This window comes from Mesorhizobium sp. M0626 (assembly GCF_040320665.1).
Classification (GTDB): domain Bacteria; phylum Pseudomonadota; class Alphaproteobacteria; order Rhizobiales; family Rhizobiaceae; genus Mesorhizobium.
The window spans coordinates 55,493-108,984 of record NZ_JAMYQD010000010.1; the positions used below are offsets into that span (position 1 = coordinate 55,493).

63 protein-coding genes and 1 pseudogene (2 of these 64 running past the window's edge) are annotated in these 53,492 nt (G+C 61.9%); 34 read left to right on the top strand and 30 right to left on the bottom strand.

What is annotated here, in order from left to right; all coding sequences use genetic code 11:
• Positions 1-763, bottom strand: partial view of a HEAT repeat domain-containing protein gene (locus tag NKI37_RS14170; RefSeq protein WP_352791397.1) — the 5' portion only. The gene continues 383 nt to the left of window position 1, outside the view; only the first 763 of its 1,146 coding nucleotides appear in the window; it begins with the start codon at positions 761-763; the stop codon falls past the left edge of the window.
• Between the two features lie 74 nt (positions 764-837).
• Between NKI37_RS14170 and NKI37_RS14175 the strand changes: the two genes are divergently transcribed.
• The 8 genes from NKI37_RS14175 to msrA all read left to right on the top strand — a co-directional run bounded on the left by NKI37_RS14175 (position 838) and on the right by msrA (position 5,903).
• Positions 838-1,188, top strand: coding sequence for a hypothetical protein (locus tag NKI37_RS14175; protein WP_023671453.1), 351 nt, complete (start codon positions 838-840; stop codon positions 1,186-1,188).
• 241 nt (positions 1,189-1,429) lie between these two features.
• Positions 1,430-3,211: a phage terminase large subunit family protein gene (locus NKI37_RS14180; RefSeq protein ID WP_352791395.1), complete on the top strand. Its 1,782-nt coding sequence runs from the start codon at positions 1,430-1,432 to the stop codon at positions 3,209-3,211.
• 373 nt (positions 3,212-3,584) lie between these two features.
• Positions 3,585-4,277 (top strand): glycoside hydrolase family 108 protein, encoded by a 693-nt coding sequence (locus NKI37_RS14185; protein ID WP_023727868.1) that lies wholly within the window; start codon positions 3,585-3,587, stop codon positions 4,275-4,277.
• Entirely contained in the window at positions 4,274-4,477 is a 204-nt protein-coding gene (locus NKI37_RS14190; RefSeq protein WP_023689878.1) for a Pam3-gp28 family putative phage holin, read from the top strand. Before NKI37_RS14185 ends, NKI37_RS14190 begins: the two co-directional genes overlap by 4 nt.
• 96 nt (positions 4,478-4,573) lie before the next feature.
• On the top strand, positions 4,574-4,813 hold the full coding sequence (locus NKI37_RS14195) for a hypothetical protein (protein ID WP_023684348.1): 240 nt from the start codon (positions 4,574-4,576) through the stop codon (positions 4,811-4,813).
• A complete protein-coding gene (locus tag NKI37_RS14200; protein ID WP_023671459.1) occupies positions 4,798-4,989 on the top strand; it encodes a hypothetical protein in 192 nt (63 codons plus the stop codon). Before NKI37_RS14195 ends, NKI37_RS14200 begins: the two co-directional genes overlap by 16 nt.
• Before the next feature lie 3 nt (positions 4,990-4,992).
• On the top strand, positions 4,993-5,316 hold the full coding sequence (locus tag NKI37_RS14205) for a hypothetical protein (protein ID WP_023689880.1): 324 nt from the start codon (positions 4,993-4,995) through the stop codon (positions 5,314-5,316).
• A gap of 68 nt (positions 5,317-5,384) precedes the next feature.
• Entirely contained in the window at positions 5,385-5,903 is a 519-nt protein-coding gene (msrA, locus tag NKI37_RS14210) for a peptide-methionine (S)-S-oxide reductase MsrA (RefSeq protein WP_023671461.1), read from the top strand.
• A 19-nt stretch (positions 5,904-5,922) separates the two neighbouring features.
• Here the strand turns inward: msrA and NKI37_RS14215 are convergent, their stop codons facing one another.
• Positions 5,923-6,768, bottom strand: coding sequence for a glycosyltransferase family 25 protein (locus NKI37_RS14215; protein ID WP_352791393.1), 846 nt, complete (start codon positions 6,766-6,768; stop codon positions 5,923-5,925).
• A 484-nt stretch (positions 6,769-7,252) separates the two neighbouring features.
• Here NKI37_RS14215 and NKI37_RS14220 point away from each other — a divergent pair, with 484 nt between their 5' ends.
• Both NKI37_RS14220 and waaF read left to right on the top strand, forming a co-directional pair.
• The gene (locus NKI37_RS14220; RefSeq protein ID WP_023808296.1) at positions 7,253-8,194 is read left to right on the top strand and encodes a glycosyltransferase; all 942 of its coding nucleotides are present in this window, start codon (positions 7,253-7,255) and stop codon (positions 8,192-8,194) included.
• Positions 8,191-9,213, top strand: coding sequence for a lipopolysaccharide heptosyltransferase II (waaF, locus tag NKI37_RS14225; RefSeq protein ID WP_023727870.1), 1,023 nt, complete (start codon positions 8,191-8,193; stop codon positions 9,211-9,213). Before NKI37_RS14220 ends, waaF begins: the two co-directional genes overlap by 4 nt.
• A gap of 85 nt (positions 9,214-9,298) precedes the next feature.
• On the opposite strand, the gene NKI37_RS14230 is transcribed toward waaF, so the two are convergent.
• The 5 genes from NKI37_RS14230 to NKI37_RS14250 all read right to left on the bottom strand — a co-directional run bounded on the left by NKI37_RS14230 (position 9,299) and on the right by NKI37_RS14250 (position 12,098).
• Entirely contained in the window at positions 9,299-9,493 is a 195-nt protein-coding gene (locus tag NKI37_RS14230; protein ID WP_023689885.1) for a hypothetical protein, read from the bottom strand.
• Positions 9,494-9,894: 401 nt separating this feature from the next.
• Entirely contained in the window at positions 9,895-10,365 is a 471-nt protein-coding gene (locus tag NKI37_RS14235) for a GFA family protein (RefSeq protein WP_023705683.1), read from the bottom strand.
• A 161-nt stretch (positions 10,366-10,526) separates the two neighbouring features.
• Positions 10,527-10,820 (bottom strand): hypothetical protein, encoded by a 294-nt coding sequence (locus NKI37_RS14240; RefSeq protein ID WP_352543700.1) that lies wholly within the window; start codon positions 10,818-10,820, stop codon positions 10,527-10,529.
• A gap of 13 nt (positions 10,821-10,833) precedes the next feature.
• Positions 10,834-11,001 (bottom strand): Thivi_2564 family membrane protein, encoded by a 168-nt coding sequence (locus tag NKI37_RS14245; protein WP_023755888.1) that lies wholly within the window; start codon positions 10,999-11,001, stop codon positions 10,834-10,836.
• A 770-nt stretch (positions 11,002-11,771) separates the two neighbouring features.
• On the bottom strand, positions 11,772-12,098 hold the full coding sequence (locus NKI37_RS14250) for a hypothetical protein (RefSeq protein ID WP_023727873.1): 327 nt from the start codon (positions 12,096-12,098) through the stop codon (positions 11,772-11,774).
• A 273-nt stretch (positions 12,099-12,371) separates the two neighbouring features.
• Here NKI37_RS14250 and NKI37_RS14255 point away from each other — a divergent pair, with 273 nt between their 5' ends.
• Both NKI37_RS14255 and NKI37_RS14260 read left to right on the top strand, forming a co-directional pair.
• On the top strand, positions 12,372-12,608 hold the full coding sequence (locus NKI37_RS14255; RefSeq protein WP_023671471.1) for a hypothetical protein: 237 nt from the start codon (positions 12,372-12,374) through the stop codon (positions 12,606-12,608).
• A 767-nt stretch (positions 12,609-13,375) separates the two neighbouring features.
• Complete coding sequence (locus NKI37_RS14260; RefSeq protein WP_023756417.1) at positions 13,376-14,602, top strand: anion transporter; 1,227 nt, start codon at positions 13,376-13,378, stop codon at positions 14,600-14,602.
• 91 nt (positions 14,603-14,693) lie between these two features.
• On the opposite strand, the gene NKI37_RS14265 is transcribed toward NKI37_RS14260, so the two are convergent.
• Positions 14,694-15,284: a TetR/AcrR family transcriptional regulator gene (locus NKI37_RS14265; RefSeq protein WP_023827221.1), complete on the bottom strand. Its 591-nt coding sequence runs from the start codon at positions 15,282-15,284 to the stop codon at positions 14,694-14,696.
• 81 nt (positions 15,285-15,365) lie between these two features.
• Between NKI37_RS14265 and NKI37_RS14270 the strand changes: the two genes are divergently transcribed.
• The gene (locus tag NKI37_RS14270) at positions 15,366-16,250 is read left to right on the top strand and encodes a crotonase/enoyl-CoA hydratase family protein (protein WP_023827222.1); all 885 of its coding nucleotides are present in this window, start codon (positions 15,366-15,368) and stop codon (positions 16,248-16,250) included.
• Here NKI37_RS14270 and NKI37_RS14275 read toward each other — a convergent pair.
• The 5 genes from NKI37_RS14275 to NKI37_RS14295 all read right to left on the bottom strand — a co-directional run bounded on the left by NKI37_RS14275 (position 16,226) and on the right by NKI37_RS14295 (position 20,443).
• Entirely contained in the window at positions 16,226-16,537 is a 312-nt protein-coding gene (locus NKI37_RS14275; RefSeq protein ID WP_352791389.1) for a cupredoxin domain-containing protein, read from the bottom strand. The two genes, NKI37_RS14270 and NKI37_RS14275, sit on opposite strands and share 25 nt — an antisense overlap.
• A 10-nt stretch (positions 16,538-16,547) precedes the next feature.
• Positions 16,548-17,072, bottom strand: coding sequence for a DUF4142 domain-containing protein (locus NKI37_RS14280; RefSeq protein WP_352791387.1), 525 nt, complete (start codon positions 17,070-17,072; stop codon positions 16,548-16,550).
• Between the two features lie 115 nt (positions 17,073-17,187).
• Positions 17,188-17,856, bottom strand: a complete 669-nt coding sequence (locus NKI37_RS14285; RefSeq protein WP_023705692.1) for an RNA polymerase sigma factor — start codon at positions 17,854-17,856, stop codon at positions 17,188-17,190.
• A gap of 103 nt (positions 17,857-17,959) precedes the next feature.
• Complete coding sequence (locus NKI37_RS14290) at positions 17,960-19,048, bottom strand: HPP family protein (protein ID WP_352794474.1); 1,089 nt, start codon at positions 19,046-19,048, stop codon at positions 17,960-17,962.
• Positions 19,049-19,273: 225 nt separating this feature from the next.
• The gene (locus NKI37_RS14295) at positions 19,274-20,443 is read right to left on the bottom strand and encodes a cystathionine beta-lyase (protein WP_352791816.1); all 1,170 of its coding nucleotides are present in this window, start codon (positions 20,441-20,443) and stop codon (positions 19,274-19,276) included.
• 458 nt (positions 20,444-20,901) lie between these two features.
• On the opposite strand from NKI37_RS14295, the gene NKI37_RS14300 reads away from it, so the two are divergent.
• The 5 genes and pseudogenes from NKI37_RS14300 (at position 20,902) to NKI37_RS14320 (ending at position 26,002) form a co-directional block, all read left to right on the top strand.
• Positions 20,902-21,930 (top strand): amino acid ABC transporter substrate-binding protein, encoded by a 1,029-nt coding sequence (locus NKI37_RS14300; RefSeq protein ID WP_023671480.1) that lies wholly within the window; start codon positions 20,902-20,904, stop codon positions 21,928-21,930.
• Between the two features lie 62 nt (positions 21,931-21,992).
• Positions 21,993-23,180: an amino acid ABC transporter permease gene (locus tag NKI37_RS14305; protein WP_352791814.1), complete on the top strand. Its 1,188-nt coding sequence runs from the start codon at positions 21,993-21,995 to the stop codon at positions 23,178-23,180.
• A 4-nt stretch (positions 23,181-23,184) separates the two neighbouring features.
• Positions 23,185-24,342 carry an amino acid ABC transporter permease gene (locus NKI37_RS14310; protein ID WP_352791812.1) on the top strand — a complete coding sequence of 386 codons (1,158 nt, stop codon included), beginning with the start codon at positions 23,185-23,187 and terminating at the stop codon, positions 24,340-24,342.
• Between the two features lie 84 nt (positions 24,343-24,426).
• Positions 24,427-25,230 carry an amino acid ABC transporter ATP-binding protein gene (locus NKI37_RS14315; protein WP_023671483.1) on the top strand — a complete coding sequence of 268 codons (804 nt, stop codon included), beginning with the start codon at positions 24,427-24,429 and terminating at the stop codon, positions 25,228-25,230.
• Between the two features lie 105 nt (positions 25,231-25,335).
• Positions 25,336-26,002: pseudogene (locus tag NKI37_RS14320) on the top strand (TIGR02117 family protein).
• A 222-nt stretch (positions 26,003-26,224) separates the two neighbouring features.
• On the opposite strand, the gene NKI37_RS14325 reads toward NKI37_RS14320, so the two are convergent.
• Positions 26,225-27,463 (bottom strand): FAD-dependent monooxygenase, encoded by a 1,239-nt coding sequence (locus tag NKI37_RS14325; protein ID WP_352794476.1) that lies wholly within the window; start codon positions 27,461-27,463, stop codon positions 26,225-26,227.
• A gap of 19 nt (positions 27,464-27,482) precedes the next feature.
• The gene (locus NKI37_RS14330) at positions 27,483-27,728 is read right to left on the bottom strand and encodes a zinc-finger domain-containing protein (protein ID WP_023705697.1); all 246 of its coding nucleotides are present in this window, start codon (positions 27,726-27,728) and stop codon (positions 27,483-27,485) included.
• Positions 27,729-27,962: 234 nt separating this feature from the next.
• On the opposite strand from NKI37_RS14330, the gene NKI37_RS14335 reads away from it, so the two are divergent.
• Together NKI37_RS14335 and ppx are read left to right on the top strand one after the other, a co-directional pair.
• Entirely contained in the window at positions 27,963-30,155 is a 2,193-nt protein-coding gene (locus NKI37_RS14335; RefSeq protein ID WP_023671487.1) for an RNA degradosome polyphosphate kinase, read from the top strand.
• Complete coding sequence (ppx, locus tag NKI37_RS14340) at positions 30,155-31,687, top strand: exopolyphosphatase (RefSeq protein ID WP_023697723.1); 1,533 nt, start codon at positions 30,155-30,157, stop codon at positions 31,685-31,687. The genes NKI37_RS14335 and ppx overlap by 1 nt, the downstream gene beginning before the upstream one ends.
• Positions 31,688-31,948: 261 nt before the next feature.
• Here ppx and NKI37_RS14345 read toward each other — a convergent pair whose 3' ends face one another.
• From NKI37_RS14345 to NKI37_RS14370, 6 genes are all read right to left on the bottom strand, one after another.
• The gene (locus tag NKI37_RS14345) at positions 31,949-32,356 is read right to left on the bottom strand and encodes a DoxX family protein (protein WP_023712732.1); all 408 of its coding nucleotides are present in this window, start codon (positions 32,354-32,356) and stop codon (positions 31,949-31,951) included.
• A 137-nt stretch (positions 32,357-32,493) separates the two neighbouring features.
• Positions 32,494-32,916, bottom strand: coding sequence for a DoxX family protein (locus tag NKI37_RS14350; RefSeq protein ID WP_023694684.1), 423 nt, complete (start codon positions 32,914-32,916; stop codon positions 32,494-32,496).
• A 254-nt stretch (positions 32,917-33,170) separates the two neighbouring features.
• A complete protein-coding gene (gene fumC, locus NKI37_RS14355) occupies positions 33,171-34,568 on the bottom strand; it encodes a class II fumarate hydratase (RefSeq protein WP_352790303.1) in 1,398 nt (465 codons plus the stop codon).
• A gap of 576 nt (positions 34,569-35,144) precedes the next feature.
• Positions 35,145-36,257 carry a glycosyltransferase family 10 domain-containing protein gene (locus NKI37_RS14360; RefSeq protein WP_352790306.1) on the bottom strand — a complete coding sequence of 371 codons (1,113 nt, stop codon included), beginning with the start codon at positions 36,255-36,257 and terminating at the stop codon, positions 35,145-35,147.
• Positions 36,235-36,996, bottom strand: coding sequence for an SDR family oxidoreductase (locus NKI37_RS14365; RefSeq protein WP_031246519.1), 762 nt, complete (start codon positions 36,994-36,996; stop codon positions 36,235-36,237). The genes NKI37_RS14360 and NKI37_RS14365 overlap by 23 nt, the downstream gene beginning before the upstream one ends.
• A gap of 128 nt (positions 36,997-37,124) precedes the next feature.
• Positions 37,125-37,886 carry an NIPSNAP family protein gene (locus NKI37_RS14370; protein ID WP_352790309.1) on the bottom strand — a complete coding sequence of 254 codons (762 nt, stop codon included), beginning with the start codon at positions 37,884-37,886 and terminating at the stop codon, positions 37,125-37,127.
• 85 nt (positions 37,887-37,971) lie between these two features.
• On the opposite strand from NKI37_RS14370, the gene NKI37_RS14375 reads away from it, so the two are divergent.
• Positions 37,972-38,658 (top strand): TetR/AcrR family transcriptional regulator, encoded by a 687-nt coding sequence (locus NKI37_RS14375; protein WP_352790311.1) that lies wholly within the window; start codon positions 37,972-37,974, stop codon positions 38,656-38,658.
• An 18-nt stretch (positions 38,659-38,676) separates the two neighbouring features.
• On the opposite strand, the gene NKI37_RS14380 is transcribed toward NKI37_RS14375, so the two are convergent.
• Positions 38,677-39,270, bottom strand: a complete 594-nt coding sequence (locus tag NKI37_RS14380) for a hypothetical protein (protein ID WP_023671496.1) — start codon at positions 39,268-39,270, stop codon at positions 38,677-38,679.
• A 129-nt stretch (positions 39,271-39,399) separates the two neighbouring features.
• Between NKI37_RS14380 and NKI37_RS14385 the strand changes: the two genes are divergently transcribed.
• Positions 39,400-40,524: a metallophosphoesterase gene (locus NKI37_RS14385; protein ID WP_352790313.1), complete on the top strand. Its 1,125-nt coding sequence runs from the start codon at positions 39,400-39,402 to the stop codon at positions 40,522-40,524.
• A 49-nt stretch (positions 40,525-40,573) separates the two neighbouring features.
• Here NKI37_RS14385 and NKI37_RS14390 read toward each other — a convergent pair whose 3' ends face one another.
• Positions 40,574-40,753 carry a CsbD family protein gene (locus NKI37_RS14390; RefSeq protein WP_023671498.1) on the bottom strand — a complete coding sequence of 60 codons (180 nt, stop codon included), beginning with the start codon at positions 40,751-40,753 and terminating at the stop codon, positions 40,574-40,576.
• Between the two features lie 171 nt (positions 40,754-40,924).
• Here NKI37_RS14390 and NKI37_RS14395 point away from each other — a divergent pair, with 171 nt between their 5' ends.
• The 8 genes from NKI37_RS14395 to NKI37_RS14430 all read left to right on the top strand — a co-directional run bounded on the left by NKI37_RS14395 (position 40,925) and on the right by NKI37_RS14430 (position 44,771).
• Complete coding sequence (locus NKI37_RS14395; RefSeq protein WP_352790315.1) at positions 40,925-41,527, top strand: glutathione S-transferase family protein; 603 nt, start codon at positions 40,925-40,927, stop codon at positions 41,525-41,527.
• A gap of 81 nt (positions 41,528-41,608) precedes the next feature.
• Positions 41,609-41,938 carry a YciI family protein gene (locus tag NKI37_RS14400; protein WP_023824496.1) on the top strand — a complete coding sequence of 110 codons (330 nt, stop codon included), beginning with the start codon at positions 41,609-41,611 and terminating at the stop codon, positions 41,936-41,938.
• Positions 41,939-42,404: 466 nt separating this feature from the next.
• Complete coding sequence (locus tag NKI37_RS14405) at positions 42,405-42,614, top strand: cold-shock protein (protein ID WP_023671502.1); 210 nt, start codon at positions 42,405-42,407, stop codon at positions 42,612-42,614.
• Positions 42,615-42,907: 293 nt separating this feature from the next.
• Entirely contained in the window at positions 42,908-43,132 is a 225-nt protein-coding gene (locus NKI37_RS14410) for a hypothetical protein (protein WP_023689917.1), read from the top strand.
• Complete coding sequence (locus NKI37_RS14415; protein ID WP_023671504.1) at positions 43,132-43,539, top strand: hypothetical protein; 408 nt, start codon at positions 43,132-43,134, stop codon at positions 43,537-43,539. Before NKI37_RS14410 ends, NKI37_RS14415 begins: the two co-directional genes overlap by 1 nt.
• Position 43,540: 1 nt before the next feature.
• Positions 43,541-43,705 carry a hypothetical protein gene (locus tag NKI37_RS14420; protein WP_023671505.1) on the top strand — a complete coding sequence of 55 codons (165 nt, stop codon included), beginning with the start codon at positions 43,541-43,543 and terminating at the stop codon, positions 43,703-43,705.
• 4 nt (positions 43,706-43,709) lie between these two features.
• On the top strand, positions 43,710-44,090 hold the full coding sequence (locus NKI37_RS14425) for a YkgJ family cysteine cluster protein (RefSeq protein WP_023684310.1): 381 nt from the start codon (positions 43,710-43,712) through the stop codon (positions 44,088-44,090).
• Between the two features lie 69 nt (positions 44,091-44,159).
• Entirely contained in the window at positions 44,160-44,771 is a 612-nt protein-coding gene (locus tag NKI37_RS14430; protein ID WP_023671507.1) for a LysE family translocator, read from the top strand.
• A 23-nt stretch (positions 44,772-44,794) separates the two neighbouring features.
• On the opposite strand, the gene NKI37_RS14435 is transcribed toward NKI37_RS14430, so the two are convergent.
• Positions 44,795-45,787, bottom strand: coding sequence for an AraC family transcriptional regulator (locus NKI37_RS14435; RefSeq protein WP_023697711.1), 993 nt, complete (start codon positions 45,785-45,787; stop codon positions 44,795-44,797).
• A gap of 182 nt (positions 45,788-45,969) precedes the next feature.
• Between NKI37_RS14435 and NKI37_RS14440 the strand changes: the two genes are divergently transcribed.
• The gene (locus tag NKI37_RS14440) at positions 45,970-46,395 is read left to right on the top strand and encodes a GFA family protein (protein ID WP_023734267.1); all 426 of its coding nucleotides are present in this window, start codon (positions 45,970-45,972) and stop codon (positions 46,393-46,395) included.
• 57 nt (positions 46,396-46,452) lie between these two features.
• The gene (locus NKI37_RS14445; protein WP_023684308.1) at positions 46,453-46,968 is read left to right on the top strand and encodes an OsmC family protein; all 516 of its coding nucleotides are present in this window, start codon (positions 46,453-46,455) and stop codon (positions 46,966-46,968) included.
• A gap of 71 nt (positions 46,969-47,039) precedes the next feature.
• Here NKI37_RS14445 and NKI37_RS14450 read toward each other — a convergent pair whose 3' ends face one another.
• From NKI37_RS14450 to NKI37_RS14460, 3 genes are read right to left on the bottom strand one after another with little or no spacing between them, the layout of a single operon-like run.
• The gene (locus NKI37_RS14450; RefSeq protein WP_023828901.1) at positions 47,040-47,426 is read right to left on the bottom strand and encodes a nuclear transport factor 2 family protein; all 387 of its coding nucleotides are present in this window, start codon (positions 47,424-47,426) and stop codon (positions 47,040-47,042) included.
• A 15-nt stretch (positions 47,427-47,441) separates the two neighbouring features.
• The gene (locus tag NKI37_RS14455) at positions 47,442-47,888 is read right to left on the bottom strand and encodes an OsmC family peroxiredoxin (protein WP_023689922.1); all 447 of its coding nucleotides are present in this window, start codon (positions 47,886-47,888) and stop codon (positions 47,442-47,444) included.
• Positions 47,889-47,929: 41 nt separating this feature from the next.
• Entirely contained in the window at positions 47,930-48,940 is a 1,011-nt protein-coding gene (locus NKI37_RS14460; protein WP_023689923.1) for a zinc-dependent alcohol dehydrogenase family protein, read from the bottom strand.
• Positions 48,941-49,042: 102 nt separating this feature from the next.
• Between NKI37_RS14460 and NKI37_RS14465 the strand changes: the two genes are divergently transcribed.
• Entirely contained in the window at positions 49,043-49,651 is a 609-nt protein-coding gene (locus tag NKI37_RS14465) for a TetR/AcrR family transcriptional regulator (RefSeq protein WP_023697706.1), read from the top strand.
• A gap of 71 nt (positions 49,652-49,722) precedes the next feature.
• Here the strand turns inward: NKI37_RS14465 and groL are convergent, their stop codons facing one another.
• The 3 genes from groL to NKI37_RS14480 form a co-directional block, all read right to left on the bottom strand.
• Positions 49,723-51,378, bottom strand: coding sequence for a chaperonin GroEL (gene groL / locus NKI37_RS14470; RefSeq protein ID WP_023709705.1), 1,656 nt, complete (start codon positions 51,376-51,378; stop codon positions 49,723-49,725).
• 64 nt (positions 51,379-51,442) lie between these two features.
• Complete coding sequence (groES, locus tag NKI37_RS14475; protein ID WP_006203049.1) at positions 51,443-51,739, bottom strand: co-chaperone GroES; 297 nt, start codon at positions 51,737-51,739, stop codon at positions 51,443-51,445.
• 185 nt (positions 51,740-51,924) lie between these two features.
• Positions 51,925-52,722 (bottom strand): class I SAM-dependent methyltransferase, encoded by a 798-nt coding sequence (locus NKI37_RS14480; protein WP_352790319.1) that lies wholly within the window; start codon positions 52,720-52,722, stop codon positions 51,925-51,927.
• 82 nt (positions 52,723-52,804) lie between these two features.
• Here NKI37_RS14480 and NKI37_RS14485 point away from each other — a divergent pair, with 82 nt between their 5' ends.
• Positions 52,805-53,492: the 5' portion of a hypothetical protein gene (locus NKI37_RS14485; protein ID WP_023715203.1), read on the top strand. Its footprint extends 182 nt past the window's final position; the window shows 688 of its 870 coding nt (coding positions 1-688); the start codon lies at positions 52,805-52,807; the stop codon falls past the right edge of the window.

Here is a 53,492-nt window from a genome sequence, read left to right on the forward strand (position 1 = left end):
GGGCAAACAACGCCTGCGCGAGATGCTGACCATCGTTCCGCGTACTGCATCGCAAGATAGACTCCACGGCATCGAAGCGCGTGCGCGGGTTGCTGTCCCCAAGCAGCGCGGCCAGCTCACCCACCATCGAACTTATGTTCTGGTTTTGAAAGGTGGCAATAAACGCACCCGCCGCTCGCGTCTCAGCATTGGCAGATGTCAGCAGGAGACGAAGGCTTTCCAACGGCACCGTCTTGCCGAGCTCGCCGAGAAGGTCGTTGGCAAGCGCGCCATCGTCATCATGCGGGGACGACAGCAGCCGCTCCAGCATCTCCTGACCTGTCATGGCATTTGTCGATTTGCCGAGTGGCAGCAGGATCTTACCGCCTTCGCTGAAAAAAAGATGAGCAACCTCGCTGTCCTCGGCGGACAGGCGCATCGCCTCGAATAGATCTGTCATGGCAAAGAGTGGCTGTCCCACCCGCGTAGAGTACAGGCCGCGCAGAATGCACCAGCCCAGACGCATCGATGTCGCCGATGCACGGCAAGACCTACCGCATAAAGCGATAAAGGAAAAGATGAGAGCGAAGCTTTCCCGTTTCGGCGCGTTGCGGAATTGCGAACCGCGACTAGACTGGTGGCCAGGTTGTCGAGGAACCAAGTCCATGAACAGGCGGCAGGTATTGACAGGCGGTTTGTCGTCGCTTGTCGTGTCGCCGGCGGGTGGTGCTGAGGTGTCAAAGCCCCAGGTGCCCAAATGGCGACCCTCGTTTTCACAACCCATCGATCGCATCGAGGAACGGTTCGGCTATTACTTCGACAGGCCGTGACTTTGCCATCCTTGAAAACGGCACCTGCGTGCTGACGGAAGCCGGCCTGTCCGATGAGGCGGCAGCCATGGCCGCCATCCAGACGCTTGCCATGATTTACAACTATCATCCGGACATGAAGCCGTCCGACATGGATGATGGCAACGTGCTGGTCAGCTACAATCATCCAGCCTTCAATGTCGTGCTTTCCGACGTTGCGAATGCGCATTGGCAAGAGATCGAGGCCCGCCACCAGGATGGGCTGGCTACGGGCGAGGTGCTGATCACGCCGCTGGGGCAGAATGTGTTCGATGAGCTCGGCAAAAAGGCGCTGCTCGGCAGGTGCTACATGTTCATGGATGCGCAGGCGCCAAAGGTGATCCGCATCAAACCCAGTTGATAAGTCGAATCAGGGGTATTTGGTGCCGGCAAGTTGCCTGGCACGACCTTCGGCGGTTGGCGATTTGCGCGTTAATGGGCCGCACAATATTTTCTCTCGACCGGTATACTGATATATATAGAGCATACAGGATTGATTGGGAGTGTCGGGGACGCAGACCTCGCGTTTGAACCCTGTTCCTGGATCGGTACGGGTTCTGCAGATTTTTTTACTCGTATCGTAAGGAACATTCGCCTGGCTGGTGCATGCCGATGCACTGGCGGCAATGGCGACAACGATTGCAATCCGAATCATGTGTTCCCCCAAGTCTTGGGTCAGCTTCGCATTGATGAGCGGTGGTATCAATGGCCACACTCTATTGGAGCATGCTTGCATGACCCGTCACGTCACCTTCATGACCATAGACGACGTCGAACACTATTCGCCGGACGAGCGTGCCGCGATCATCGCCGCCTATCCCGAACATGAGCGCGAGGCGCGGGCGCGCGGCGTTCCGGTGCTGGGCTCCGGCCGCATCTTTCCGATTGCCGAGGAGCTGATCGCCTGCGAGCCGTTCCGGCTGCCGCGCTACTGGCCGCGGATCGGCGCGCTCGATTTCGGATGGGACCATCCCTCGGCCGCCGTCGAACTCGCCTGGGATACGGAGGCTGATATCGTTTACGTCACCAAAGCAGCCAGGGCCTCGCAGCAGACGCCGGCGATGCAGGTGCTGGCGCTGAAGCCATGGGGCGAATGGCTGCCCTGGGCCTGGCCGCGCGACGGTCGCCGCGAGACGCTGGAAGGGGCGGGCACGGCGCTCGCCAGGCAATATGCCGCCCACGGCTTGAACATGCTCACCGGCCACGCCCGCTTTGCCGACGGCTCGGTCTCGGTCGAGGCCGGGCTGATGGAGATGCTCGACCGCATGCAGTCCGGCCGCTTCAAGGTGTTCTCGTCGCTGCTGCCCTGGTTCGAGGAATTTCGGCTTTACCATCGCAAGGACGGCAAGGTGGTGAAACTGCGCGACGATTTGATGGCCGCGACGCGCTACCGCAAACTGACGCTCGCCTATGTCAGCGGCGCCGGCACTTTGCCGACGGTGGCCAACGGCATCTGGCTGATGTTCGACCGTGCCGGCGACAGAGGCGCCGACGGGACGGGAGTAGGAGATTTTTTGGGGCCTGCGTCTTCGGCAACCGACAATATTGTCACTTTCGCGGGCACCACGGGCAAGGTGGGGAAGGATAGTGGGATCGCGGTGTCCAGCCTGGCGCCGAAGGCCAGCCCGACATTTACCGGGACGCCAACGGGGCCGACCGCAGCGCCTGGAACGAATACCACGCAATTGGCTACAACGGGGTTCGTCAAGGCTGGGTTTGATCTGAAACTTGATAGCCGACCCAACCTTGGTGTCGTCGCGCAGACGATCACCGATTGGAACAACGCCCTGGACAACGGCTGGTATATGGCCTCGGCGGCGGCTAATGCGCCAGACGGCGTAAATTGGTTCCTGGGGTTTGTGGAAGCGCACGGAAGCACTGGCTACCGGACGCAGACGGTGCATGATTTCGTCAACGACACTACGGCGGCAGACCAAAAGCTATGGCGGCGCAGGCAGGCTGGCGGTGCCTGGGGAGGATGGATCAAGCTGCAATGGTCGCAGGCCGAACAGGATGCACGCTATGTCCAGTCGTCCACGGCGTTGCTTCAGAAGTTTTATGAAAGCCCGCAACAGACGATCACATCCGGCGGGTCGCTGACGTTGGCTCATGGGCTGGGGGTGAAGCCGAAAAATTACCTTGCATTCTTACAGTGCACCACTGCTGAGGGTGGCTATTCTATTGGAGACGAAGAACCTGTCTCGATTGGATCGCACGAAGCAAGCACCAATCGAGGCCTAAGTGTCGTTCCCGATGCTACAAATATGGTCGTTAGATTTGGGTCGCAGGCTTCTAGTGCCGTTCAGATTACACGCAAAGACACTGGTGGATTTCTAAATATTACCAATGCAAGCTGGCGGCTTGTCATTAGGGCATGGGCCTAGCATAAATTCGAGTGAATTCTTCAAAAGAAAGATCAAAAGGCCGCTCTCTCTTTCCGAGATATGGCGTCTGCCCAATCCACCACCGAATCTCAATAAGCCTCGGCTATTTTCGTCGTCGAAGCGCTTCTTGATCACCTTTGCCGGAATTCTTCCTAACACTGCATACGGAGGTGCATCTTCGATCACCATCGCAGCGGCGACGACGGCAATGGTGCCGTCGCTCGATTCGCCGTTCCGATCTCCTTTCCGGCCGACGCCACCAAATACCGCCCCGCCAAGGTCTCCAGCGACGTTGTCTCGATGATCGACGCCTAACCGCAAGCAGCTTCGCAAATCGACAACCTGCCTTTCGCGGGCAGAAAGGAAAACCCCAATGGACCGCAACTTCGCGCGGGCGCTTGCGCTCGTCCTCAAATCGGAAGGCGGCTGGTCCGACAATCCGGCCGATCCCGGCGGCGCAACCATGAAGGGCGTGACGCTGGCCAATTTCCGCCGCTACGTGAAGGCGGATGCGACGAAGGTCGACCTTCGCCATATCACGGATGCTCAGGTGGCGACGGTCTATCGCCGCTTCTATTGGAATGCCGCTGCGGGCGCCGAGCTTCCCGGCGGTGTCGACTATGCCGTCTTCGACTTCGCCGTGAACAGTGGGCCGGGCAGGGCGGCTAAATATCTGCAGGCGGCAGTTGGCACCGCACAGGACGGCAGGATCGGCCCGGCCACGCTCAAAGCTGTCGGCGCCAGGCCACCGGGCGCAGTCATCGACGATCTTTGCGATGCCCGCCTGGCATTCCTGCGGCGGCTGCCGACCTGGCCGGTTTTCGGCAAGGGTTGGAGCGATCGCATCCGGTCGGTCCGTTCCCAGGCGCTGTTGATGTCGGCACTACAGCCCGCTCCGGCACCTTTGCCGGGCACCCCGCCCCAGCCATCAGCGCTCTCGCCGAAGCCCGGCAGTGCGATGCCGCCGGTGTCTACCGGCGGGCCCGTCAGCCCCGTCGAACGCCTGCCGTTCTGGCGTGCGCTGCTTCAAATCCTGAAATCGATTTTCGCAAGGAGTTCGACATGATCGCCGTCTTCATCCGCATCGGCTTGCGTTACGGCGCCGGTGTTCTGGTCGCGCGTGGCCTGCTCGGCGCCGACGACGCGGCGGCATTTTCTTCCGACCCCGACATTCAAGCTGGTCTGGAGATCGCCGCCGGTCTCGCCATCGCCTCGGTCACCGAGACCTGGCACTGGCTGGCCCGCAAATCCGGCTGGGAGCACTGACATGGAAGGGTTTCAACAACTGCTCATCGCCTATCTCGAAGCCGCGAAACCCTATGCTATCGGCTTTGCCGCCGGGCTTGTCGCCGGGTGGCTGCTGTGAGCGCGCTCCTCGCCGTCCTGCTTGGCAACAAAGCGCTGCTGGGCTTCCTGGCATCGGTCATCGCCGCCCTTTGCTGGGGCGCTCACCAGCGGCTGGCCGGCGCCAGGGCCGAGCGCGGCAAACTGGCGGCCGCTGAGGCCGCGGCGCGCGCGGTCGCTGAGCAGGTGCAGAACGACGTCGGCGCATTGCCGGCGGACGCTGTTCGAAAGGAGCTGAAATCATGGGCAAGGGACTGATGCTTGCGCTGCTTGTGGCGCTTGCCGGGTGCACGACTGCTTCGGGCGGCTTCTGCGCGATTTCGAGCCCGCTGCGCCTGTCGGCCGAAGCCGTCGACGTCCTGTCGGACGCCGAGGCGAGAGCGCTCCTGGCGCACAACCGCAAGGGACAAAAGCTCTGCGGATGGAGGCCTTAGCCGATGCACGACCTCTTCGACATGCTCGGCATCAAGGGGCCGGTCGTCGCCGCCGGGCTAGCCGGCGGCGTGCTGCGAGCACTGTCGCGCCATCGCTACAAGCTGCGCGAGATGATTGCCTCGCCGATCTGCGGGGCGCTGGCGGCTGCGTATCTGACGCTGCCTGCCGTCGCCTGGTTCAGGGCAACCGGCATGCCTATCCCCGATCCGGCCGACGACACCACGACGCTCGCCGCCGCCTTTTTGATCGGCGTCTCGGCCATGTGGATTTCCGACATCGTCTTCGAGGTCATCGTGCGGCGGTTCGGCTCGGCCGGCAACGAGTGATGCACTTGAGATGCTGGAAGAAGCCAGCGACAATGCCTACCTAAGGAGCAATCCAATGGAGGTATGATATGGCGACGTCCACCGAACGTGCAGTCCTTGCCGGCGGCTGTTTCTGGGGCATGCAGGATTTGATCCGGCGCTATCCCGGCGTGATCTCTACCCGCGTCGGCTATAGCGGTGGCGATGTGCCCAACGCCACGTATCGCAACCACGGCAGCCATGCCGAAGCCATCGAGATCGTTTTCGATCCGGCCAGGATCAGCTTTCGCACATTGCTCGAATCCTTTTTCCAGATCCACGATCCGACCACCAGGAACCGCCAGGGCAACGATGTCGGAATGAGCTATCGCTCGGCGATCTTCTACACCAGCGACGAGCAGAAGCGCGTCGCCGAAGACACCATCGCCGATGTCGATGCCTCTGGACTGTGGCCGGGCAAGGTCGTCACCGAGCTTGCGCCGGTGGGCGATTTCTGGGAGGCGGAGCCAGAGCATCAGGACTATCTCGAGAAATACCCCAACGGCTATACCTGCCACTTTGTCAGGCCGGGCTGGAAGCTTCCGGTCCGCGAAAAGGCTGTTTCGTAACGCAGCCGCTATCGTCTGCTTATCTGGCGGTCGAACTATTCTTCCGCGCGATCGGTATGCCGGCCGCCTTGTTGAGGTGGCCGTGCTCGGGCTGCCCATAGATGAACGCGCCGTGGACGGGTTTGCCGTCGACCTCAGAGCCTGAGAACGCGACGGCCTCGATCTTCTTTGCTCCGGTCAGGCTCTGGTTTCGAAGATAGGCGAAGGTTCGCACCGCTTCTCCGACAATTCGATCGAGAAACGGTTTTGGCCGCCTCCCGGGCCGTCGCACGAGGCTTGGAAAGCGCTCTCGTCCCGAAACAAAATGGTGCTGTGCGCAAAGCGCCGGCATGATCTGATAGATTCGGTTGAGCGAGCAGGTCATGAATCCTGGGTGAAAAAGAACGAAGTCGACCTCTCCTCTCAGATGCATGGTCCTGCGCAGCAATCTTTGCGCTGCCGATCTGGAGATGACATAGCCTGCGGCGCCCGCGTGCAGGCCATAAAGTCTGGCAAGCGAAACCCCATCATCGAGAGCGACTTCCTTGCGTCCGACCCTCACTTTGGCAAAATGCGTTTCCAGCTTGATCACATCGGCATCGCGCGGCACCCATCGATCAGAAGCAAGCAGCGAGCCGGCGCCCGCGCCGAAAACGACGTCGTCCTCGAAAACCGCGCCATATTGATCCGCGCCGTTCGCAACGATCTCCCAACACGAGCGGTGGCTCAGGAAACAGCAAACCTCAGCAGCGCTCAGCGGGCTTTTGGCGACAGAGCAGCAATCGGGGCAATCAATGGCGGAGACACGCTCAAATGGTACTCCGATCCGGCCGAACTCGGACGCGACATGCGCCAGCCGATCGCGAGAACGATCAAGATTGATCACCAGACACCTCATCAGCGCCCCCTTTGTCCGGTGATCAGTGAATATCACGTTCCCGTGATTGCACAAAATTTGCTTACGTGCGGGGCAGTGGGTAGCGGCGTACGGTGCCGCCGGTTGATTTTGGAAGTTGGGTGGACATTGACGGCGTCCCCCGCGTGGCGCGAGCCTTTACCGTGCGCGCCTAGACGAGTCGCCCTAGAAGCCGAAGAATTGCCGACCGATCATGTATCCGAGCGCGACGACCACAAGGGGAAACAGGGCGGGCGTCAGCCCACCAAGAGCGGAGGTCTTTGGCTGTTGCCTGGAGATGGTCCTGGGTGCATTGCCGAGATTCTTGGTCATCCGGTATAGTAGCAAGCGCTGATTAACGATTCCGTAACCCGATCGAGGCCGCCGCGGCTTTTTGCGTTTCTGGCGCGACCTTGACAATGCCCAGCCCGTGACGCAACTGGGCCGTCTTTGAGAGCATTGTGAGGCAAGGTCAATGCGGGTGACGCTCGTTTTGAAGGGCGTAATACCCTGCCGAGGTTACGGTGGGATTCAGCGTCAGGTCGAATGGCTGGCCACGGAGATGGTTCGTCTCGGACACGAAGTCGTGGTGATCGCTGGCCCTGGCTCCAGCCACCCGCTCTTCGAAGTCCGGCACGCTTCGACCGATGCCGAATGCCGGGCAGCCATTCCGCGCGACACGCAAATCGTCCACACCCATAGTTGGCCCGTCGAGGTGCCATTTCCAACGCTGAATACGCAGCGCGGCTTTATGCCGGACCAGCCCATGCCAGTTGCGAACTGGAGCTTTATCAGCGCCAATCATGCCCGCCAGCATGGGCGCGAGACATTCGTCTACAATGGCTTTCCGGTGGACGCCTATCGTTTGTCGGCTGCAAAGGGCGACCGCCTGCTATTTCTCGCCGGCATTGCACGATCAAGCAAAGGCCTCAACCGCGCCGTCGATCTCGCCAAAAAATTCGATTTCGGTCTCGATATCGCCGGTGGCTCGCGTTGGAAACTGCTGGGCCGAAGTCAGACCCGCCGCGAAGGGTTGTTTTTCAAGAGCCTTGGCAGGCGATACCGTTTCCACGGAATCGTTGACGGCGAGCCGAAGCTTCGCCTTCTCGGCGAAGCGCGAGCCTTCCTCAACCCCATCGCCTGGGAGGAGCCGTTCGGCAACGCACCGGTCGAAGCCATGTTGTGCGGCACTCCGGTGCTGACGACGACGCGAGGCGCATTGCCCGAGACGGTCGATGCCGACAGCGGGCGCTTCTTTGAGACCGATGAAGAATTTGCGGCCGCTTTCGAGGCCGTCGCCGACCTTACGCCTCAGCAATGCCGCGAATCGGCGGCGACGAGATTTCCCATCCAAAAAGCGGCGCGCGGCTATCTGGATCTCTATGCCCGCATCCTTGACGGCGAAGCGCTTCCTTGACGACCGGCGATCCAATCCTCTTCGTCGGCTTCCCCGCGGTCGGCGACTTCGTCCGTTGCCATTCCGCCATCCAGATCATTGCCGCGCGATTTCCTGATCGCCCCATAGATGTCGTCACCTCGCCCGTTGCAGCGCCGCTGGCGCGCCTGATGCCGCATGTCAGGAAGGGCTGGGCGCTTGCCAAGCGTCATCAGCGCCCCGGTTTTGGCGAGCGCAGCCGCCTGGTTGGCGAGTTGCGCAAGGAAAATTACCGTACGGCCTATCTGATGACCAGCAGCACCAAGGCGGCGCTGATGGCGTTCATGGCCGGAATAGAGGAGCGCATCGGCTATCCGCAGGAGTTGCAATTCGGCCTCCTCAATCGCTTCCCCGCCGGCTGGTTGGCCCATCTATGGGCCTTCGGACCCCGCAAGACGCGGCTGTTCGAGGAGGTCTGCTCGATTGCCTCGCTTGGCGAAAAGCCGGCTGCGGGCGCAGAGTGGCCGGCGCCCCGGCTTGTGGTCGATCCGGCCGAACTGGACGAATGGCGCCAGCACAAGAAGATCGATGCCGACCGACCGGCACTGGCGCTCTATACTGCCGACATTGAGAATTTCCGCTCATGGCCCGTCGAGCGCTTCATTTCGATCGCCAGAGACCATCATGATCGCGGCTGGGCAATCTGGATTGTGGGCGGACCGCGCGAGCACGCCGGTGCCGCAAAAATCCGCGCCGCCATTCCTGAGGCAATCGACTTCACCTCGACCCCGTCGATTGCTGACGCGATGTGCCAGATCGCTGCGTCAACCATGTTCCTCGGGGTTGATGGCGGGATTTCCCACGCCGCCGCTGCCCTGAACGTCCCATGCGCGCTCATCTACGGGCTGAATCGCCCCTATGTGCATGGGCCCGTAAACAACCATGTTCGCTTTATCGAACCGCCGCTTTCGACGCCCAGCTGGGTCAAGGACACGCGCGGCGTCAGCGAAACTCGGGTGAGGGAGGCTCTGGCTGACATCTCAGCCGGTATCGCCAACTGACCAATGGTCTCGCCGGCCCCAGGCGTCTGGTTAAAAACGCCCCGTGGGGGCAACCATAGCCCCGTTTCGGGTTTACCCCTTGACACTACCCCTTGGCCCTGCGGTTTTCGGGCTCGTGATTGCCGACCCAATGTGCACGGATGCGGTCGCTGGCTTCAAGGTAGGCCATGTCGATGAGGTAGGTCAGAAGCTTCTGGCCGTCGGCTTCGGCTTTCTGCCGAAGCTCCCGCAGCATCCCTTGCGCGAACTGCAGGTTCTCCATTTTGCTCGGCTGGTCCATTGGTGCCCCCCCAATGTCTGCGCATGAACTTTGCGCTGACTATGCTTGCATGAAGATTGCCGTGAAGTGGATATTGCACGTGCGGACCGCGATCCTGCGAAGGCGCTGGCTGCATGAAAGCCGCCCCATCCGGCTTCAAGATTCGCTACACTATGTGACGGAAAGAAAATAAACAAAGCTTCTTTTTGTACAAGAAAGGGAGATTCCTTCAGTTCACACCACGAGATGCTTGGGCAGCATAGTTGACGTAACGATATTGCGTGGTCTTAAGCTCTCGTTTCCAAACAAACGTAGCATCGTTGCAACCACAAGACGAATTCCAGCTGACCGGGGACGCTCCGTTCGGCATCGGGCGGTTTCGAGAACGATTTCCTGCCTGCCGGCTGTCTGCGCCGCTCGCGCTAGGCCGACTTGCGTTGCGGCAAGCTAGACGGCGTCTCGACACCGTCAGAAATTGGTTCGGCTGTCCGGTTTGTCGGCTCGTCATCGACCCGGTCGTGCTCGAATTGCCGGGCGGCAGGCAAGCGTTGCAACCAGTGCTCACGGCGATTGACCCAGAGTTCATAGCTGGGCTCCAGCCCTTCGGTGGGCACCTCATCGAGGCTGCCAATCGTCACTTCCACCTCATTCTCACGAACCAAAGGGACCCGGCCGCCGCAGGTGGGACAAAAACTTCTGTCGCCGTAGCTGCTGACGATACCCGTCGTTTCGAACGCCTCGAGCGGCCACACTGCAAACGCCGAAAAAGCCGACCCGCTAGCCTTGCGGCAGTCCTTGCAATGGCAAAGGCCAATCCGAAAGGGATCTCCCGTCACCGAAAACTGGATGCCGCCGCACAGGCAGCTGCCGCTCCGCCTTGTATCATTGGGCATGACCGCTCCTCCATCTGGTTGGGCATCACACCACTACATCTTGCAGCGCCATGCGCACAATCAATTCACCCGCAGCGCAAGGGTTCCATGTCGCCTCGCGCAAAGCATCGTCTGAACCCGGGAGCGCCATGGCAACGACCGCCGCAAGGCTGCTGGATGTGTCAGTTCGGGAAATCGAACACCGGTTCCCGGCACCAATAGACACGGCACTGGCGATCACGTGTCGGAACGGAGGCAGCGACCGGCACCTCCGGCCAGTCGCACTCGTTGCCGTATTGGCGGACATAGCGATCGTAAGTATTCCGGCCGGTCGTCAACACCGCCGAGTGATGGCTCTGGATCAGGCGCTGCGTCTCCTCGCAGCTCATCGAACGCGTGTCGGGTCGGGCGTGGGCCGTGCTTGTTGCTGCAAACAACGCCGTTCCAATGATCCATGCGATTGTTTGGGATGTCATGGCGATCCTTATCCTAAAATACGGCCAGGTATTTCAACAGCGAAATGATGCCGATAATGAGGACAACGATCTGCGCGATCTGCCTCGTGCGGCCATCGAGCGGCAGACGCTGGATGAGATAGAGCACCAGGACGATCACCAGGAAAGTGATTAGAATGCCGATAAGTACCGATGAAGCCATGTCCCTCACTCCGTCTGGCTACGTCTGAGAAGAGTACGCAGCGGCAAACGCTCTGGCCCTTGATTGGTTCCTGTCGATGCGAAGCCATCGGCGCAGCGTAAAGGCCGCGAAACAACGTTCCGCAGCCTTTGAAGCTGGATGCCGATCAGGGCCTGTTTGCCGCAATGGTTGTCGTTTGCCATCGGCGACACAGTCCCAGGCAACTTGTTGCTGGCGTCAGGCGGGGCTAACGGGAGAACCGCCTCGGGTTGACGAGCTTCCGACAAAGACGGCCTGAGTTGCGCTTCGTTGTCGACATTTGCGCGAGCCCTGAGATCCGGCGCCGCCCGGCGGGTGATCGCCTTTTCGCAGGAGAACAATTGCCGTCCCAAGGGGACGACGGGAACCGAAACCTCGCACGTGCATCTCAGCTACCGCGGAACGGGCAAATCGAGCAGGTGGGGAATTTGGGGTAGGGAAATACGTCATCCAACATGCGGGGATTGGAATCCCAGGTGTCGGGCCCGCCAGTTTGTTGGGAGCGTTGCCCGTTGCAGCCTACACCATCGACACACGGGGCCGCATCACGTTCTACAACGAGGCCGCCGAATGAGTGGGACGACGCGCCGCGGTTTTGGCTCCGTCGTCCTCCAGCGGGTTGCGCCACAAGCGCTTAGCGGCACCGGACAACTGGAATTTGGGGACAAGGCGTCGTCTGGACGCTCCAGGCGCCGCCGAGTTCGGTCCAAATCTCTCTCGCGGATTTTGTCGATTGAAAGAGAGGGTCGCGCTTAGGACAATCCCAGCAGGGGAGCGGTTTGGCCGCCTGTGGTGTCGGAATTGCCGATGCCAGACAGTTCGTGCTTATCGTCGGCAAGCGAAGTCAATCTCCCCGCCTCGACGGAGGTCAGTCCGTCCAATTCCATCACCGCGCCGTAGAGTTGGGCCGTCTGCATCACAAGCCGCTCGACGTCTTCAAGGGCGACGTTCTCGTCCAGGTTACGCAATCGTATGTCCTCGGCAACCACCGCAATATTGACCATTCCGCGCGAGCGCAGCGCGCCCAGGACCCGTGAATTGAGATCCTCCCGTAGCCGAGCCGAATATCCGTAGCGCATGGAAACCTTCCTTTCAGGAGCCGGTTGTCCCGTCGTGATCAAGATGCGCCAACGACCTTCAGATGGCAAGAAGAATATAAAATATTCTCAAGTAAATCAAGTAGTTAGTAGACTGCGAGGGTTGTGCTATCGGCGTGTCTTCCTCATCGTTGGTCTTGTATGTGAGTCACCCATCAGCCTCTCTTGACGCGCTGCACGGGGACCCCTAGCTATACTGCAATTGAGACACATACTAACTCACCATATTTTTGGTCTTGACGGTTGGAGGCGCGAATGGCCGAGCTGGAACGACCCGAGCGACTGCAGATCATGCTGACAGCCGAGGAATTGGCTGCCTTGGAAAACTGGCGCTTCGAAAAGCGCATGCCAAGCCGGTCCGCGGCAGTGCGGGAACTGCTGCGGCGCGGCCTGGATGCGGATGGATTCCTGACTGCGGGACAAGGAACAAAGTCTCAGGACTTTGGAATTCTGGGCAGCAGTGTGACTGGCGACGGCCAGTCGGGCGAGTAATCCGACGGCGGTTAGCCAACAATCGCTTTTTCTGGAAGTGCCGCTACCAATTTATTGCAGTGGCGGAAACGCAAAGCGGGTCGGCTCTCGGCAGGGTACTGGTCTCAGCAGGGTACTCTTGGCGTATTGTTGCAAAGCCCGCTCCGGTTCGCCGGAGCGGGCTTTTTGCGTTTTCCGAACAGGAAATGGTCGCGATCGCTTTCAGATACGCTCAAGGTTCTCTTCGCACTCCATGCACGTGACGCTGTGACCGGGGCACCTGAGCCGGTGTGTTCCTCCAGGGCAGCAATGGCCGTTCGAGCTCGCCCACCGGGCACAGACAAACACCTTGCGGGTTCCGTGGCATTGTGGACATTCTATCGGACGCGCCAGCAGAGCCTCGTTCTCCGAGACACGGCATTCCCTCTCAAGAACCTGGACCATCTGAAACCCCAAGGCCGAAATACGGCTAAGCTATCCATACCCGGAAAGCCTAAATTAGAATTTAATCACATAGATCACGAGCCTTCCGAGGGGGAAGTTTCGCGGATGGCGATCTCAGGCCACCGGCAGTCCGCCGCGCGTGTCTCGTTCCCAATTTCGGCCGTCTCAAAGTCAAGCTCCGGTTGCTCCCGGCATCGGTCGACCCGCGATTTTGCCCACCGATTTTCGCATTCGGATCGTTATAGGCTTTCGCTTTGCTGGAGCGGCGTTAAAGCTGCCCGGCAAATGCCTGGGCGGGAACAGTCCGTTCCTGCGTCGGTTCGTTTGGACAAGGATGTCTGCCAATGACATTGATGGGCGCAGCGGCACTTTTGATCCTTGTCCTGACTTATGCCGGCGTCGCAATCGGGCGTATTCCAGGCCTCCGTCTCGACCGGGCAGGGATCGCCTTGCTGGGGGGGGCGGCGATGATCGCCATCGGCGCACTCAGTATGGAAGATGCCTATCGCGCCATCAATTTCGACACCATTACGCTGCTGCTCGGCATGATGATCGTGGTGGCGCATCTGAAGGTGTCGGGCGCCTTCCGGGCGCTTGGCGCCTATGCTATCGAGCATGCGCACGCGCCTTTCGTGCTGCTGGTGATGGTGACGCTGTTGACCGGCGTGTTGTCGGCGTTCCTGGTCAACGACGCCATCTGCCTGGTCATGGCGCCGATCGTCGTCCACGTCACCCGTGTCATCAATCGCAATCCCATTCCCTATCTGATCGCCACCGCCACCGCGTCCAACTGCGGCAGCGTCGCCACCATCACCGGCAACCCGCAGAACATGGTCATCGGCGCGCTGTCGGGAATTTCCTACCCAGCCTTTTCGGCCGCCCTGGCGCCGGTTGCCCTCTTCGGCCTCGTCGCGGTCATCGTAATCGTGCGCATCGTCTACCGCGCCGAATTCGCCCGCACCGCCGATCTCAACCCGGAGGTCTATCGCGGCCGCATGCTGCCGGGACAGGTGCTGAAGGCGGTGGTTGTCTGCATCGGCCTGGCCATCGCCTTCTTCGCCGGCGTTCCGGTTGCCAAGGCAGCGCTCATCGGCGGCGCCATCCTGTTGCTCACCCGCGCCATCAAGCCGGCACGCATCTACCGCGAGATCGACGGCCCGCTGCTGTTCATGTTCGCCGGCCTGTTCATCGTTGTCGCCGGCGCCGAAAAGACGCTGCTGACGCCCGACATCATCGCCTCGGCCAAGAACCTCGGGCTGGACGACGTCTGGCGGCTATCGGGCTTCACCGCGGTGCTCTCCAACATCATGAGCAATGTTCCGGCCGTGCTGGCGCTGCGGCCATTCGTACCCGGCCTTGAAAACCCCGGGCGTGCCTGGCTGGTGGTGGCGATGAGCTCGACGCTGGCCGGCAACTTCACCTTGCTTGGCTCAGTCGCCAACCTGATCGTCGCCGAACAGGCGCGGGCGGCCGGCACGCAGCTGTCCTTCTCAGCCTTCTTCAAGGTCGGCCTGCCACTGACGCTGCTGACCCTTGCCGTTGGGACGGCATGGCTGGCGGCTGGATTCTAGAGCAATTTCAGTGTGAAGCGGTTTTCCGTCCGGATTGCGTCAAAACAAAGAGATAGAGTGTTTCGCCGTCTCCATTAGACGGTGAAACGCTCTAGCGGATAGTCGCCGATCCTAACCTTGCCCGAACCAGCGTTGCAGCGGCATGTCCGGCCGCCTCGACATAGTCGGGGTTGCGGTGGATCAGCATGATCGAGAACGCGCCGTCCATCAAAAGCACGATTTCGCGCGCCAGGGTCCGCGGCTCGTCGACGCCGTGGCCTGAGAGTTCGCCGGCCAACCAGGTCTCGAAATTCTGCTTATGCCGCGCCCCAGCTTTAACGGCGGGGTGTCCGGGCATGGAAGCGAGTTCGGCTGCCGTGCGCAGAAAGCCGCAGCCTCTCCATTTCGGGTGCTTCGCCACGCGCGCCAGATTGGTGAAAATCGCCTCGACCTTGCGCTCGACATCGCCTTCGGCCGTCTCGAACCAGCCGGCCATCTGCTTGAGGTTCGGCTGGTCGCGACCGTCGAGATAGGCCGCGATCAAATCGTCCTTGCTCTTGAAATGATAGTAGAGCGTGCGCTTGGTCAGCCCGGCTTTTTCCGCCACTGCATCGACGCTGACGCGGCCGATCCCCTCGGCATAGAACAGCTTCGTTGCGGCATCGACAATGCGTTTGCGGGTAGGGCTTGGTACTTCGCTCATACGCAAGTATACCGACTAGTGAATATACATACAACCGAAAGCCTGATCCTCTCCGTCGACAAACACAGGGAAGGAAAAGACATGACCGAGCTTGTGCTCACCGAGGCCCGCAACGGGATCGCCATCCTCACGCTTAATCGGCCGGAAAAGCTCAACGCCTTGAACTATGCGCTGATTGATAGCCTGCTTGCGCTCCTCGATGCGGCCGAGACCGACGATGCCATCCGCGCCGTCATCCTCACTGGAGCAGGAGAGCGCGCCTTCTCCGCCGGCGGCGACATCCATGAATTCTCAGGCAGCGTGGCCATCGGCGTCGACGTTGCCCTGCGCGACTTCGTTATGCGCGGACAGCGGCTGACGGCAAGGCTGGAGGCATTCCGCAAGCCCGTCATCGCCGCCGTTAACGGCATCGCCTTCGGCGGCGGCTGCGAGATCACCGAAGCCGTGCCGCTCGCTATCGCCAGCGACCGCGCCTTGTTCGCCAAGCCTGAGATCAACCTTGCAATGCCGCCTACTTTCGGCGGCACGCAGCGGCTTCCGAGACTGGCAGGGCGCAAGAGGGCGCTCGAGCTGCTGTTGACCGGCGATTGGTTCCCGCCGCCGCGCGCCGTCGAACTCGGCCTCGTCAACCAGGTGGTGCCGCATGAGGAGCTGATGTCCACCGCAATTGATCTTGCCCGGCGCATGACCAGGCATTCTCCTGCAGCAATTGCCTCAATCCTCACAGCAGTGGCGCGGGGCCTGAACCAGAGCATCGCGGAAGGCTTGGCTGTCGAGGCCGAGCAGTTCGCCCGCATGGCTCCGACCGCTGATCTGCGCGAAGGGCTGGATGCCTGGATCGCACGGCGCCAGTCGGGCTGCGACGGCTCGTGGACACACATCACCCGTCCGGATGAAGCCAGGCGAGCCTCAACGCAGCAGGACGGGCTTGCGGACCGGGATCAAGGCGCCGTCACGGCCACATGACCTTTCATGTTGGGGTGGAAGCGGCAGAAATAGTCGACCGCTTCCGCCTTCCGCAGGGTCAGGCTCGCTGTTGTCTTCGGCGGGATCATCACTTCCCAGCCACCCTTGACGGTAGCCGTATGTGCGAACACGTCCTTGTTCACCCACTTGATCGTGTCGCCGACCTTCGCGTCGACGGTGGCCGGCGAAAAGACAAGTTTGTCGATGGTGACCTGGATGGTTTCGGCCTGCACGGGTGAGGTCCCGAAGACCAGCGCCAGTGCAATCCACAGCTGCCGTTTCGACATAGCCTGGTCCTTACTTCAGCATACCTGCAACATGCTCGGCGTGCTGTTCATGGCCCCGGAAAATCTTCAGGCCGGTCTGCAGCAGGCTCTTCAACTCGGCATTGCTGGCCGATGGGATCAAAAGGGTTTCAAGCGCGCCGTCGACCTGTTTGTGGTAGGCGATCTCGTTGTCGACATAGGCTTTGTCAAAGGCTGCGCCGTCGAGTTTGGCGAGCTTCGCCCGCTCCTCGGCCGCAGCCTTGGTCAGCGCCTGGCTGGTTGCGTTGTCTTCCGGCGTCACCTTCAGCTTCTTTACCAGTTCCAGTGCCTGCGCGTTGACCGCTTCGTGGTCGCGCACCATGTCGTTGGCGAAATCCACGACCTCCTTGGTCTTCGATTTCTTGATCGCCTGCTTGGCGGCTTCCACATCGATGACGCCTGCCGTGTAGGCGATGTGGGCGATCTGCGGGTCCGTCGGCTTGTCGGCGGCTTGTGTGAGCGGGGCAGCGCCAAGCAGCAGCAAGGCAGCGAGGGCGGCGGTGTGTCGGGTAAGCATGGCATCTCCTTCGCCCGGACGCGGGATCGCGCCGGGCCGTGTTTTTCAGTTGACGGTCATTGGATGCGCAGCGGCGGCAAACGTTCCCGGGGAAATCGGCCAAATCAGCCGATGATCAGCTCTCCAGGCCGAGCCGCTGCATGACGGCGCTGGTCAGCCTGTCGCAGCGCCGGCCGGCAAACGGGAAGGCGTCGAGCAGCACCGGCCCGATCTGGTCGTCGAGTGCCTTGCGTACCAGGGCGCGGGCGCGGTGTAGCCTTGTCTTGACGGTTTCCGGCCGCACGCCAAGCAGCTCGGCGGTCTCCTCGATACTGAGCCCCTCGATAACCCGCGCCACGAACACCGTCCGATAAACATCGGGTAGGCTGTCGGTCGCCCGTTCCACCAACTCGAGGATCTGCCGCTGCGCCATCGTCCGCTCCGGATCGTCGCTGGGATTGAGGGGGAACTGGATGATTTCGGCTTGCGGGTTTTTCGCCACCGTCCGCCGCCTTTTGCGCAGACGGCCGAGCGCCTCGTTGATGACGATGCGCGACAGCCAGGTGGCCAATGAGGACTCCCCGCGAAAGGCATCGAGATGGGCAAAGGCTCTGACATAGGCCTCCTGGACGATGTCCTCGGCTTCAGCATCGTTGCGCACCACCCCGCGAGCGATGCGATAGAGCCGCTGATTATGGGTCTTCATGATGATGCGGAAGGCGTTGCCTTCGCGTGCCAGCGCGCGGCGCACGAGAAGCATCTCGCTTGAAGCAGCAGTGGGCATTGGTAGAGACATAGCAGGCATGGCCAGTTCCTCGATCCAATCCCCGTCCGAAACCTCGATCAAGACATTGGATGACATCGCCGGCAAAAGGTTCCCGGCCATTTTCGCCCGGCTCCGACGGCGCCTAGAATACTGCTTCCGCCAGCGGCTTGTCAGCAGCCTGCGCTCGCGCCGTTGCCGCAAGCAGATCGGTCTGCGTGATCAGGCCAAGGATGCGGCTGTCCCCGTCCACGATGATGACTGCATGGGTGCGGCCGTCGGTGAGCACCGGTAGCAGGGCCATGGCGGGCGTACCGGCGGCGGCGGTCGACGCTGTCGACGTAACGCTTCCGACGGCTTCGTCGGCTCGCGCCAATTCCCTTAATCCAACGGTGCCGACCAGCCTGGCGTCCTTGTCGACAACCGGCAGCGTGCGGATATTGTGGTCGAGCAGCAGATGACGCGCCCGATCGGCGGACGCGTGTTCATCGACCGAAATCACGTCGCGGGACATGATGTCCTCGCACAACATGGTTCGGTGTGCGCGCATCGTCGCTTGCAGTTCGACCTGTCGCAGCAGCTGTTCGAGATCGTTGCGGTCGATGTCGAAGGTCTCGTCGAGCGCAGCCAGCGCGGCATCGATGTCCTCGGCCCGGAAGCCGATGCGCTCCTGAGCCGGCGGATCGATGGTTCCGTGCGTGCTTTTCGGGGCAGGGGCCGGCACATGCGGGTAGCTGCGTCGCGACAGCCTGTGGAAAGCATAGCCGAGCGCGACCAGCATCATGGAGTTCAGCGCCACCGGCACGAACGGAAACAGGAAGCCCGCACCGATCACGGCCGGCCCGCCGAGCACGGCGGTCAGTGCGGCGGCTCCGCCCGGCGGATGCAGGCAGCGCGAGAACGACATGGCGGCGATCGCCATCGCCACGGCAATGCCCGTGGCGAGAACGGGCTGATGGACGAAATGGGCCACGATCACGCCGACCAGCGCCGATATTGTATTGCCGCCGATGATCGACCATGGCTGCGCCAGCGGGCTTGCAGGCACCGCAAACAGCAGCACCGCCGACGCCCCCATCGGCGCCACCAGCAGCGGCACATGCGGGCCATTGCCAAGCACCAGCGCGCCGATCGCGCCGGTCAGCGCAATGCCGATCATCGCCCCGACGCAGGCGATGAGGCGCTCGCGCAGCGTCGCGCCGGCGAGAATGGGGACAAAGAGACGAAAGGCCATGGCAAGCTCAGTCCGGCTGGAATTGTGCGCGCAGCGCCTGCAATGGCGTTGGACCGACGAGTTTGAAAGTCAAACCGATCCGAAAAAGCGCGCATTGGGGAAATAACATTGCGCTTGGTCGACCCATGAGCGGCTTTGCGACGTCGATCGCCTGCGAAAGTCGCTCGCCAATCCTTTCAACGGGTTGGGCGGACCAGCGGAATCAGCTTCGCAAGTTTGCTGGTGTCATGCCGCAGCGGCCGCTTCCAGCCCGCGCAGGATATCGGCCTTGAGGTCCTCGACATCCTCGAGTCCGATCTGCAGCCGGATCAGCGGGCCGTCATAGGGGCCCTTGGCGACGGTACGGTCGCCGAGGAAGACCGGCACGGCAAGGCTCTCATAGCCGCCCCAGGAATAGCCGAGACCGAAAATTTTCAACGCATCGAGGAAGGCATGCTGCTGTCTCTGGCCGCCGCCTTTGAGCACGATGGAAAAGATGCCGCTCGAGCCGGAAAAATCACGCTTCCACACCGCGTGGTCGGGGTGGCTAGGAAGCGCCGGGTGCAGCACGCGGGCCACGCCGGGCTGGCCTTCAAGCCAGGTGGCAATCGAAAGCGCGCTCTTTTGATGGTGATCCAGCCGAACGCCCATCGTGCGCAGGCCGCGCAGGACTTGGTAGACGTCGTCGGGGCCGGCGCAGCAGCCCATTGTGTAGAACGTCTCGCAAAGCTGCTTCCAGCAGTTGGCATTGGCCGACACTGTGCCCAGCAGCACGTCCGAATGGCCGGCTGGATATTTCGTCGCCGCATGGATCGAGATATCGACGCCGTGGTCGAGCGGACGGAAATAGAGCGGCGTTGCCCAGGTGTTGTCCATCATGACGATGGCGCCCGCTTCATGCGCCGCCTTGGCGATCGCCGGAACGTCCTGCACCTCGAAGGTGTTGGAGGCCGGTGATTCTGTAAACAGGACTTTGGTGTTGGGCTTGATCAAGCTGGCGATGCCGGCGCCGGCATGCGGATCGTAATACTCGACCTTCACACCCAGCCGCTTCAGCATCGTGTCGGCGAAATTGCGGGTCGGATGGTAGACGGAATCGACAATCAGGATGTGATCGCCTGCCGAGAGAAACGCCAGCAACGGGACGGTCACCGCCGCCAGGCCCGACGGCACGATTATGGTGCCGGCGGAGCCTTCCAGCGCGTCGATCGCATGCGCCAACGCATCGGTGGTCGGCGTGCCGCGTGTGCCATAGGTGTATTTCTGGCTGCGCGCCGCCATCGCCGACGCATTGGGATAGAGCACGGTCGAGGCATGCACGATCGGCGGATTGACGAAGCCGAAATAGTCGTGCGGATTGTTGCCCGAATGGGCAAGCCGCGTGTTGATACCCATTTCGTTGCCGTCAGTCGCCATTGCTCTTCGCCTTGTGGTGAAAGCGCTAGCCATAGAGCGGCGGCATTGGCCGTGCAACAGCGGGCGCCCGCCAGGCGGTGCCCTTTGCATAGGCCAATTCCCTTATGAATAGTCTGGAACGCGTGGCAATCCAGAGCCGCGGATTTCATGAGTGGATGTGGATTAGCGTCGACGGATTTTGCCGTTTTTGTTTGCGGGGCTTGCTGCTTTCCTGATGGTGTTGTCCGCAATTCAGGCATTTGCGGCAATTGGTTTTCAAAGCTGTCGTGAAACGGTCATTTCCCTTGACCTCACAGAGATAATCGCCTTCGATGCAGTTCGTGAATGGGAGGGGCCGGGCGTCGGTTACGACGCGAGGTTCCGGAATGAGCCGGATGGGAGCCGGGTTCACGCGGGAAAAGATCAGGATTTGCCTGAGGATCAGGGTTTACCTGAAAACAGAAAAGGGTCTGTGGGTTATGAAACATATTGCAATTGGCATTCTCGGTGCCGCTGCGCTTGGATGGATGGCTTCGGCCGCGTCGGCGACAACGCTCGATACCGTCAAGGCGAAGGGCTTCATCCAGTGCGGTGTCTCGACGGGCCTGGCCGGCTTCTCGGCGCCTGACGACAAAGGCGATTGGAAAGGCATCGACGCGGATTTCTGCCGCGCAGTCGCTGGTGCAGTCTTCGGCGATGCCTCCAAGGTCAAGTTCACGCCGCTCAGCGCCAAGGAGCGCTTCACCGCGTTGCAGTCGGGCGAGATCGATCTCCTGTCGCGCAACACCACATGGACCATCAATCGCGATACCGCGCTTGGCCTGAACTTCATCGGCGTCACCTATTATGACGGCCAGGGTTTCATGATCAACGCCAAGAAACTGCCTGGCGTCAATTCGGCGCTGCAGCTTTCAGGTGCGGCAGTCTGCGTGCAGAGCGGCACCACCACCGAGCTCAACCTCGCCGATTACTTCAAGGCGAACAAGATGGAGTACAACCCGGTCGTCTTCGAAAAGCTGGAAGAGGTCAACGCTGCCTATGACGCCGGCCGCTGCGACGTCTACACCACCGACCAATCCGGCCTCTATGGCATCCGCCTGACGCTGAGTGCGCCGGCCGACCATGTCGTGCTGCCCGAGATCATCTCCAAAGAGCCGCTCGGCCCCGCCGTACGCCAGGGGGACGACCAGTGGTACCACATCGTCAAGTGGACCTACTTCGCCCTGTTGCAGGCAGAGGAACTGGGCATCACCCAGGCCAATGTCGAAGAGATGAAGACCTCCGATAATCCGGAGATCAAGCGCGTGCTCGGTCAGGAAGCCGAAACCAAGATCGGAACCGACCTTGGCGTGAGCAATGACTGGGTCGTCAACATCGTCAAGGCAGTCGGCAATTACGGTGAGATGTTCGAGCGCAATGTCGGCACCGGCAGCCCGCTGAAGATCGCGCGCGGCATCAATGCGCTGTGGACCAAGGGCGGCCTGCAATACGCACCGCCGATCCGCTGATCGAAATGTGATCCGGAAGGCAGATCATCTGCCTTCCGGTTTCTCTTTCCAGGGGATGAGCAATGGCGTCGCAGGAAGTTCTTCGCGAGGAGCCGAGCCGCGGTTCCTTCATCAACGATCCGAAAGTCCGCGGGTTTTTCTTCCAGGCGGTGGTTGTCATCTTGCTGGTGGCGGGCGTCTGGTGGATCGTCCACAACGTCATCGTCAACCTGCAGCGCTTGCATATTACTTCCGGTTTTGGCTTCCTGAACAACCGAGCAGGCTTTGACATTCCAGTCAGGCCCATCGCTTATGATTCCGATTCGACCTATGGCCAGGCCATTGTCGTCGGGCTTATCAACACCATTATCGTCGCCGTTGCCGGCATTATCACCGCGACCATCATTGGCTTCATTGTCGGCGTCGGCCGGTTATCGCGCAACTGGCTGGTTCGCAAGATTTCCACGGTCTATGTCGAGGTGTTCCGCAACATCCCGCCGCTGCTGGTGATCTTCTTCTGGTATTCAGGCGTGCTCGCGGTACTGCCGGCGCCTCGCGACAGTTTCAATTTGCCGTTCGGCTCTTTCCTCAACCAACGCGGTTTCTATTTTCCGCGCGCTATCTGGGGCGACGGCTCCTGGCTGATGTTTGTCGCCTTGCTTGTCGGCATCGCCATGGCTTTTTTTGTCGCGCGCACGGCACGCCAGCGGCAAATGGCAACGGGCCAGCAGTTTCCCGTATTCTGGACTTCGGCGGCGCTGATCGTCGGCCTTCCGCTCCTGGCCTATGCGCTGAGCGGCTTTCCCTTGAGCTTCGACTTTCCAAAACAATCGACCTTCAACCTGACCGGAGGCTTTCAGATCGGGCCGGAGTTCCTGTCTCTCTATTTGGCGCTGTCCTGTTACACGGCCTCCTTCATCGCCGAGATCGTGCGCGCCGGCATTCTCGGCGTCAGCAAGGGTCAGACCGAAGCGGCTGGCGCCCTGGGGCTGCGGCCGGGATCTATCCTGCGGCTTGTCGTCGTTCCCCAAGCCATGCGGATCGTCATCCCGCCGCTGACCAGCCAGTATCTCAACCTGACCAAGAACTCGTCGCTGGCCATCGCCATCGGTTATCCCGACCTGACGGCGATCGCGGGCACAGTGCTGAATCAGACCGGTCAAGCGGTCGAGGGTGTGCTGATCATGATGGTCGTCTATCTCATCATCAGCCTGGTGACGTCGGCGGTGATGAATGTGGTCAACGCCAGGATGGCGCTGGTGGAGAGGTAAGACCATGCAGGAACATGATACCTCCTGGGTGCGGACCGAAATGGCACTCGCTCAACAAGCCCCGGCCGGCGTGCGGGGGCCTTTCGCCTGGGTTCGCAAGAACCTGATCGGTTCGGTGGGCGACGTCATCCTGACTGTAGTGGCTATTGCGCTGGTGGTGATGATCGTGCCGCCCATCGTCAACTGGGCCTTCATCAACGCCCAGTGGACGGGGCCGGACCGGACTGTATGCGCCACGGTGGCGCAAGGCGGAATCCAGCCGGACGGCTGGTCAGGCGCCTGCTGGGCCTTCGTCAACGCGAAGTTCGGCCAGTTGATGCTTGGCCGCTATCCCCTGGAAGAGCGCTGGCGGCCGATCCTGGTCGCCGTCCTGTTCGTGGCGCTGCTGGTGCCGTTGCTGATGCCACGTGTGCCGCGCAAGGGGTTGAACGCCATTCTTCTATTCCTGGCACTGCCGATCATCGCGTTCGTGCTCCTGGTCGGCGGCATCTTCGGCCTGCCGCATGTGGAGACCCAGCTATGGGGCGGGCTGCTGGTGACGCTGAGCCTGTCCTTTGTCGGCATTGCCGTGTCGCTGCCGATGGGCATCGTGCTGGCGCTCGGCCGGCGCTCCAAGATGCCGATCGTCAAGACACTGTGCGTGGTCTTCATCGAGTTCGTTCGCGGCATCCCGCTGATCACCGTTCTGTTCTTTGCCAGCGTCATGCTGCCGCTGTTTCTGCCCGCCGGTGTTTCGTTCGACAAATATCTCAGGGCGCTGATCGGCGTCTCGCTGTTTGCCGCCGCCTACATGGCCGAAGTGGTGCGCGGCGGCCTGCAGGCGATCCCCAAGGGTCAGTATGAGGGGGCGGATTCGCTTGGCCTGGGCTACTGGCAGAAGATGGTGCTGATCGTGCTGCCGCAGGCACTGAAGCTGGTCATCCCCGGCATCGTCAATACCTTCATCGGTATGTTCAAGGACACAAGCCTCGTCATCATCATCTCGATGTTTGACCTGCTTGGCGTCGTCAAGCAGAACTTCTCGGACGCCAATTGGGCGACCCCACAGACCGCGAGATCCGGTCTCATCTTTGCAGCCTTCGTCTTCTGGCTGTTCTGCTTCGGCATGTCGCGGTATTCGATGTACACGGAACGCCGGCTCGACACCGGCCACAAACGTTGATGCATGTCGCCCAAAAGTGTTTAGCGGTTTTGGGACAACGACATGCATCATAGCTAAAAGACAGAACAAAAAGGGGAACCTGCCATGGTCATAGAAAACGCCGTCAGCGCCGAAGAGATCAAGGTCGATGCCAAGAAGATGCACATTTCGACCACCGATGTCGCAATCGACATCATCGGCATGCACAAATGGTATGGCGAGTTCCATGTGCTGAAGGACATCAACCTCAAGGTGATGCGCGGCGAGCGCATCGTCATCTGCGGTCCTTCGGGCTCGGGCAAGTCGACCATGATCCGCTGCATCAACCGGCTGGAAGAGCACCAGAAGGGCAAGATCATCGTCGACGGCAAGGAACTCACCAACGATCTCAAGAAGATCGACGAGGTGCGCCGCGAGGTCGGCATGGTGTTCCAGCACTTCAACCTGTTTCCGCATCTGACCATCCTGGAGAACTGCACGCTGGCGCCGATCTGGGTGCGCAAGACGCCGAAGAAGCAGGCCGAGGAAATCGCCATGCACTTCCTCAAGCGCGTCAAGATCCCCGAACAGGCCAACAAATATCCGGGCCAGCTGTCGGGCGGCCAGCAGCAGCGCGTAGCGATCGCGCGTTCGCTGTGCATGAACCCGCGCATCATGCTGTTCGATGAGCCGACCTCGGCGCTCGATCCCGAAATGATCAAGGAAGTGCTGGAGACGATGGTGGGCCTGGCCGAGGAAGGCATGACCATGCTGTGCGTCACTCACGAAATGGGCTTTGCCCGCAAGGTCGCCAACCGGGTGATCTTCATGGATCAGGGCCAGATCGTCGAACAGAACACGCCGGCCGAGTTCTTCGACCATCCGCGCCACGAGCGCACGAAGCTGTTTCTGTCGCAGATCCTGCACTGAGCATTTTCATGCGAACCAAAAGAGCCCGGCCGTAATGCGGCCGGGCTCTTTTGCTATCTGGGGTCGGGGTTGATCTTCTCCATTGAAACACAAAGCCGCCGCCGCATGAGAAAAGCCCTGCGTTTCGTGGCCATGCTGATTATCGTGGTCGCGCTCGCTGCCACGCTCGGCACGCTGGTGCCGCGTCCGCTGTGGCCGGCGTCAGCGGCGGGTGAGGGCACGCGCCATATTCTGGTGCTGGAGAATCCGATCCACACCGACATCGCCATTCCCGTCGATGACGAGGTGCGCCGGCGCTTCCATTTCCTGGTCGCTGCCGGCATCCCTGTCGACACCCCGGAAGTGCGCTACATCGTCTTTGGCTGGGGCGGCCGGGCCTTCTATCTGGAGACGCCGAGCTGGTCGCAGCTGAAGACAGTGCCCGTCCTCAAGGCGCTGACACTGGACGCCTCGGTCATGCATGTCGATATCGCCGGGGCCATCGCCGAGCCGCACCCTGCTGTCACCGGTTTCGACATCGATGAGGAACGTTTTGCAGCGCTGCTCGACTATATCGACGCGAGTTTCCAGCAAGGGCCGCATGGTCCGGTCGTCATCGAGAACGCCGCCTATTCCAGCTTCGACCGCTTCTTCGAGGCGAACGGCCAATTCAACGCGCTTGTCGGCTGTAACACCTGGACAGCCGCCGGCCTGCGCACCGCCGGCCTGCGCACCGGCTGGTGGAAACCCGCTGCCGGCCTCGCTGGGATTTTCAATGCGGTTTTATAACTAGCAGTCCTTCATCGCACCGCGACAGTGTTGGATCTTTTGAAGTCAGCGGCACGCACCCCCCTCTGGCCAGCCGGCCATCTCCCCCGCAAGGGGGGAGATCAGCCGTTTTGCCCGCGGCGCTCCTGCTGCAACGCCGGCGATTTTGGCGAAGGCGACGGCGACATCCAATCTCCCCCCTTGCGGGGGAGATGTCCGGCAGGACAGAGGGGGGTGGGAAGGATCGCTACGTCGACGATCTGGACTGCCGAGTGTCCGCTCGCCATCCATAGAGCCAGTCGAGGTCGGCGGCGAGCTTGTCGGGCGAGCGCATGGCCAGGAACAGATTGCGGGCGATCGCCACCGGGCCGGCAGCATGCCAGGCGAGGCGGTTTACGGCCCCACGACGCGCGGCCTTGGCGACACGCGGCCGCCGAAGATTTTCCCAGATTCGAAAACTTCTGGGCAGATCGCCAGGGAAATCGGCGATAGCGTCGGCAAGCGTGATGGCATCTTCGATCGCCATCGCGGCACCTTGCGCCGCAAACGGCGTCATCGCGTGCGCGGCGTCGCCGATCAGCGCGATGCCCTGCGGGCTCGTCCACCGCTGTTGTTCGACGGTGTGGATCGGAAAGGCCGTCCATGGGCCGGCCAGTGCCACAAGCTTCGTCAGGCCCGGCGCGGTGCCGCGCAGGGCAGCCGTGAGGATCGCGGGATCGGCATGGCCCGACCAACCTTCGGCCATGCGCTCACCCTTGGTGAAGGCGGCGAGATTGAAGGCCCGGCCTTTGCTGACGGGATAGGCGACCATGTGGAAGCCTGGATGCAGGAACGTGGTGACGCAGTCGGCGGCGCCGATCGCGGCAAAGGCCTCTCCGGCCGCACCGTCGCCTGCGATTGTAGCCCGCCAGGCGAGTTCGCCCGAAAAACGGCTTTTGACGAAGTCCTCGCCTGCGAGTTGCGCCCGGACCGCCGACCAGACGCCATCGGCGCCGATCAGGAGTTTGGCGCCTGCCTCGATCTCGCGGCCGTCCACTTCGGCGGTCACGGCGACATATTGCGCGTCTTTGACGATGCCGGTCACGCGGGCGCCGGTGATGAGCTCAATCTCCGGCCGTTCAGCCATTTGCGCCAACAGCGCTGCCTGCAGATCTGCGCGGTGAGCAACGAGATAAGGCGACTGCCAGCGCGCTTCGGCGGCGTGCCCGAGCGGTACCCGCGCCAGTTCGCGCAGCGTCCCGGCGTCCTTGAGCACGACCGCTTCCGGCCGCAACGCTGCCGGCAACAGCCGGTCGAGCACGCCGAGTTGTCGAAGAATGCGTGTTGCGTTGGGCGAAAGCTGGATGCCGGCGCCGGCCGCGTCTAGGTGCTGTGCCTGTTCGATCAGCTTTACCGGATAACCCCGTCCGGCGAAGGCAAGGGCAGCGGTCAGCCCGGCGATGCCGGCCCCGGCGATTATGACCTGCCGGGACCTGATGTCTTCCATCGGGCTTGTCGCGGAAGGATCAGGCGGCCTGGTCGATATAAAGGCAACCGGCCGGCAGCGTTTCCGTCGCCCTCAGCTTCGCCGAATAGCGGTAGAGCGTCGAGCAGTAGGGACAGACCTTTTCATTGTCGTCGCCCATGTCGAGGAACACATGCGGGTGGTCGAAGGGCGGGTTGGCGCCGGTGCACATGAATTCCTTGACGCCGATGTCGATTGCCGGATGGCCCGCATCGTTCTGGAAATGGGGAATGGAACCGCCTGCCATCGTCGTCTCCTTGATCTCGTCGAAAAGCATCTGGAACATAACAGGCCTGTTTGCAAGATCGATGAAATGAAACTGTCGCAAAAGCCTGTCAGAGGATACGTTGAGCCGGTTAAGTGCATGTCCCTGAAATCGGAACGGTTTTCGCCGAAGGGTCATGCGCCACAAAAGCGTGTTAGAGGCATGGCACGTCCAGCGGCGCTCCAAGGGACGGTTGGCGGGGGAAGAGCAGGAACCATGAACGAACTGAAGCCGGTGCAGAGCGAATTCATCAATGTCGAAGTGGCGAGCCCCGAGGGCGGCAACCCCGATCGGTTCGTCAACCGTGAGTTCTCCTGGCTGCAGTTCAACCGGCGTGTGCTCGAGGAATCCCAGAACCAGCACCATCCGCTGCTCGAACGCGTCCGTTTCCTGTCGATTTCAGCCGCCAATCTCGACGAATTCTTCATGGTCCGCGTCGCCGGCCTTGCCGGCCAGGTGCGCGAAGGCATTGCGCTCAAGAGCCCCGACGGCCGCACGCCGGAGCAGCAGCTGGAACAATTGCTGCGCGAGGTCGAGCGGCTGCAGGAGGACCAGCAGAACAGCCTTTCGGCGCTGATGTTGCTGCTCAACAAGGAAGGCATTGAGAGCATCACCCGCGATGCACTGACCAAGGATGAGAAAGTCTGGCTGGAAGATCATTTCCAGGACCAGGTCTTCCCGGTCCTGACTCCACTGTCGATCGACCCGGCGCATCCGTTTCCGTTCATTCCCAATCTCGGCTTCTCGATGGCGCTGCAATTGCGCCACCGCAAGAATGGCGAGGAGATGAGCGCGCTTCTGCGCCTGCCGGTGGCGCTGAAGCGCTTCATCCGCCTGCCCGACCGCAAGCAGCACGTTCGCTTCATTCCACTGGAGGAGGCTGTCGGCCTCTATATCGGCAAGCTGTTCCCCGGCTATGAGGTCAAGGGTTCCGGCACCTTCCGCATCATCCGGGACAGCGATATCGAGGTCGAGGAAGAGTCGGAAGATCTCGTGCGCCTGTTCGAGACGGCGCTGAAGCGGCGCCGCCGCGGTTCGGTCATCCGCATCGAATTCGACAAGTCGATGCCCGGTGAATTGCGCGAGTTCGTCGCCGGCGAGCTTGGCGTCTCTTCGAGCCGCATCAGCGTTCTGACCGGCCCGCTGGCGCTCAGCCAGATTTCCGAGATCGTCGCCGTGCCACGCGACGACCTGAAGTTCACCCCCTACAATCCACGCTTTCCCGAGCGCATCCGCGAGCATGGCGGCGACTGTTTCGCGGCCATCCGCGAGAAGGACATCGTCGTCCACCACCCCTATGAGTCCTTCGACGTGGTGGTCCAATTCCTGCGCCAGGCGATGGCCGACCCCGAGGTGGTGGCGATCAAGCAGACGCTCTACCGCACCTCCAACGACAGCCCGATCGTGCGCGCCTTGGTCGACGCGGCCGAGGCCGGCAAGTCGGTGACCGCCCTGGTCGAGCTCAAGGCGCGCTTCGACGAGGAAGCCAACATCCGCTGGGCGCGCGACCTCGAACGCGCCGGCGTCCAGGTCGTGTTCGGCTTCCTCGAACTGAAAACCCATGCGAAAATGTCGCTCGTGGTGCGGCGTGAGGACGGCAAGCTGCGCAACTATGTCCATCTCGGCACCGGCAACTACCATCCGGTGACCGCGCGCATCTACACCGACCTGTCCTTCTTCACCACCGATCCGACGATCGCGCGCGATGTCGCCCAGCTGTTCAACTTCATCACCGGCTATGCCGAGCCGACCGATGAGATGCGGATCGCCATCTCGCCGTTTACGCTGCGCAGCCGTATCCTCAAGCACATTGCCGACGAGGTCGCCTACGCGCTGGCTGGCCGTCCGGCGCGCATCTGGATGAAGATGAACGCGCTCGTCGATCCCAACATCATCGACGCGCTCTATGACGCCAGCCGTGCCGGCGTCGAGATCGATCTCGTCGTGCGGGGCATCTGCTGCCTGCGGCCGCAGGTGCCCGGCCTGTCGGAAAACATCAGGGTCAAGTCGATCGTCGGCCGCTTCCTCGAACACAGCCGCATCTACTGCTTCGGCAACGGCCATGGCCTGCCGTCGGACGAGGCGATCGTCTACATCGCCTCGGCCGACTTGATGCCACGCAATCTCGACCGCCGCGTCGAGACTATGGTGCCGATCACCAATCCGACGGTGCATGAACAGATCCTTGGCCAGATCATGCTGGGCAACATCATGGACAACCAGCAAAGTTTCGACGTATTGGCTGACGGAACCTCCCGGCGCGTCGTGCTGGAGGAGGGTGAGGAACCGTTCAACGCGCAGGAATATTTCATGACCAATCCGAGCCTGTCGGGACGGGGTGACGCGCTGAAGTCGCATGCGCCCAAGCGCATCGCGCAGTTCAAGCGTCGCAAGAAGAACACCGGCTGATGATTTCAACGTCCCAAGGCCGGCTGCAGGATCGCCGGCCGCTGTCCATCATCGACATCGGCTCGAACTCGATCCGCCTTGTCGTCTATGAAGGGCTGGCGCGCTCGCCGACCTTGCTGTTTAACGAAAAGATGCTGGCCGGTCTCGGCCGCGGCATCGTTTCGACCGGCAAGCTCGATCCCGAGGCGGTGACGCGCTCGATGGAGGAGTTCCGCCGTTTCCGCGCGCTCTCCGACCAGGCGGGTGCGGAGCACATGTTTGTGCTGGCAACGGCCGCGGCCCGCGAAGCGATCAACGGACCCGACTTCATCCACCGCGCCCAGGATGTGCTCAAGACCGAGATCCGCGTGCTCACTGGCCGGCAGGAGGCGCATTATTCAGCGCTTGGCGTCATTTCGGGCTTCCACCCCGCCAATGGCATTGCCGGCGATCTTGGCGGCGGCAGCCTGGAGCTTATCGACATCAATGGCGAGGCGATCGGCGACGGCATCACGCTGCCGCTGGGTGGCCTGCGGCTGCAGGACATGGCCAGGAATTCGCTCGCCCAGGCGGCAAAGATCACCCGCGACGAACTGGCGCGCGCCAAATTGTTGAAGGGCGGGCTGGGACGGCCCTTTTACGCCGTTGGCGGCACCTGGCGAAACCTTGCCCGGCTGCACATGGAAATGACCAACTACCCGCTTGGCGTCATGCACCACTATGAGATCGGTGTCGAAAGCGCCGCCAATTTCCTGAAGCAGGTGGCGAAAGGCGAGATCGAGAAGGTCAAGGGCATCGAAGGCGTGTCGAAGAACCGCCGTTCGCTGCTGCCCTATGGCGCGGTCGTGCTGCAGGAGATCATGGCGGCGATGCAGCCGTCGAAGATCATCGTCTCGGCATTGGGCGTGCGCGAAGGGTTTCTCTATTCGCTGCTCGACCCTGCCGAGCAGAAGGCCGATCCGCTGGTCTCCGCTTCGGAGGAACTGGCGCGGCTGCGGTCGCGCTCGGTCACCCATGCGCATGAGCTTGTCGAATGGACGGACAAGACCTTTGCCGCCTTCGGCATCGACGAGACGGAGGATGAGGCGCGCTATCGCCACGCTGCCTGTCTGCTGGCCGATATAGGCTGGCGCGCACACCCGGAATATCGCGGCAAGCAGTCGCTCAACATCATTGCCCACGCCTCCTTCATTGGCGTCGATCACCCCGGCCGTGCCTTCCTGGCGCTGGTCGGCCTGTTCCGCCACGAAGGCGTGTTCAACGATGCGGCGCCGGAAATCCGCGGCCTGGCGACGCCGCGCTATCTCGAGCGCGCCCGCATCCTGGCGGCGGTGCTGCGCGTCGTCTATCTGCTGACTGCGGCCATGCCCGGCGTCATGCCGCGGCTGAAATGGGAAAACCGCGGCAATGGCACGTTGGCGCTGGTGCTGCCGGCCTCACTTTCCGATCTTTACGGCGAACGCCCGGCCGGACGGCTGGCGCAACTGGCGCGGATCACCAACCGCCGGCTGGTGCTGGCGGTCGAGGGTGGGCAGAGCGTGTCGGTGAAGTAGGCGCGGCCTGACAGCAAAACCATGTCGTCGTCGAACTCGCGTTCGAGGACCGGCTTCCTCAGTCCGTCGCTGCTTCGCAGCGCCACCTTCCCCTCCGGAGGGAAAGGAAGGGAGCCTCGTTGGAAAGCGTTGGCGGCAATAGGCTCGCGCCCTTCCTCTACCCCGTCGATCGGGGGAGAGGTGGCTCGGCGAAGCCGAGACGGAGTGGGGGTCGACCTGCCTCGGGCATCGATGGTTCAACCGGGACGATATTTGACGATATCAGACCGCGGCGCGGCGCCCGTCGATCGACCAGGCCCCGGCGCCGGCCATGGCTAGCGCCAGGAATCCACCGGCGATAGCAATATCCTTCATCAGCATCTGCTGGTGCAGGAAGGTGAGCATCGGGTCATCGCCGCCCTGGCCGTAGTGGCCGATGGAGCCCGCAACGATGCAGAAAGCGGCAAGAAGTATCGCAACGACCGGCGTCTGAAAGCCGACCAGTATCAAGAGACCGGCAATCAACTCGAACAGCCCGGTGCCCCAGGCGGCAAGCGTCGGCAATGGCATGCCGAGGCCGGCGAAATAGCCGGTCGTCCCGGCAATGTCGGCGAGCGCGTGGTAGCCGGAGGGAACGAGCAGGGCGGCGAGCAGCAGCCGGGAAATCAGAAGCAATGCATCGCGGGGCATGGTGATCTCCGTTGTCTGTCCGCCGGCTGTTTCGAGACCGATCCTAGCAGGGATGGGACGAGCGTGCGCTTGGGCAGACAACGAAAAGCGGCGTGGAAAATTCCACGCCGCTTTTTTCAGGCTTGGGAAGGGAAAGCTCAGCCGCGCTTGGCATCGATCGAGTAGGCGCCAGGGCCCGAGGAAGCCAGCAGCAGGAAACCGCCGGTGATGGCGACGTTCTTCAGGAAATGGATCATCTGGTTCTGGTCGGCCCAGCCGGTATGGGCGACAAAGGCCGAGGCGATGGTGAAGACCGCGAGCACCCAGGCGGCGATGCGGGTCTGAAAGCCAACGAGCACGGCAAGGCCGCCGAGCAATTCGATCAGGCCGACGACAATGGCCGTTACGGTCGGCACCGGCAGGCCCATGGCGCCGAAATAGCCGGCGGTGCCCGAAATGGCGGTGAGCTTGCCGAAGCCGGAAAGCAGGAAGATGGCGGCGAGCAGGATGCGGCCGAGCAGGATGGTGGTGGAACTGTTGGACGCGATGCCGGCGCCGGCAGCGGAAGTGTTGATGGACATGGTGGCTCTCCGAAAAGGGTTGATGTCCCGTCAGATAGACCAAGCCGACTGTTCACCAAAGCCGCCAGTCCGGCGACACATTGTTCACAGGACGTACATTTCGGGATCGTTCGACCGACGCAAAATTCTTGTCGCGGCCAGCAGCGGCGGGAGCAAATTGTCCCGCCACAAATTCGGATTTCTAGTTGACGCAATCCCCAAGAAGAGGGCTGCGCGCTTCCCGAGGAAACGCAAGGCACTTTCCCTGGAATGGCTTAACCCGGATGCGTCATGTCCTCCGGCCGCACCAGCCGGTCGTAGTCTGCCTCGCTGACCAGCCCAGTGGCCAGTGCTTCCTCGCGCAAGGTGGTGCCCTTCTTGTGCGCGGTCTTGGCGATCTTGGCGGCATTGTCGTACCCGATCGTCGGCGCCAGCGCGGTCACCAGCATCAGCGAGCGGTCGAGCGCGGCTTTGATGTTGTCTTCGCGAGCCTCGATGCCGACGACGCAATTGTCGGTGAAGGAGATCGAGGCGTCGGCCAACAACTGCACCGACTGCAGGAAGTTGTAGGCCATCAGCGGGTTGTAGACGTTGAGCTCGAAATGGCCCTGGCTGCCGGCGAAGGTCAGCGAGGCGTTGTTGCCGAACACCTGCACGCAGACCTGCGTCAGAGCCTCGCATTGGGTCGGGTTGACCTTGCCCGGCATGATCGAGGAACCCGGCTCGTTTTCCGGCAGCGACAGTTCGCCGAGGCCCGAGCGCGGGCCGGAGCCGAGGAAGCGGATGTCGTTGGCGATCTTGAAGAGGGCGGCGGCCGCCGCGTTGATGGCGCCATGCGAGAACACCATGGAATCGTGCGCGGCGAGCGCCTCGAACTTGTTCGGCGCGGTGACGAAGGCAATGCTGGTAATGTCGGCGATGCGCGCCGCCACCTTTTCCGCAAAGCCGACCGGCGCGTTGAGGCCGGTGCCGACGGCGGTGCCGCCCTGCGCCAGTTCCTGCAGGCCGGGCAGCGTCATCTCGATGCGCTTGATCGAAGAGGCCACCTGCGCGGCGTAGCCGGAAAATTCCTGGCCCAGCGTGAGGGGTGTCGCGTCCTGCGTATGGGTGCGGCCGATCTTGATGATGTGGGCGAAGGCCTTCGTCTTGACCTCGAGCGCAGCGTGCAGATGCTTCAGCGCCGGCAGCAGATCGTGCACGATGCGCTCGGCGCACGCGATGTGCATGGCTGTCGGGTAGGTGTCGTTCGACGACTGGCTCATATTGACGTGGTCGTTAGGGTGCACCGGCTTCTTCGAGCCCATGACGCCGCCCAGAAGTTCGATGGCCCGGTTGGAGATCACCTCGTTGGCGTTCATGTTGGACTGCGTGCCCGAGCCGGTCTGCCAGACGACCAGCGGGAAATGATCGTTCAGCTTGCCGTCGATCACCTCTTGCGCCGCCTCGATGATCGCCTTGCCGACTGCCGGATCGAGCCGCTTCAACTCCATATTGGCTTCCGCCGCCGCTCGCTTGACGATGCCGAGCGCACGCACGATCGAGGCCGGCTGCTTTTCCCAGCCTATCCTGAAATTGCCGAGGGAACGCTGCGCCTGCGCGCCCCAGTAACGGTCGGCGGCAACCTCGATGGGGCCGAACGTGTCGGTTTCGGTTCTGGTCCTGGCAGCGGTCACTTGTCTCTCCGACGATCGAATTCGGCAACGGCGTATCGCGTTGCACAATGGCCTTCAAGCAGAGATTGCGGCCGGCAGGCAGTAAATCGGTTGAAGCAGTAGCGCCGCCCTTCGGAATCCTGCACCCTCCACTTTCGTGTGAAGGAAATTGCTCCTCAGTGCGGCTTGATCCCATAAAGTGGACGGAAACTTGCGGATTTAGCTCGATGAGATCATGTCGAGCTGGCGGATTGCTCTACGCAAACTTCCCCCAGGATCAGCAATGCGCAATTCACGTCTACCTACGAGCGACGCTGCCACACAAACTACCATCCGTGCCGGCGTCTCACTGGCAACAGCAGCGATGAGGTAGCTTATGCACTTGTCCTTCTGTTCAGTTTCCGTCCAAAATCCGGCATCGCATCCGGATCGAGCTTCGGATCGCGAAGCCGAGAATTTCAAGTCCACCCTGGGAGCGCCTCCACATGGCCTCGGAGTTTTCCAAGATGCATGGCGGCAAGGTCGAAGCCGTCTCCACGTCGCAAGTGACGCTCTTTGTCCTCCGTATTTTGCTGAAACGCGCCTGATCGCGGACCGTCAGCTCGGAACCTTTTTCCTCCAACGGCGCAGCTTTGTCCTGAGATAGGATCTATAGCCGAACGGAAGTGTTCGCCGTCCGGAAGGCGTGCTTGTCCGCGCCTCCAGACGCTGGCGCACGACGCTCATCAGTCTGCAGAACGCGGGTGTTTCCAATGATTGCACCCGTTTGACGAGATTGTCGGGCAATGGCTTTGAGCGCCAGTCGAAATAAGCCTCGTAGTCTTGCGGCGTTGCTATCAGGCGCTGGAGATAGGCTGCAAGATCGCTGGCGCTGGCGAAGGCACTGGCGTCAATAAAGGAGTGCTCCGGAACGAACTCGTCCACATTGGGAGCGCCAAGGTAGATCGGCACCGTGCCCGCCATGAACGCGTCATAGATTTTCTCGGTGACATAGTCGGCCTCGATCGAGTTCTCCATGGCCAGGCAGAATTTGTGCCGCGCAATGGTTTCGATCTTGGTCTTCGAGCCCAGATCGGGGCCAGAGACCGATCGGTTGTTGCGATATCGGCCATAAGAATCGATCTTGATGTGGCGCGCCAGTTCGTTCGCCAGATCGACACGGCCGCTATAATTCAGGCCGGCCGACTGGAAGAGTGCGACCGGCGCTTCTTCCGTTTTCGGCACGATTGGTCTGGCCAGCGCATCTTTCCACCACACCGCACGCGGAAGGTAGGGTACCCAGACATCGGACCGGGATTCATGCGTCATGATGATATCGAAGTGCCGCATGATTTTGGGGTCGGCAAGTCGCTTGTAGTTTTGGCCGCATTCCATCGACCAGGCGACCCAATATTGACCAGGGTATTTGTAGGCATCGCCAACTTCGCGAAAGTTCGGAATATGGAAGACGACTGCCGCGGCCTCGGAAATCCGTCGTTTGTCCAGTGTCCACCGCCCGGGCATTTCGCACTGTATCGACGCGATATCGACGGGTTTGCTGAAGAACGTTGTGTAGAAGAGGATCAGTGGATTGATAGACGGCATGGCACCACGAATGTCTGAAGCATTGCTCAATCTGCAGACAGACGCGGTATCGGAAGTTTGGTCAAGTGCTCCGCTTGTTCGAGGCCGAGGGCCATCCAAACGGTCACCCCGCCGTATACCCGCCATCGATCGCGAAAATGCCGCCGCTGGTCCACGCCGCCTCATCGCTGGCGAGATAGACGGCGATGCCGGCAAGATCGCTGGTCTGGCCGATGCGGCCGAGCGGGTAGCTGCGCTCGACATAGGTTTTCAGCTCGGCTTGCGCTGCCGCCGGCAGGTTGTCGATCGACTTGCGCCGCATGGCGGTGTCGACCGTGCCGGGCGCAATCGCATTGACCCTGATGCCGCGCGGACCAAGCTCGAAGGCCAGCGACTTGGTCAGCGAATTCAGCGCGCCCTTGGACAAGGAATACAGGCTCGACGGCCGCTTCGGGATCATCTTGTCGGCGAAGTAGGACGAGATGTTGATGACGGAGGCGTTGGCGCCGAGATGCGGCAGCAGCCGCTGGGTAAGGAAGAACGCCGCCGTCACATTGAGCGCGAAGGATTGCTGGAAGAGGTGCTCGGTGACGGTCTCGAACGGCACCAGATAGGCGACGCCGGCATTGTTGACGAGGATGTCGAGTGGGCCGGTTGCTTTCGCGCGATCGACCACGGCATCGATGCCGGAAGAGGTCGAGAGATCGGCCGACTGGGTGCCGACGTTGCCCTCCGCCGCAAGTGTCTCGCGGGCGGTCTCGAGCTTGCTGGTGTCGCGACCGACGATCAGCACGTCGGCGCCCTCGCGCAAGAAAGCTTCCGATATCGCCAGGCCGATGCCGTCCGAGCCGCCGGTCACCAATGCTCGTTTGCCAGAAAGTCTCATTGAAGGCCAAGTCGCATCGAATGCTCTCGCTGTTGCCCGCGTCACGAAGGCAATGCCGATCGGCGAGGGCGGTCAAGCCGCCGGCCTATCGCTCAGTATGAACTTCGGTTGGCCGCGTGCCGATCCGGTTACCGCAGCAGCGACTGCGACGTCGGCGTCAGGCGCAAGGTTTCGGTCCGCCAGGTCACATCGGCCGCTTGCCATTGGGGCGAAGCGGCAACTGCGGCTTCGTAACTGGCATGCGCCTCGGGACTGTTGAAACCCGTCACCGCAATAAAGACGTTTTCGCTCAAGCGCACCGGCAGGCGGGGAAAGCTGTTTTCGGCGTGCTCGGTGATGAAGGCGCCAAGCAACCGTCCGCCGACGCCGATAAGGACCGGAACGGCATCCGTTTCGAAATTGCCGGCGAAATCGGCTTCGGAGCCAGACCGCAGATGATGAATCTGGATGGCAACGATAGCGGTCAAGCGATTGTCTGCGCTCAGCTTTCCATCCGGCGGCATGGCGCCTCGCTGCGCGCCTGACAGATCGAAGCCGGCGCCTGGCCATGCCGGCTTCAAGAGCAGCACATCGTCGGAATCGATCATCGTCTCATTGGCGGCGTCGCGGTGCGCCGTCCACACCGGCCCGTCATAGAAGGCGGTGAGCGCCTGCTTCCGCGCTTCCATGCCCTCGAAGCCGCGCAGCCAGACGAATATGTCGGGGCGGTCGAGGTCGCGGAACTGTCCGATGATGGTCATGCCGGCGTGTTCCTGGCCTTCGATGAACCGACTGTCGAAGATGTCGATCAGCGTCTCGCGCCGGCCCGGCTTCAGCGTGTACTGCCGCAACTCGACGACAGGCGAAGCGAGCGGTTTTGCCGTTGCAGGCGCATTCAGGGGTACGGTCATTGTGTCGTCTCCAAAAAACAGGATGATCATCCGGTTTATAAAACAGATCGGTTGTCCTGTTTTGTCAATCTGCTATCGTTGGCAAATGTCAGCAGAGATTGCTCGGGCTCCGAAAGGGCCGCCGCGAAAACGCACCAACGATCCCGAAGGGCTGCGCAACAAGGTGCTCGATGTCGCCGAAGCGTCGTTCCAGGCGCGTGGCTATCATGCATCCGCTCTTGGCGAGTTGATGACGACCGCAGGCGTCAGCGGCGGCGCGCTGCATCATCATTTCCCGACGAAGAAGGCGCTCGCTCTGGCGGTGATCGAGGAGCGCGTGGCAGCGGCCCTCGATGAAACCTGGATCAACCCTGTACGGGCGGCAGGCTCGGCGCGCGAAGGCGTGCGCGCGGTATTCGAGGCGGTGGCGACCGAGCTTGAGCAGCAAGGCTTCGTGCGCGGCTGTCCGCTCAACAATCTGGCGCATGAACTGTCGCTCGCTGACCCGGATTTCCGCGCCGCTCTGGACGATATCTTTGCCGGATGGCGTCAGGCGGTTGCCGACAAGGTGCGAGCCGACCAGCAGTCGGGGAGGGAGCAGGGCACCGACCCCGAGCGCTTTGCGGCACTCGCCATCGCCGCCTATTCCGGCGCCATGTCGATGGCCAAGACGGCACAGGATGCCAGCGTGCTGCGCGATTGCCTGGCCGAACTTCAGGGCAGCTCAACGTCGCCATTCCCGAGCAGAGCGAAGCGGCGTAGCAGGATCCTGCTGCGGCCGGGAACACCTTGAGGCCGGAACTGCGCTGTTCTAGTTGGAAAGCGGCTTGATCGTCTCGTAACCGTTCACCGATTCCGCGCTGGTCCCTTCGTCGTAGCGCCGGGCGAGGGACGCTTGCAGATCGGGCGCATAAAGCGCGGTAAATGTGTCCAGCGTTTCGCCGGCGCCGTTCTTGAAGGTCTCCGTGACGGCCAGCACGTTGTATTTGCAGCCGCCGACACTGAACGTCTCCTTGCCCTTGACGACCAGGCTCAGCGTCTTGGTGCTCTTCGGCTGCTTGTTCGGCGACAGCTCGACGAATTCGATCGTGCTCTTGGCTCCCGTCTTCAGCGGAAACAGTTTTCGCAGATCGGAAAACGGGATCGTCGCCACCCGTCCGGTATCGCTGTCGCGAAACACTTCGACCAGGCCGGCAAACAGGAACTGTGTCTGCGGCGATTGCGATTCGTAGGTGTTGGCGACGGACACCATGCCGCCGGCCACCGGCCGAAACTCGCTGCGGACGCCAGGCATTTCCAGAACGAAGCCGGCCTTTGCCGATTTTGCGTCGACACAATCGGCGGCATGCACCGCAGCCGCCGGCAGCAACCCAGCCAGCACCACGCCTATCGAAACGGCTCTCATGAAATCCCCCTGTGCTTGTATTTGCCGCGCGCCAGCATGACCCAAGAAATGCCAGAGCCAGTGTACCGTGTCGACCTGCCATTCCTGGCAACTGGACGGTGGGGCGCCGGCTGTGCTGAATTTCAGGTCATGAATCGCAAGCTCGTCCTCTCCCGTCGCAATTTCCTCGCACAGGCAGCCGGCCTTGCCATGGCTGGCATGCTGCCGCGCGCCGCGCTTGGCCAGACCGGCAAGCGCATCCAGCCCATCGACGCCACCTTTCTGTTCATCGCCGATGTCCATGCCTGCCGCATGTCGAGCGGCCTCAGCCCCAACTGCCTGGAGGAAGGCAAGACCGATGCCGCGCTGTTGCGCAATGTCGCTGTCCTCAATGGCTTGGCCGGCCGGCAATGGCCAGTCGAGATCGATGGCGTTGCAACCCGCCTGCGTTCGGCCGGCAGCCGCATCGATGCGCCGCTCGGCCTCGTTGTCGGCGGCGACATCACCGACGATGGCGGCGGCCAGATCACCGAGCCCAGCGAAGGCACGCAACTGTTGCAGTTCAGCCAGCGCTATCAACAGGGCGTCGGTCCCGATCGCGTGCACATGCCGGTCTATGTCGGCCTCGGCAATCACGATCTCGACCAGAACGGCTCGCCGCCCCATGTCGACTGGTACCGGCGTGAATTGCGCGACTATGTCGAGATCAACCACCGCCCCGGCGTGTTCTTCAAGCCGCCGGTGCCGGCCACCGAATACGATGTCGACACCGACTGCTATTCCTGGGACTGGGGCGGCCTGCATCTCGTCCAGACCCACCGCTTTGCCGGCGACACCGGCCATGGCGCGGTGAGCAGCCTGCCGTGGCTGAAGCAGGATCTGGCGACCTACGCGGCGGATGGCCGTCCCGTCATCCTGTTCCAGCACTATGGCTGGGACACTTTCTCGGTCGAGCGCTGGGACCCGGCCAAGCGCACCTATGACGATGACGGCGCAGGCGCGCCGCATTGGTGGAGCGAGGCCGACCGCCAGGCGCTGCTGGCGGCGCTGAAGGGCTACAATGTCATCGCCATCTTCCATGGCCATCAGCACGAAGTGCCGATGATCTACAAGAGCGATGGCCTCGACCTGTTCAAGCCGAAGGCCGCCTATATGGGCGGCTTCGCGCTGGTGAGGGTAACCGGGGACTGCATGGACGTAGTGCTGGGCGAGGCGGCCGGCGACCACGGCGAGGTCAAGTTCACCAGCGCCTTCAGCAAGAGTCTCAGCCTCTGACAAGAAAAAGGCGGCCTTGAGCCGCCTTCCTCATTGCTGCAAGATCGAATCAGAGCGCCTTTTTGATCTTGTCCTTCACGTCGCCATAGACCTTCTGCACCTTGCCGGCGGTCTTGTCTGCAGTGCCTTCGGCCTGGGTCTGCCTGTTGCCGGTCGCCTTGCCGCCGGCCTCCTTGACCGAGCCCTTGACCTGCTTGGCCACGCCGGCAACCTGATCCTTGTTCACCATCTTTGCATCTCCTGGGATTCCGGGGATTCATTCGCAGGAGGCAAACGGGCCGGCTTGGCTTAGGTTCCCTGGGCGGCGATCATCGTCGCATCTGGTCGCTTATATGGTCGCCGAAACGCTTTGCCGCGTCGTATCGTGTGACTAGTGTGACGAAATTTTGGGGAGACCGCCTTGGCTGAATTTATGCTCATCATCGCCAACAAGTGCTTTTCGTCCTGGTCGCTGAGGCCATGGGTGGCGATGAAGCATCTGGAGATCCCGTTCGAGGAAGGTTTCGTGCGCCTGCGCACGCCCGAGACTTTTGCCGCTCTGGCGAAAGTCTCGCCCACCGGCCTTGTGCCAGTGTTGAATCACAATGGCAGGATTGTCTGGGAAACCCTTGCCATCCTTGAATATCTGGCCGACCTGTTTCCGGAGAAAAAACTTTGGCCGCAGGATATCGGCGCCCGCGCCTTGGCTCGCTCGGTGGCGACCGAGATGCATTCCGGCTTTCGCGAGGTGCGCTATGGCTGGCCGATGAATTTGCGCCGGCCGAAGGGCCACAAGCCGCTCGACGCCGAAGGCGAAATGCAGCGCGCGCGCATCGAAACGATCTGGCGCCAGTGCCGGGAACAATACGGCAAAGGCGGCCCCTTCCTGTTCGGTCATTTCACCGCGGCCGATGCCATGTATGCACCTGTCGTCACCCGCTTCGACACCTATGGCGGCAAGCTCGCGCCCGACACGCGCGCCTACGTCGACGCCGTGTTGGCAACGCCGGCGATGCGGCACTGATATGCGGAAGCAGCGAAGGAGACTTGGCCGGAACCCGGCCCGGACGAATAGGACCACTAATGACATCACGGTGAGTGACCGATGGCCAGCAATGATGGACCGCGTGAGACTACCGCGCCAACAATCTTCCACTGCCGGCTGATCCCGCCTCGGCCGGACTTCGCCTTCACCCTGACGGAGGAGGAGAGGGAGTTGATGGGCCGGCATGCCGACTATCTGCGCGGCAAGCTTGCCGAGGGCACCATGATCCTGGCCGGGCCGGTCGCCGACCCGGCCGGTCCTTGGGGTCTGCTGATCCTGCGTGTCGGCAGCGAAGCCGAGGCAAGAGCGGTCACCGACGGCGATCCGGTGTCGAGCTCCGGCCGCGGTTTCCACTACGAGATCCTGCCGCTGATCAGCGCGATCCTGTAGGCCGCCAGCGTGAGTTTAAGGAAAGTGTGAAACGGTTTTCCCCTGGGAATTGCGTCAGACAAGGGCACTTACAAGAACGCCTCTCGCACCGTTTAATGTGCGGGAGGCGTTCTTTTGCCAGCATTACCGAGATTGCTCTCTGAATTGCTGACACCACGGAAATGCGCCGGCTTGCGATTGGTTCCGGGGCGTGGAATATTTTTTGGAACGCCTTGAGCTCCGCCACCTCGTCAGTTGAGGCTTATGCCTCAGGCACCCTCAGGTTGAATTTGGGCTCCGGCCAAACCAGAAATTGACTCGGCGCTAAAAGAAGTCTATAAGAAACATGTCGATATTTGTTTGACCGACTTTTGTTATCCGCGCATGATGCGCGCCTTTGACGAACTTCCCCATCAAAAATCGAGACAAAACGCTGTTGTGCAGTCGCACGATGGTGAACGAATATTTGCCAGGGAAAGGGTTCTTCATGGCCACCGGCACAGTGAAATGGTTCAACGCCACCAAAGGTTTTGGTTTTATTCAGCCTGACGACGGCTCCGCCGACGTTTTTGTCCACATCTCGGCCGTAGAGCGCGCCGGCATGCGTGACATCGTCGAGGGCCAGAAGCTCGGCTACGAGATGACCCGCGACAACAAGTCGGGCAAGATGTCCGCCGACCAGTTGAAGGCGGCCTGATAAGGAATTCGGCCTTCCGGTGACCACGGATGTACTGGCACCGATGAAAGGCTGAAAGGAGCGCCTTGCGCATCCAACTGGATGCGCGGCGCTTTCATGGAAGGTCAGGCGGTGCCTGGCCTTTTTCATTTTGTGCGTCATGCCGCTAAAAGTGCGCCGCACGCCGGCCGGAACGTGCTAAGGGACGATCCAGCAATCTGAACCGCCCATACTGCCCCGCTGCCGTATTGCTTTGGTCGTAATCGAAGACCGCTCTCGCTCTATCGGCACCAGGCTCCCGACAGGAGAAAGTTTTGACCACTCAATCCAAGACTGCCGACCAGGCCGGCTCGCTGTTCAGCAAGACGCAAACCCAGTCGATGTCACTCAACCGCATCCTGTCCGAGCGTGATGCCGTCAGCGAGGCGCGCGAAGCCAAGACCGCGCGCTTGCGCGAACTGCGCAAGGAAAAGGAAGCCGACGACATGGCAGCGGCCGCAGTCCTTGCGGCGCTGCCGAAGCGGGCAGGCAAACGCTGATGGCCACCAAGCGCGTACCGCCGACGCCGATCGATGCCGATGCGACCATCGCGTCCATGGTCCCGGGCCTGGACAAGCCGGTCGAATATGTCCGCCGTGTGCTGGAAAAGCTCGAGCGCTGCAAGCGCGCGCATGGCGATGCCCAGGTGCGCGTCGGCGTGCGCGGCCGTGCCGAAGCTCCGAACTATCTGGTCGAATATGTCCGCGAGGACAAAAAGACCCAGGAGCGCGTGACCTACCAGGATGCCGCCTATAGCGGCAGCACGCATCGCGAACTGGCGGCGCACCACATTGCCGAGGCGAGGAACTGGTCGCCCGAGGAAATGAACATCACAGCGGTCTCGGCGCTGATCGGCCGCTTGCGCAATCCGCGCGCACCATCATCCCGCTTTTCCGACGAGGACTGACATGGCCATAAAGTTTTCCACCAAGGACCAGCCGGCAGCGCCGGCTGCTGCCACTGCAAAGCAGGCCAAGCCCGCTGCCGCGCCGAAGGCCGCCGAACCGTCGGCGACCGATCTGTTCGAGGCGCCAGCCGCCACGCCCAAGGGCAAGGCAGGCAAGAAGAAATAGCGCCTTGCCGCACCAAGCCGATCGCAATCTCGCAGCGCCTGGGCTGGTCGCGTTGGCCGCCAGGGATATCCGGTCGTCAAAACAGGACGACCAGCCGGTTTTCGATTGCCAGAGCTGCGGCGCCTGCTGTTCCTACTCGGCCGAATGGCCGCGCTTCTCGACCGAGGACGATGCGCAACTTGACCGCATTCCGGAAAAGTTCGTGTCCGCCGACCTGTCCGGCATGCGCTGCGAGGGCGTGCGCTGTTCGGCGCTTACGGGCGAGATCGGCAAGCGCACGGCCTGCGGCATCTACGAGATCCGCCCGGACGTCTGCCACGCCTGCATGCCTGGCGGCGACGATTGCCTGATGGCGCGCAAGGCGCACGGGATGCCAACGATCTAGCCGACGCCCACCTTGCCTCATCCCACATCCCCCGATAGCTTCCACCACGGGCAGGGCGTTGGAGGAACCATGAGCATCGAATTCCTGTTGACGTCGCTGATCGTCGTGGCTTCGCCCGGCACCGGCGTTCTCTACACGCTGAGCGCCGGGCTTTCGCGAGGCGCGCGCGCCTCGATCACTGCTGCATTCGGCTGCACGCTTGGCATCATCCCGCATATGGCCGCCGCCATCACCGGCCTGGCGGCGCTGCTGCACACAAGTGCTGTCGCCTTCGAGACGCTGAAATATCTCGGCGTCGCCTATCTCCTCTACATGGCCTGGAACACGCTGAACGAGAAGGGCGGCCTGAGCGTCGATGAAAACGCGGCACCCCGCTCGGCAGCCAAGGTCATCACCTCCGGTATCCTGATCAACATCCTGAACCCGAAGCTGTCGATCTTCTTCTTTGCCTTCCTGCCGCAATTCGTCAGCACGACCGAACCGAACGCATTTGCCAAGATGCTCGAACTCTCGAGCGTCTTCATGCTGCTGACCTTCGTCGTCTTCGTCGCTTACGGCATCTTTGCCGCCTCGATCCGCAGCCATGTCGTGTCGCGGCCGATGGTGCTGACCTGGATGCGCCGCACCTTCGCCGGCGCCTTTGTCATGCTTGGGGCCAAGCTGGCGCTTGCTGATCGATAGAACAGGATCTGGCAGGCATCGGCCTACTCTTCGTCGGTTCCGGATCCGGTCCGGATGCCTAGACGCCAGGCGGAGGGCGGAAGGCCGATCATCTTCTTGAAGGCGCGGCTGAACGCTGCCTCGGATTCGTATCCTATTTCAGCGGCGATGCTGGCCATGTTGCTGGAGCCGGCGCTGAGCAGCTCCGAGGCGATCTGCATGCGCCATTTGGCGAGATAATGCATTGGCGGCATGCCGACCAGCCTGGTGAAGCGTTCGGCGAGCACGCTGCGCGACAGCGCGGAGTCCTTCGCCAGCGCCTCCACCGTCCAGTTATGCGCCGGCCGGTCGTGGATCAGCGCCAGTGCCCTCGCCAGGTGCGGATCGCGCAGGCCAGCCAGCCATCCCGTGGTTTGTGGCGGCAGCGATTCCAAGTAACGGCGCAACACGTCGACAAACATCAGTTCGCTCAGTTTGGTGAGCACCGTTTCACTGCCTGCGCGCTTTTGCGCCACCTCCGTGACAGCCAGGTTGATGAACTGGCTGAGCCAGCCGCCATCGCCTTTGGCAGCTCCGGCCTTGATCACCGGCGGCAAAGCCTCGAGCAGTGGATTGAAAGGCTGTGCATCACAGGCGAGATAGCCGCAAACCAGCCTGGCCGAGGTCGCGCCGTCGCCGGCGCAGTTGATGTAAAACGGCATCCGGCCGGCTGTTGCGATGTCGAGAACGTCGGCTGTCGGCGGATCGGCGCGCAGCGCCGGATTGCTGGACATAATATGCGGGTCGCTCCTGGTGAAGACGACGACTTCGCCGGCCTCCAGCGCGATCGCTTCCTGGCCGACGATGCGCGCGAAGCAGCGACCGGCCGTTACCACATGGTAGGAGATCAGATGGTCCGCACCGGGCAGGATCTTCGGCAGGATGGACGATGGCGCCGGCGAGCAGACGGCCCACGGCTCGTGGCCCTCAATGTCAAAAAACGTCGCGCCGGTAAGGCGTACCGTCCTCAACAGGTCAGACAGAGCATCCCCGGCCATTCCGTTTCGTCCCGCACCCGGCTAGCCGGTCAGCCATCCCTTTCGAGTTCCGGACGCGCTGTCAAGCGAGGCGGACGCCGTATCATTCAGTTCGCGGCCAGAACTCCTAAACCTGCACCGGTGCTCAAGCGCTGCCGAGAGAGGGCGCTGAGTGCTGTCGAAACCAACCAGGGACAAATGTCATGACGGTACATAAGGGCGGGTGTTTTTGCGGCGCCGTGGAAATCGAAGTGCACGGAGCCGCCGAGGCAATGGGCTATTGCCATTGCGGTTCGTGTCGATCGTGGTCGGCGTCTCCCGTGAACGCCTTCACGCTGTGGAAGCCTCAGAACGTCAAGGTCACCAGGGGCGCGGAGTTCCTGTCCGGGTTCGAGAAGACCGAAATGAGCGATCGCCAGTTCTGCACGAAATGCGGTGGTCATCTGATGACCGTTCATCCGCCGCTCGGCCTGGTCGATGTCTATGCGGCAACGATACCAGGCGTGAAATTCACGCCTGGGGTTCACGTCAACTACGCTGAGACCGTGCTGCCGATGAAAGACGGGCTGCCCAAGCTCAGGGACTTTCCGGCTGAGCTCGGCGGCTCCGGCATCGCGGTGCCGGAATAAGGGCCCGGCCACTGCTCGCCATTTTTGACAACGACAATTCAAGACAGGAGATTGTTCATGGAAATCGCAACATTTCGCGCCACGCAGGAGCCGATCAAGGATCTCTATCGCAGGGATGCGAAGGCCGCGTTCCTCACCTTGAAGGCCAAAGGCGTCGCCGACGCGTCCACCGTCACCTGCCAGGTCGAGACCGGACGCGGGCTGGCGCTTGCCGGCATCCATCCGATGGCCGGGGGCAGCGGCCAGGAACTGTGCTCCGGCGACATGCTGCTGGAGGCGCTGATCGCATGCGCCGGTGTCTCGATGCGCGCGGCGGCGGCCGTGCTCGAAATTCCGATCAGGTCCGCCGAAGTTTCCGCGGAAGGTGACGTCGATCTTCGCGGCACGCTCGGCGTGACTGCGGGTGTTCCAGTCGGCTTCAAGGAAATCCGCTTGCGGTTCGACATCGACACCGACGCTCCCCAAAGTCAGCTCGACCAACTGCTCGAACTCACGGATCGCTATTGCGTGATCTTCCAGACCATCCAGAACAGTCCCAGCACCACGGTGAAGCTGCACCGCGTCATCCAGTGACCAGAAAACCGGCCCGGAAACTCGACTTGAGCGAGATTCCGGGCTGGGAACGGGAGTGCCGGGCAACGCTTCTATCCTTTGACGTAACCCATCGCCTCGACGATCAGCTCGTCCGCGACACGCATCAGGTTGACGCCGCGGATGGAGTTGCCGTCGGCCATGAAGTAGCGCCAGCGGATCGTCGCCCGTTCACCGGCGACGAAGGTTTCCTCGAGGTCGAAGCGCGTGCCGGGCTGGGTGGCGATCGCCGACCATAGGTCAATGCACGCCTCTTTGCCGGCATGGCGGGCGCCGTCCGGCGCCGGCACGGTGTTTTCGATAACGCAATCCTGCGCCACCAACTCGGCAAGCGCGGACGGATCGTGCAGCTGGAACACATCGTTGAAGCGATGCATGATCTCGGCCGTCTGCCGGGACAAATCATTCCCGGCTGCGTCCATGATAAGCTCCTGTTTCATCATATTCTCCCGGTTTCATTGATCTTTGACGGCTTTGACCAGCACGGCCTTTAGGGTGATCTGAGGCACGCCGGCCAAGGCGCGCGAGACGAGGCAAGTCGCCTTGGCCGACTGCGCCAGGCGTTCGAACTCGTCTTCGGCGAGATCCGTGACCTCCGCCTCCGTTTCGAGCTCGATGCGGGTGATCGTCGGCCCGGCGGCGGTCGCGCCGAGATGCACCTTGGCGACGGTGCGGATGGTGCGGGCGACGTGGCCTTCCTGGCCGAGGATGAAGGTCAGCGCCATCGAGAAGCAGCCGGCATGTGCTGCCCCGATCAGCTCTTCGGGATTGGTGCCCGGACCGTTCTCGAACCGCGACGGAAAGGAATAGGCGCCTTCGAAGACGCCGCTGCCAAGCCGCAGACGGCCGCCGCCTTCCTTCAGCGTGCCTTGCCATTCTGCGGAAGCTTCACGGATGGTCATGGTCGTTCTCCTGGTTCGGGGTTGAAAAGCGGGCAATTGGGTCAGGCGCAGTCGATGACAACCTTCCCGAACACGTCGCCCTGCTGGAAGTGGCGGTACGCTTCGGGGGCTTCGGCAAAGGGGAAGACCCTGTCGACAACGGGCTTGAGGCGATGCTGCGACACGGCGCGCAGCATGGCCTCGAGATTGCTGCGGCTGCCGACGAACAGGCGGCTGATGGTGGCGAGGCTGCGCTGATAAAGCGCTGCCGGCATCTCGATCGATCTGCCACTGGCGTCCTGCAGCGTCAGCAGCACGATGTGTCCATAAAGCGTGCTGGCAATCAGCGACTGCGCGAAGGTGGCCGGGCCGCCGGTTTCGACGACGAGGTCGATGCCGCCTGTCTGCTCGCGCGCCCAGCCGCCCCATTCCGGTATGTCGGTGCTGGAGACAACGAGGTCGGCGCCCAGCGCCCGCAGCCTGTCGGCCTTCTCCGCGCGCGATGTGATGGCGACAACCCGGCAGCCGAGCAACTTGGCGAACTGCAGAGCAAACAGCGAAACGCCACCCGAACCGATGGTGAGAACCCATTGACCAGGCTTCGGAATCCGGGTCCCGGTCACCGCGTTCCAGGCCGTCACGCCGGCGCAGGTCAGCGTCGCCGCTTCGTGCCAGCTCAGATGATCGGGCAGTCGCGCCGCCCATTGTTCGTCGAGCACGGCAAACTCAGTCAGCATGCCGTCAAGCGTACAGCCGAGCTGGTCGATCAGACCGGCATTGATGCGGCCATCGATCCAGCGGGCGAAGTAGCTGCCGGTGACGCGGTCGCCGACGGCAAAACGGGTGACGGCATCGCCGATTGCGACGACGTCACCGGCTCCGTCGCTCAGCGGCACGATGCCTTGCCGCGCCGGCAAGGGATAGGTGCCGCCAAGGATCATCGTGTCGCGCCGATTGAGCGAGGCGGCGCGGACTCGCACCACGATCTCATGCGGTTTCGGTTCCGTCCGCGCCTCGTCGCGCATCGCCAGGGATTCGGTTCCACCAAACCCTTCGAGACGGTAGCTGCGCATGTCACTCTCCTTAATAGTATATAGACTGATCCACATATTATATAGACCGATTGTCATATTCTTGGCAAGGCCTATAATGCGTCACTGCTGACAGAGGTTGACATGGCCAACGACACCCGCACCCGCATACTCGAGACCACAGGCCTGTTGCTCAGGCAGCGCGGTTATCACGGCACCTCGCTCAACGACATTCTGGGCGCCAGCGGGGCGCCGCGCGGCTCGCTCTATTTTCATTTCCCAGGCGGCAAGGACCAACTGGTCATCGAGGTGACGCGCAACAGCGTTGCCGACGTCACGAAAAGGCTGGGCGAAGCACTGGCAGCCGAGAGCGATCCTGCAGTGGCCGTCCATCACATCTACCAGTCGGTCGGGCGCATGCTGGAGGACAATGATTTTTCGCTGGGTTGCCCCATCGCGCCGGTGGTGCTGGATTCACCCACCGATGTGCCGGAACTGGCGGAACTCTGCCGATCGGCTTTCGAGCAATGGATCGGCTTGCTGCGACAGGCCTTTGTCAGGGCAGGAGTGCCCGAACGCCGGGCGCATGCCCTGGCACTGCTGGTCGAATCCTCGCTGGAAGGGCTGATGGTGATTGCGAGGGCCACCCGCGATCGTGGCCCGGTGCTGGTGGTGGCCGACGAGGTGGCGGCGCTTGTCGAGCAGGCGGTGCTTGCAGGCAAGGTTGCGCGGCAGGCGGACAGCGCCGCCTAACCATCCGCTTTCCAAAACAAAAAGGGCGCCTCTCGGCGCCCTTTCCGTATGCATAAGCCGGATAGCTTGGATTAGAAATCCATGCCGCCCATGCCGCCCATGCCGCCGCCGCCCATGCCGCCAGGCATGCCGCCGCCAGCAGACTCCTTCTTGGGAGCCTCCGCGATCATGGCTTCGGTGGTGACGAGCAGGCCGGCGACCGAAGCCGCGTCCTGGAGAGCGGTGCGAACGACCTTGACCGGGTCGACGATGCCCATGGCGATCATGTCGCCATACTCGCCGGTCTGGGCGTTGTAGCCGTAGGTCGCGCCCTTGTTGTCGAGGATCTTGCCGGCGACGATCGAAGCTTCAGCACCTGCGTTCGAAGCGATCTGACGGGCCGGAGCCTGCAGTGCACGACGAACGATGTTGATGCCGGCAGCCTGGTCGGCATTGACGCCGGTGACCTTGATGTTGGCCGAAGCGCGCAGGAGAGCGACGCCGCCGCCTGCAACGATGCCTTCTTCCACGGCCGCACGGGTCGCGTTGAGGGCGTCATCGACGCGGTCCTTCTTTTCCTTGACTTCGACTTCCGTCGCACCGCCGACACGGATCACCGCAACGCCGCCGGCGAGCTTCGCCAGACGTTCCTGCAGCTTCTCCTTGTCGTAGTCCGACGTGGTCTCTTCGATCTGCTGCTTGATCTGGGCAACGCGGCCCTGGATCTCGGCCTTCTTGCCTGCGCCGTCGACGATGGTGGTGTTCTCCTTGGAGATCGACACCTTCTTGGCGCGGCCGAGCATGTTGAGGCCGACATTCTCGAGCTTGATGCCGAGGTCTTCCGAGATGACCTGGCCACCGGTGAGGATGGCGATGTCTTCCAACATGGCCTTGCGGCGGTCACCGAAGCCCGGCGCCTTGACGGCGGCGATCTTCAGGCCGCCGCGCAGCTTGTTGACGACCAGCGTGGCCAGAGCCTCGCCTTCGACGTCTTCCGAGATGATAAGAAGCGGCTTCGAGGTCTGCACGACGGCTTCGAGAACCGGCAGCATGGCCTGGAGGTTGGACAGCTTCTTCTCGTGCAGGAGGATGTAGACGTCCTCGAGCTCGGCAACCATCTTGTCGGCGTTGGTGACGAAGTAGGGCGAGAGATAGCCGCGGTCGAACTGCATGCCTTCGACGACTTCCAGCTCGGTCTCGGCGGTCTTGGCTTCTTCAACCGTGATGACGCCTTCATTGCCGACCTTCTGCATCGCTTCGGCGATCATGGCGCCGACCGACTCGTCGCCATTGGCCGAGATCGTGCCGACCTGGGCAACTTCCTCGGAGGTCTTGATCTTCTTGGCAGCCTTGCCGAGAGCCGCGACGACTTCGGTGACGGCCAGATCGATGCCGCGCTTCAGATCCATCGGGTTCATGCCGGCGGCAACGGCCTTGTGGCCTTCCTGGACGATCGACTGCGCCAGGACGGTCGCGGTCGTGGTGCCGTCGCCGGCGATGTCGTTGGTCTTCGAAGCAACTTCGCGGACCATCTGCGCGCCCATGTTCTCGAACTTGTCTTCAAGCTCGATTTCCTTGGCGACGGTGACGCCGTCCTTGGTGATGCGCGGTGCGCCGAACGACTTGTCGATGACGACGTTGCGGCCCTTGGGGCCGAGCGTGACCTTCACCGCGTCGGCGAGGATGTTGACGCCGCGCAGCATGCGCTCGCGGGCGTCGCGGGAGAATTTTACGTCTTTAGCAGCCATTTTTTAGCTCCTGGCAGGGGGCTTGCGATCAAGCCCGAAATTCAGTTGACGGTGAGGCCGATAATCAGCCGATGATGCCCATAATGTCGGATTCCTTCATGATCAGAAGGTCTTCGCCATTGAGCTTGACTTCGGTGCCCGACCACTTGCCGAACAGGATGCGGTCGCCGGCCTTGACGTCCAGCGGGACCAGCTTGCCGGCTTCGTCGCGAGCGCCGGAGCCGACAGCGATGATCTCGCCTTCCTGCGGCTTTTCCTTTGCCGTATCCGGGATGATGATCCCGCCGGCGGTCTTGGATTCGGATTCGACCCGGCGTACGACCACGCGGTCATGAAGCGGGCGGAACTTCGACTTTGCCATTTTTTCTTCCTCGAATGAGAACGGTGAGAGCTGTTCCTCGATCCGGCGGTGCCGGATGTGCGTTAGCACTCACCTGTGGAGAGTGCTAACGTCGCGCTGAAATAAGCGCGTGGCTTTCGAGAGTCAAGGCGCGCGGTGAGCACAATTGTGCCAATTGGAGCCGTGCCGCGATCCGACGGCAGACCCTATCGGCGCCGCGGCGATTCAAGCACCAGAAGCGGACAGCGTTCAGCCAGCCCATAGGTCCCTGTCGGCGCGAGGCGGACACGGCCGAAAAACCGGCTCGCCTCTTCGACCAGCGTCGCCGCCGGGGCGAAACTGTAGACAGTCTGCGAATTCGCATAGACATCGATGGTGCCGATGACCGGCACCTCCCATCCGGTCGTCGCGGCAAGGGCCTCCCGGTCGGCAAACAGCGCATCGAAGGCATCGAGGATCGCCCGCACCGGAATGGCGCGGTCGGGATCGCTGCCTGCACAAGCCATGGCAATGCGCCATTTGAGTTCGTGGAAGGTCGCGACACCACCGGAAAGCGTCAGCGCCCGGACCTCCTGCAGATCATCCTGTACCTGAGGACTTGCATAGGCGCGCAATGCAGCCCGCCCACCGGACTTCAGCACACGCGCGATCTCGGCAAGCAGCGCCTGCCGTGCAACCGAGGAGTCCAGCGCCGACAGGCAGCCGTCGCCGATCACCGCCCCGGCGCTTTCGTCGCCCAGCGGCAACTCCAGCCAGTTGCCGATCACCGCCTTGCGTGAGGCGGTATCGCCCGGCCAGATGCCCGATATCATGGCAGTGGACTCGTCGATCGCGAGCATGGTCCTTCCGAGGCCGGCAAGCTCCGGCGTGACCCCGAGCAGCACCACATCGACTGATTGCAGGCTAAGTTCGCGCTCATAGGCGGCGACAGCTTCCGGGGGCGGACACAGCGGCGACCCGAGAAGCCGCCAATGACGGCGAATTGCGTCCCAATGCTCAGTCATGCGGAACGGTTTGGGGAAAGGCTGGACATATTTCCTTCCAGGCTGTTGGTTGCCTTGCGAGTTACCTCATGCAGGAAAGGCCATGGCCCGCATTGCCGTCATAACGCATGAATTTGACCGCTTCCAGAGCCGGCGGGGCCTCCTGCTGCGCCAGGACAGCCCCTACATGCTGTTCGACGTCCTGGCGGAGCTGAAACGGCGCGGTCACTCCGTGCAGATCATGCGTGGACCCTCGGCAAGTCATAACGCCGATATTGCCGTCCTGCATGTCGACGCGACAGTGACGCCATCGGACTATGTCGACTACGCGCGCGGATTTCCGATTTGTCTCAATCTTGGTGCAACCGACATTTCCAAGCGCCGCATCAGCGGTGCGATCCTCGAGGAGGGTGCCAACTGGAGCGGCCAGGTCATCGTCAAGAGCAACCTCAATCATTGGGGGACGCCCGAGGAGCAGCTCAACCGAAAATCCGTTCGCGCCGGCAAGGCAGTGCCTTTCCCGGGCGCTCAGACCTTCGACCGTTATCAGGTGCATGCCTCGCTGGCCGATGTGGCGCCGGAGATTTTCAGGCGTGCCGACCTGATCGTGGAAAAATTCATTCCCGAAATCGAGCCCGACGGGTTTGCGGCGCGGTTCTGGATATTCTGCGGCGATCGGGAGCGCTGCACCCGCTATGTCTCGCCGCAGCGCCTGGTCAAGGGCGACGACACCGTCCGCCGGCAGCCGGTTGCGGTTCCCGACGAACTGCGCGCCTTGCGTCGGAAGCTGG

Excerpts from the sequence above, each read along its gene's own strand:
- NKI37_RS14335 (WP_023671487.1), top strand. The coding sequence starts at position 27,963 with ATGAACGAACTGAAGCCGGTGCAGAGCGAATTCATCAATGTCGAAGTG.
- NKI37_RS14325 (WP_352794476.1), bottom strand. The coding sequence starts at position 27,463 with ATGGAAGACATCAGGTCCCGGCAGGTCATAATCGCCGGGGCCGGCATC.
- NKI37_RS14205 (WP_023689880.1), top strand. The coding sequence starts at position 4,993 with ATGCACGACCTCTTCGACATGCTCGGCATCAAGGGGCCGGTCGTCGCC.
- NKI37_RS14330 (WP_023705697.1), bottom strand. The coding sequence starts at position 27,728 with ATGGCAGGCGGTTCCATTCCCCATTTCCAGAACGATGCGGGCCATCCG.
- NKI37_RS14415 (WP_023671504.1), top strand. The coding sequence starts at position 43,132 with ATGGCCACCAAGCGCGTACCGCCGACGCCGATCGATGCCGATGCGACC.
- NKI37_RS14240 (WP_352543700.1), bottom strand. The coding sequence starts at position 10,820 with ATGACATCCCAAACAATCGCATGGATCATTGGAACGGCGTTGTTTGCA.
- msrA (WP_023671461.1), top strand. The coding sequence starts at position 5,385 with ATGGCGACGTCCACCGAACGTGCAGTCCTTGCCGGCGGCTGTTTCTGG.
- NKI37_RS14460 (WP_023689923.1), bottom strand. The coding sequence starts at position 48,940 with ATGCGCAGCTACCGTCTCGAAGGGTTTGGTGGAACCGAATCCCTGGCG.
- NKI37_RS14370 (WP_352790309.1), bottom strand. The coding sequence starts at position 37,886 with ATGACCGTACCCCTGAATGCGCCTGCAACGGCAAAACCGCTCGCTTCG.
- NKI37_RS14310 (WP_352791812.1), top strand. The coding sequence starts at position 23,185 with ATGCAGGAACATGATACCTCCTGGGTGCGGACCGAAATGGCACTCGCT.
- NKI37_RS14450 (WP_023828901.1), bottom strand. The coding sequence starts at position 47,426 with ATGAAACAGGAGCTTATCATGGACGCAGCCGGGAATGATTTGTCCCGG.
- NKI37_RS14295 (WP_352791816.1), bottom strand. The coding sequence starts at position 20,443 with ATGGCGACTGACGGCAACGAAATGGGTATCAACACGCGGCTTGCCCAT.
- NKI37_RS14290 (WP_352794474.1), bottom strand. The coding sequence starts at position 19,048 with ATGGCCTTTCGTCTCTTTGTCCCCATTCTCGCCGGCGCGACGCTGCGC.
- ppx (WP_023697723.1), top strand. The coding sequence starts at position 30,155 with ATGATTTCAACGTCCCAAGGCCGGCTGCAGGATCGCCGGCCGCTGTCC.
- NKI37_RS14245 (WP_023755888.1), bottom strand. The coding sequence starts at position 11,001 with ATGGCTTCATCGGTACTTATCGGCATTCTAATCACTTTCCTGGTGATC.
- NKI37_RS14315 (WP_023671483.1), top strand. The coding sequence starts at position 24,427 with ATGGTCATAGAAAACGCCGTCAGCGCCGAAGAGATCAAGGTCGATGCC.
- NKI37_RS14270 (WP_023827222.1), top strand. The coding sequence starts at position 15,366 with ATGACCGAGCTTGTGCTCACCGAGGCCCGCAACGGGATCGCCATCCTC.
- NKI37_RS14220 (WP_023808296.1), top strand. The coding sequence starts at position 7,253 with ATGCGGGTGACGCTCGTTTTGAAGGGCGTAATACCCTGCCGAGGTTAC.
- NKI37_RS14385 (WP_352790313.1), top strand. The coding sequence starts at position 39,400 with ATGAATCGCAAGCTCGTCCTCTCCCGTCGCAATTTCCTCGCACAGGCA.
- NKI37_RS14440 (WP_023734267.1), top strand. The coding sequence starts at position 45,970 with ATGACGGTACATAAGGGCGGGTGTTTTTGCGGCGCCGTGGAAATCGAA.
- NKI37_RS14260 (WP_023756417.1), top strand. The coding sequence starts at position 13,376 with ATGACATTGATGGGCGCAGCGGCACTTTTGATCCTTGTCCTGACTTAT.
- NKI37_RS14305 (WP_352791814.1), top strand. The coding sequence starts at position 21,993 with ATGGCGTCGCAGGAAGTTCTTCGCGAGGAGCCGAGCCGCGGTTCCTTC.
- NKI37_RS14365 (WP_031246519.1), bottom strand. The coding sequence starts at position 36,996 with ATGAGACTTTCTGGCAAACGAGCATTGGTGACCGGCGGCTCGGACGGC.
- NKI37_RS14405 (WP_023671502.1), top strand. The coding sequence starts at position 42,405 with ATGGCCACCGGCACAGTGAAATGGTTCAACGCCACCAAAGGTTTTGGT.
- groL (WP_023709705.1), bottom strand. The coding sequence starts at position 51,378 with ATGGCTGCTAAAGACGTAAAATTCTCCCGCGACGCCCGCGAGCGCATG.
- NKI37_RS14375 (WP_352790311.1), top strand. The coding sequence starts at position 37,972 with ATGTCAGCAGAGATTGCTCGGGCTCCGAAAGGGCCGCCGCGAAAACGC.
- NKI37_RS14255 (WP_023671471.1), top strand. The coding sequence starts at position 12,372 with ATGGCCGAGCTGGAACGACCCGAGCGACTGCAGATCATGCTGACAGCC.
- NKI37_RS14265 (WP_023827221.1), bottom strand. The coding sequence starts at position 15,284 with ATGAGCGAAGTACCAAGCCCTACCCGCAAACGCATTGTCGATGCCGCA.
- NKI37_RS14235 (WP_023705683.1), bottom strand. The coding sequence starts at position 10,365 with ATGCCCAATGATACAAGGCGGAGCGGCAGCTGCCTGTGCGGCGGCATC.
- NKI37_RS14350 (WP_023694684.1), bottom strand. The coding sequence starts at position 32,916 with ATGTCCATCAACACTTCCGCTGCCGGCGCCGGCATCGCGTCCAACAGT.
- NKI37_RS14285 (WP_023705692.1), bottom strand. The coding sequence starts at position 17,856 with ATGCCTGCTATGTCTCTACCAATGCCCACTGCTGCTTCAAGCGAGATG.
- NKI37_RS14345 (WP_023712732.1), bottom strand. The coding sequence starts at position 32,356 with ATGCCCCGCGATGCATTGCTTCTGATTTCCCGGCTGCTGCTCGCCGCC.
- NKI37_RS14400 (WP_023824496.1), top strand. The coding sequence starts at position 41,609 with ATGGCCAGCAATGATGGACCGCGTGAGACTACCGCGCCAACAATCTTC.
- NKI37_RS14190 (WP_023689878.1), top strand. The coding sequence starts at position 4,274 with ATGATCGCCGTCTTCATCCGCATCGGCTTGCGTTACGGCGCCGGTGTT.
- NKI37_RS14200 (WP_023671459.1), top strand. The coding sequence starts at position 4,798 with ATGGGCAAGGGACTGATGCTTGCGCTGCTTGTGGCGCTTGCCGGGTGC.
- NKI37_RS14435 (WP_023697711.1), bottom strand. The coding sequence starts at position 45,787 with ATGGCCGGGGATGCTCTGTCTGACCTGTTGAGGACGGTACGCCTTACC.
- NKI37_RS14250 (WP_023727873.1), bottom strand. The coding sequence starts at position 12,098 with ATGCGCTACGGATATTCGGCTCGGCTACGGGAGGATCTCAATTCACGG.
- NKI37_RS14275 (WP_352791389.1), bottom strand. The coding sequence starts at position 16,537 with ATGTCGAAACGGCAGCTGTGGATTGCACTGGCGCTGGTCTTCGGGACC.
- NKI37_RS14390 (WP_023671498.1), bottom strand. The coding sequence starts at position 40,753 with ATGGTGAACAAGGATCAGGTTGCCGGCGTGGCCAAGCAGGTCAAGGGC.
- NKI37_RS14185 (WP_023727868.1), top strand. The coding sequence starts at position 3,585 with ATGGACCGCAACTTCGCGCGGGCGCTTGCGCTCGTCCTCAAATCGGAA.
- NKI37_RS14300 (WP_023671480.1), top strand. The coding sequence starts at position 20,902 with ATGAAACATATTGCAATTGGCATTCTCGGTGCCGCTGCGCTTGGATGG.
- NKI37_RS14445 (WP_023684308.1), top strand. The coding sequence starts at position 46,453 with ATGGAAATCGCAACATTTCGCGCCACGCAGGAGCCGATCAAGGATCTC.
- NKI37_RS14455 (WP_023689922.1), bottom strand. The coding sequence starts at position 47,888 with ATGACCATCCGTGAAGCTTCCGCAGAATGGCAAGGCACGCTGAAGGAA.
- NKI37_RS14430 (WP_023671507.1), top strand. The coding sequence starts at position 44,160 with ATGAGCATCGAATTCCTGTTGACGTCGCTGATCGTCGTGGCTTCGCCC.
- NKI37_RS14420 (WP_023671505.1), top strand. The coding sequence starts at position 43,541 with ATGGCCATAAAGTTTTCCACCAAGGACCAGCCGGCAGCGCCGGCTGCT.
- groES (WP_006203049.1), bottom strand. The coding sequence starts at position 51,739 with ATGGCAAAGTCGAAGTTCCGCCCGCTTCATGACCGCGTGGTCGTACGC.
- NKI37_RS14230 (WP_023689885.1), bottom strand. The coding sequence starts at position 9,493 with ATGGACCAGCCGAGCAAAATGGAGAACCTGCAGTTCGCGCAAGGGATG.
- NKI37_RS14360 (WP_352790306.1), bottom strand. The coding sequence starts at position 36,257 with ATGGCGGGTATACGGCGGGGTGACCGTTTGGATGGCCCTCGGCCTCGA.
- NKI37_RS14380 (WP_023671496.1), bottom strand. The coding sequence starts at position 39,270 with ATGAGAGCCGTTTCGATAGGCGTGGTGCTGGCTGGGTTGCTGCCGGCG.
- NKI37_RS14465 (WP_023697706.1), top strand. The coding sequence starts at position 49,043 with ATGGCCAACGACACCCGCACCCGCATACTCGAGACCACAGGCCTGTTG.
- NKI37_RS14280 (WP_352791387.1), bottom strand. The coding sequence starts at position 17,072 with ATGCTTACCCGACACACCGCCGCCCTCGCTGCCTTGCTGCTGCTTGGC.
- NKI37_RS14480 (WP_352790319.1), bottom strand. The coding sequence starts at position 52,722 with ATGACTGAGCATTGGGACGCAATTCGCCGTCATTGGCGGCTTCTCGGG.